Source organism: Flavobacterium acetivorans, assembly GCF_020911885.1.
Classification (GTDB): Bacteria; Bacteroidota; Bacteroidia; order Flavobacteriales; family Flavobacteriaceae; genus Flavobacterium; species Flavobacterium acetivorans.
The window spans coordinates 2,998,920-3,056,590 of the sequence record NZ_CP087132.1 but is presented as its reverse complement, the minus strand read 5'-3'; the positions used below and the strand labels follow the sequence as shown (position 1 = coordinate 3,056,590).

The 57,671-nt window shown below is 34.6% G+C and carries 52 protein-coding genes, 3 tRNA genes, 2 rRNA genes and 1 other RNA gene (1 of these 58 only partly in view); 30 read left to right on the top strand and 28 right to left on the bottom strand.

Annotation, left to right across the window (positions count from 1 at the left end; translation table 11 throughout):
• The 4 genes from LNP19_RS13220 to LNP19_RS13205 form a co-directional block, all read left to right on the top strand.
• Positions 1 to 340, top strand: a 23S ribosomal RNA gene (locus LNP19_RS13220); it begins 2,545 nt to the left of the window's first position.
• A gap of 173 nt (positions 341 to 513) precedes the next feature.
• Positions 514 to 623: ribosomal RNA gene (gene rrf, locus LNP19_RS13215) — 5S ribosomal RNA — on the top strand.
• Positions 624 to 685: 62 nt separating this feature from the next.
• Positions 686 to 758, top strand: a tRNA-Phe gene (locus tag LNP19_RS13210).
• A gap of 6 nt (positions 759 to 764) precedes the next feature.
• A tRNA-Leu gene (locus LNP19_RS13205) sits at positions 765 to 850 on the top strand.
• Between the two features lie 112 nt (positions 851 to 962).
• Here the strand turns inward: LNP19_RS13205 and LNP19_RS13200 are convergent.
• Positions 963 to 1,916, bottom strand: coding sequence for an ISAon1 family transposase (locus LNP19_RS13200; RefSeq protein WP_428979057.1), 954 nt, complete (start codon positions 1,914 to 1,916; stop codon positions 963 to 965).
• A gap of 22 nt (positions 1,917 to 1,938) precedes the next feature.
• Positions 1,939 to 2,259: an ISAon1 family transposase N-terminal region protein gene (locus tag LNP19_RS13195; RefSeq protein WP_230061469.1), complete on the bottom strand. Its 321-nt coding sequence runs from the start codon at positions 2,257 to 2,259 to the stop codon at positions 1,939 to 1,941.
• A 124-nt stretch (positions 2,260 to 2,383) separates the two neighbouring features.
• Between LNP19_RS13195 and LNP19_RS15445 the strand changes: the two genes are divergently transcribed.
• Together LNP19_RS15445 and LNP19_RS13190 are read left to right on the top strand one after the other, a co-directional pair.
• Positions 2,384 to 2,509 (top strand): hypothetical protein, encoded by a 126-nt coding sequence (locus LNP19_RS15445; protein ID WP_255665646.1) that lies wholly within the window; start codon positions 2,384 to 2,386, stop codon positions 2,507 to 2,509.
• A gap of 594 nt (positions 2,510 to 3,103) precedes the next feature.
• Positions 3,104 to 4,084 carry a M20/M25/M40 family metallo-hydrolase gene (locus tag LNP19_RS13190; RefSeq protein ID WP_230062373.1) on the top strand — a complete coding sequence of 327 codons (981 nt, stop codon included), beginning with the start codon at positions 3,104 to 3,106 and terminating at the stop codon, positions 4,082 to 4,084.
• Positions 4,085 to 4,102: 18 nt separating this feature from the next.
• Here LNP19_RS13190 and LNP19_RS13185 read toward each other — a convergent pair whose 3' ends face one another.
• The 3 genes from LNP19_RS13185 to LNP19_RS13175 are packed head-to-tail and all read right to left on the bottom strand — an operon-like array spanning position 4,103 to position 6,020.
• The gene (locus LNP19_RS13185; RefSeq protein ID WP_230062372.1) at positions 4,103 to 4,735 is read right to left on the bottom strand and encodes an endonuclease III domain-containing protein; all 633 of its coding nucleotides are present in this window, start codon (positions 4,733 to 4,735) and stop codon (positions 4,103 to 4,105) included.
• A 3-nt stretch (positions 4,736 to 4,738) separates the two neighbouring features.
• Complete coding sequence (gene msrB / locus LNP19_RS13180) at positions 4,739 to 5,131, bottom strand: peptide-methionine (R)-S-oxide reductase MsrB (RefSeq protein WP_230062371.1); 393 nt, start codon at positions 5,129 to 5,131, stop codon at positions 4,739 to 4,741.
• 22 nt (positions 5,132 to 5,153) lie between these two features.
• On the bottom strand, positions 5,154 to 6,020 hold the full coding sequence (locus LNP19_RS13175) for an alpha/beta fold hydrolase (RefSeq protein ID WP_230062370.1): 867 nt from the start codon (positions 6,018 to 6,020) through the stop codon (positions 5,154 to 5,156).
• Positions 6,021 to 6,208: 188 nt separating this feature from the next.
• Between LNP19_RS13175 and LNP19_RS13170 the strand changes: the two genes are divergently transcribed.
• From LNP19_RS13170 to rpsA, 10 genes are all read left to right on the top strand, one after another.
• Positions 6,209 to 7,630 (top strand): glycogen synthase, encoded by a 1,422-nt coding sequence (locus tag LNP19_RS13170; RefSeq protein ID WP_230062369.1) that lies wholly within the window; start codon positions 6,209 to 6,211, stop codon positions 7,628 to 7,630.
• Positions 7,631 to 7,715: 85 nt separating this feature from the next.
• A complete protein-coding gene (locus tag LNP19_RS13165; RefSeq protein ID WP_230062368.1) occupies positions 7,716 to 8,996 on the top strand; it encodes a glucose-1-phosphate adenylyltransferase in 1,281 nt (426 codons plus the stop codon).
• A gap of 68 nt (positions 8,997 to 9,064) precedes the next feature.
• On the top strand, positions 9,065 to 10,972 hold the full coding sequence (gene glgB / locus LNP19_RS13160) for a 1,4-alpha-glucan branching protein GlgB (RefSeq protein ID WP_230062367.1): 1,908 nt from the start codon (positions 9,065 to 9,067) through the stop codon (positions 10,970 to 10,972).
• 35 nt (positions 10,973 to 11,007) lie between these two features.
• A complete protein-coding gene (locus LNP19_RS13155) occupies positions 11,008 to 13,407 on the top strand; it encodes a glycoside hydrolase family 31 protein (protein WP_230062366.1) in 2,400 nt (799 codons plus the stop codon).
• A gap of 89 nt (positions 13,408 to 13,496) precedes the next feature.
• Entirely contained in the window at positions 13,497 to 14,312 is an 816-nt protein-coding gene (locus LNP19_RS13150) for a M48 family metallopeptidase (protein ID WP_230062365.1), read from the top strand.
• A 125-nt stretch (positions 14,313 to 14,437) separates the two neighbouring features.
• Positions 14,438 to 15,748, top strand: a complete 1,311-nt coding sequence (locus LNP19_RS13145; protein ID WP_230062364.1) for an MFS transporter — start codon at positions 14,438 to 14,440, stop codon at positions 15,746 to 15,748.
• A 182-nt stretch (positions 15,749 to 15,930) separates the two neighbouring features.
• Positions 15,931 to 18,381, top strand: a complete 2,451-nt coding sequence (gene lon / locus LNP19_RS13140) for an endopeptidase La (RefSeq protein ID WP_230062363.1) — start codon at positions 15,931 to 15,933, stop codon at positions 18,379 to 18,381.
• 257 nt (positions 18,382 to 18,638) lie between these two features.
• Positions 18,639 to 19,334, top strand: a complete 696-nt coding sequence (gene cmk / locus LNP19_RS13135) for a (d)CMP kinase (protein WP_230062362.1) — start codon at positions 18,639 to 18,641, stop codon at positions 19,332 to 19,334.
• 75 nt (positions 19,335 to 19,409) lie between these two features.
• Positions 19,410 to 20,786 (top strand): nucleoside permease, encoded by a 1,377-nt coding sequence (locus tag LNP19_RS13130; RefSeq protein ID WP_230062361.1) that lies wholly within the window; start codon positions 19,410 to 19,412, stop codon positions 20,784 to 20,786.
• Positions 20,787 to 21,071: 285 nt separating this feature from the next.
• Positions 21,072 to 22,850, top strand: coding sequence for a 30S ribosomal protein S1 (gene rpsA, locus LNP19_RS13125; protein WP_230062360.1), 1,779 nt, complete (start codon positions 21,072 to 21,074; stop codon positions 22,848 to 22,850).
• 244 nt (positions 22,851 to 23,094) lie between these two features.
• Here rpsA and LNP19_RS13120 read toward each other — a convergent pair whose 3' ends face one another.
• Positions 23,095 to 23,511 carry a DNA polymerase III subunit gamma/tau gene (locus tag LNP19_RS13120; protein ID WP_230062359.1) on the bottom strand — a complete coding sequence of 139 codons (417 nt, stop codon included), beginning with the start codon at positions 23,509 to 23,511 and terminating at the stop codon, positions 23,095 to 23,097.
• A 7-nt stretch (positions 23,512 to 23,518) separates the two neighbouring features.
• On the opposite strand from LNP19_RS13120, the gene LNP19_RS13115 reads away from it, so the two are divergent.
• Positions 23,519 to 23,695, top strand: a complete 177-nt coding sequence (locus LNP19_RS13115; RefSeq protein ID WP_230062358.1) for a hypothetical protein — start codon at positions 23,519 to 23,521, stop codon at positions 23,693 to 23,695.
• 43 nt (positions 23,696 to 23,738) lie between these two features.
• Here the strand turns inward: LNP19_RS13115 and dnaX are convergent, their stop codons facing one another.
• From dnaX to LNP19_RS13095, 4 genes are all read right to left on the bottom strand, one after another.
• On the bottom strand, positions 23,739 to 24,824 hold the full coding sequence (gene dnaX, locus LNP19_RS13110; RefSeq protein WP_230062357.1) for a DNA polymerase III subunit gamma/tau: 1,086 nt from the start codon (positions 24,822 to 24,824) through the stop codon (positions 23,739 to 23,741).
• Positions 24,825 to 24,928: 104 nt separating this feature from the next.
• Positions 24,929 to 26,041, bottom strand: coding sequence for a class I SAM-dependent methyltransferase (locus LNP19_RS13105; RefSeq protein WP_230062356.1), 1,113 nt, complete (start codon positions 26,039 to 26,041; stop codon positions 24,929 to 24,931).
• Between the two features lie 65 nt (positions 26,042 to 26,106).
• Positions 26,107 to 26,406, bottom strand: coding sequence for a hypothetical protein (locus LNP19_RS13100; protein ID WP_230062355.1), 300 nt, complete (start codon positions 26,404 to 26,406; stop codon positions 26,107 to 26,109).
• 43 nt (positions 26,407 to 26,449) lie between these two features.
• On the bottom strand, positions 26,450 to 26,758 hold the full coding sequence (locus LNP19_RS13095; RefSeq protein ID WP_230062354.1) for a hypothetical protein: 309 nt from the start codon (positions 26,756 to 26,758) through the stop codon (positions 26,450 to 26,452).
• Between the two features lie 165 nt (positions 26,759 to 26,923).
• On the opposite strand from LNP19_RS13095, the gene rnpB reads away from it, so the two are divergent.
• Positions 26,924 to 27,243, top strand: an RNA gene (rnpB, locus tag LNP19_RS13090) — RNase P RNA component class A.
• Positions 27,244 to 27,369: 126 nt separating this feature from the next.
• The gene (locus LNP19_RS13085; protein ID WP_230062353.1) at positions 27,370 to 28,308 is read left to right on the top strand and encodes a ketopantoate reductase family protein; all 939 of its coding nucleotides are present in this window, start codon (positions 27,370 to 27,372) and stop codon (positions 28,306 to 28,308) included.
• A gap of 79 nt (positions 28,309 to 28,387) precedes the next feature.
• On the opposite strand, the gene LNP19_RS13080 is transcribed toward LNP19_RS13085, so the two are convergent.
• Positions 28,388 to 28,984, bottom strand: a complete 597-nt coding sequence (locus tag LNP19_RS13080; protein ID WP_230062352.1) for an RsmD family RNA methyltransferase — start codon at positions 28,982 to 28,984, stop codon at positions 28,388 to 28,390.
• Positions 28,981 to 29,802 (bottom strand): DUF3822 family protein, encoded by an 822-nt coding sequence (locus tag LNP19_RS13075; RefSeq protein ID WP_230062351.1) that lies wholly within the window; start codon positions 29,800 to 29,802, stop codon positions 28,981 to 28,983. The genes LNP19_RS13080 and LNP19_RS13075 overlap by 4 nt, the downstream gene beginning before the upstream one ends.
• Before the next feature lie 152 nt (positions 29,803 to 29,954).
• On the opposite strand from LNP19_RS13075, the gene LNP19_RS13070 reads away from it, so the two are divergent.
• From LNP19_RS13070 to kdsB, 4 genes are all read left to right on the top strand, one after another.
• Positions 29,955 to 31,376, top strand: a complete 1,422-nt coding sequence (locus LNP19_RS13070; RefSeq protein WP_230062350.1) for an ATP-dependent DNA helicase — start codon at positions 29,955 to 29,957, stop codon at positions 31,374 to 31,376.
• A gap of 102 nt (positions 31,377 to 31,478) precedes the next feature.
• Positions 31,479 to 32,309 (top strand): 4,5-DOPA-extradiol-dioxygenase, encoded by an 831-nt coding sequence (gene ygiD / locus LNP19_RS13065; RefSeq protein ID WP_230062349.1) that lies wholly within the window; start codon positions 31,479 to 31,481, stop codon positions 32,307 to 32,309.
• Between the two features lie 65 nt (positions 32,310 to 32,374).
• Complete coding sequence (locus tag LNP19_RS13060; RefSeq protein WP_230062348.1) at positions 32,375 to 33,454, top strand: acyltransferase family protein; 1,080 nt, start codon at positions 32,375 to 32,377, stop codon at positions 33,452 to 33,454.
• A gap of 49 nt (positions 33,455 to 33,503) precedes the next feature.
• A complete protein-coding gene (gene kdsB / locus LNP19_RS13055) occupies positions 33,504 to 34,229 on the top strand; it encodes a 3-deoxy-manno-octulosonate cytidylyltransferase (RefSeq protein WP_230062347.1) in 726 nt (241 codons plus the stop codon).
• A gap of 66 nt (positions 34,230 to 34,295) precedes the next feature.
• On the opposite strand, the gene LNP19_RS13050 is transcribed toward kdsB, so the two are convergent.
• From LNP19_RS13050 to LNP19_RS13035, 4 genes are all read right to left on the bottom strand, one after another.
• A complete protein-coding gene (locus tag LNP19_RS13050) occupies positions 34,296 to 34,862 on the bottom strand; it encodes a DUF417 family protein (protein WP_230062346.1) in 567 nt (188 codons plus the stop codon).
• Between the two features lie 69 nt (positions 34,863 to 34,931).
• Positions 34,932 to 35,819 (bottom strand): AraC family transcriptional regulator, encoded by an 888-nt coding sequence (locus tag LNP19_RS13045; protein ID WP_230062345.1) that lies wholly within the window; start codon positions 35,817 to 35,819, stop codon positions 34,932 to 34,934.
• A gap of 100 nt (positions 35,820 to 35,919) precedes the next feature.
• Positions 35,920 to 36,627, bottom strand: a complete 708-nt coding sequence (locus LNP19_RS13040; protein WP_230062344.1) for a potassium channel family protein — start codon at positions 36,625 to 36,627, stop codon at positions 35,920 to 35,922.
• A gap of 67 nt (positions 36,628 to 36,694) precedes the next feature.
• The gene (locus LNP19_RS13035) at positions 36,695 to 37,360 is read right to left on the bottom strand and encodes a spermidine synthase (protein ID WP_230062343.1); all 666 of its coding nucleotides are present in this window, start codon (positions 37,358 to 37,360) and stop codon (positions 36,695 to 36,697) included.
• Between the two features lie 62 nt (positions 37,361 to 37,422).
• On the opposite strand from LNP19_RS13035, the gene LNP19_RS13030 reads away from it, so the two are divergent.
• Entirely contained in the window at positions 37,423 to 37,974 is a 552-nt protein-coding gene (locus tag LNP19_RS13030) for a 1-acyl-sn-glycerol-3-phosphate acyltransferase (protein WP_230062342.1), read from the top strand.
• A 65-nt stretch (positions 37,975 to 38,039) separates the two neighbouring features.
• Here the strand turns inward: LNP19_RS13030 and LNP19_RS13025 are convergent, their stop codons facing one another.
• On the bottom strand, positions 38,040 to 38,516 hold the full coding sequence (locus LNP19_RS13025; protein ID WP_230062341.1) for a helix-turn-helix domain-containing protein: 477 nt from the start codon (positions 38,514 to 38,516) through the stop codon (positions 38,040 to 38,042).
• A gap of 310 nt (positions 38,517 to 38,826) precedes the next feature.
• Between LNP19_RS13025 and LNP19_RS13020 the strand changes: the two genes are divergently transcribed.
• The 4 genes from LNP19_RS13020 (at position 38,827) to LNP19_RS13005 (ending at position 43,749) form a co-directional block, all read left to right on the top strand.
• The gene (locus LNP19_RS13020; RefSeq protein ID WP_230062340.1) at positions 38,827 to 39,981 is read left to right on the top strand and encodes a M14 family metallopeptidase; all 1,155 of its coding nucleotides are present in this window, start codon (positions 38,827 to 38,829) and stop codon (positions 39,979 to 39,981) included.
• 77 nt (positions 39,982 to 40,058) lie between these two features.
• On the top strand, positions 40,059 to 40,538 hold the full coding sequence (locus LNP19_RS13015) for an Lrp/AsnC family transcriptional regulator (RefSeq protein WP_072943262.1): 480 nt from the start codon (positions 40,059 to 40,061) through the stop codon (positions 40,536 to 40,538).
• Between the two features lie 99 nt (positions 40,539 to 40,637).
• Positions 40,638 to 43,223, top strand: coding sequence for a phosphoenolpyruvate carboxylase (locus LNP19_RS13010; protein WP_230062339.1), 2,586 nt, complete (start codon positions 40,638 to 40,640; stop codon positions 43,221 to 43,223).
• A 10-nt stretch (positions 43,224 to 43,233) separates the two neighbouring features.
• Positions 43,234 to 43,749, top strand: a complete 516-nt coding sequence (locus LNP19_RS13005; protein ID WP_230062338.1) for a DinB family protein — start codon at positions 43,234 to 43,236, stop codon at positions 43,747 to 43,749.
• 1 nt (position 43,750) lies between these two features.
• Here LNP19_RS13005 and LNP19_RS13000 read toward each other — a convergent pair whose 3' ends face one another.
• The 6 genes from LNP19_RS13000 to aroB form a co-directional block, all read right to left on the bottom strand.
• Positions 43,751 to 44,227 (bottom strand): DNA-deoxyinosine glycosylase, encoded by a 477-nt coding sequence (locus tag LNP19_RS13000; protein ID WP_230062337.1) that lies wholly within the window; start codon positions 44,225 to 44,227, stop codon positions 43,751 to 43,753.
• Positions 44,228 to 44,232: 5 nt separating this feature from the next.
• A complete protein-coding gene (recQ, locus tag LNP19_RS12995) occupies positions 44,233 to 46,347 on the bottom strand; it encodes a DNA helicase RecQ (protein WP_230064241.1) in 2,115 nt (704 codons plus the stop codon).
• A gap of 87 nt (positions 46,348 to 46,434) precedes the next feature.
• On the bottom strand, positions 46,435 to 46,800 hold the full coding sequence (locus LNP19_RS12990; protein WP_230062336.1) for a DNA primase: 366 nt from the start codon (positions 46,798 to 46,800) through the stop codon (positions 46,435 to 46,437).
• 10 nt (positions 46,801 to 46,810) lie between these two features.
• The gene (locus tag LNP19_RS12985) at positions 46,811 to 47,782 is read right to left on the bottom strand and encodes a deoxyhypusine synthase family protein (RefSeq protein ID WP_072943249.1); all 972 of its coding nucleotides are present in this window, start codon (positions 47,780 to 47,782) and stop codon (positions 46,811 to 46,813) included.
• A gap of 96 nt (positions 47,783 to 47,878) precedes the next feature.
• On the bottom strand, positions 47,879 to 49,276 hold the full coding sequence (locus tag LNP19_RS12980; protein ID WP_230062335.1) for a type III PLP-dependent enzyme domain-containing protein: 1,398 nt from the start codon (positions 49,274 to 49,276) through the stop codon (positions 47,879 to 47,881).
• 292 nt (positions 49,277 to 49,568) lie between these two features.
• Positions 49,569 to 50,636 (bottom strand): 3-dehydroquinate synthase, encoded by a 1,068-nt coding sequence (aroB, locus tag LNP19_RS12975; protein ID WP_230062334.1) that lies wholly within the window; start codon positions 50,634 to 50,636, stop codon positions 49,569 to 49,571.
• 92 nt (positions 50,637 to 50,728) lie between these two features.
• Between aroB and LNP19_RS12970 the strand changes: the two genes are divergently transcribed.
• Positions 50,729 to 51,898, top strand: a complete 1,170-nt coding sequence (locus tag LNP19_RS12970; RefSeq protein WP_230062333.1) for a proline dehydrogenase family protein — start codon at positions 50,729 to 50,731, stop codon at positions 51,896 to 51,898.
• A 101-nt stretch (positions 51,899 to 51,999) separates the two neighbouring features.
• Here LNP19_RS12970 and LNP19_RS12965 read toward each other — a convergent pair whose 3' ends face one another.
• Positions 52,000 to 53,787, bottom strand: coding sequence for an ABC transporter ATP-binding protein (locus LNP19_RS12965; RefSeq protein WP_230062332.1), 1,788 nt, complete (start codon positions 53,785 to 53,787; stop codon positions 52,000 to 52,002).
• A 210-nt stretch (positions 53,788 to 53,997) separates the two neighbouring features.
• On the opposite strand from LNP19_RS12965, the gene LNP19_RS12960 reads away from it, so the two are divergent.
• Positions 53,998 to 54,072 (top strand) — tRNA-Val (locus LNP19_RS12960).
• A gap of 112 nt (positions 54,073 to 54,184) precedes the next feature.
• On the opposite strand, the gene LNP19_RS12955 is transcribed toward LNP19_RS12960, so the two are convergent.
• From LNP19_RS12955 to LNP19_RS12940, 4 genes are all read right to left on the bottom strand, one after another.
• Positions 54,185 to 55,138 carry an ISAon1 family transposase gene (locus tag LNP19_RS12955; protein ID WP_428979056.1) on the bottom strand — a complete coding sequence of 318 codons (954 nt, stop codon included), beginning with the start codon at positions 55,136 to 55,138 and terminating at the stop codon, positions 54,185 to 54,187.
• A 22-nt stretch (positions 55,139 to 55,160) separates the two neighbouring features.
• Positions 55,161 to 55,481, bottom strand: coding sequence for an ISAon1 family transposase N-terminal region protein (locus LNP19_RS12950; protein WP_230061469.1), 321 nt, complete (start codon positions 55,479 to 55,481; stop codon positions 55,161 to 55,163).
• Between the two features lie 693 nt (positions 55,482 to 56,174).
• A complete protein-coding gene (locus LNP19_RS12945) occupies positions 56,175 to 56,720 on the bottom strand; it encodes a GNAT family N-acetyltransferase (RefSeq protein WP_230062330.1) in 546 nt (181 codons plus the stop codon).
• A gap of 82 nt (positions 56,721 to 56,802) precedes the next feature.
• Entirely contained in the window at positions 56,803 to 57,150 is a 348-nt protein-coding gene (locus tag LNP19_RS12940) for a DUF3024 domain-containing protein (RefSeq protein ID WP_230062329.1), read from the bottom strand.
• Between the last annotated feature and the right edge of the window lie 521 nt (positions 57,151 to 57,671).

Here is a 57,671-nt window from a genome sequence, read left to right as displayed (position 1 = left end):
TTGGGCTGTTCGCCCATTAAAGTGGCACGCGAGCTGGGTTCAGAACGTCGTGAGACAGTTCGGTCTCTATCTACTGTGGGCGCAAGAAATTTGAGTGGATCTGATTCTAGTACGAGAGGACCGAATTGGACAAACCTCTAGTGTATCTGTTGTCACGCCAGTGGCACTGCAGAGTAGCTACGTTTGGAAGGGATAAGCGCTGAAAGCATATAAGCGCGAAACCCACCACAAGATGAGATTTCTTTTAAGGATCGTGGGAGATGACCACGTTGATAGGCTATAGATGTAAAGGCAGTAATGTCATAGTCGAGTAGTACTAATAATCCGTAAGCTTATGTACACCCTTTTCCTCCCGAGCAATCGGGAGGGAGAAACTTTCTAAAAATAAATTTACTTTTCTTTATCTCAGTATGTTAAGATATTGCAGCAAAGCTGCGTTTAAAGTTTGAAGTTTAATGTTACAAGTTGTTAACTTGAAACTATAAAAACTTGAAACTCCTTAAACAATAATCTTAAGGTGGTTATTGCGGCGGGGCTCACCTCTTCCCATCCCGAACAGAGTAGTTAAGCCCGCCAGCGCAGATGGTACTGCAATTATGTGGGAGAGTATGTCGTCGCCTTTCTTTAAAAACCTCATTCTATGAATGAGGTTTTTTATTCTTACTTCGATTTTTGTCAAGTAAAAGGTACCTTAGCTCAGATGGTAGAGCAATGGACTGAAAATCCATGTGTCCCTGGTTCGATCCCTGGAGGTACCACATCATGCTCGGATGGTGAAATTGGTAGACACGCTGGACTTAAAATCCAGTGAACAGCAATGTTCGTGCGGGTTCAAGTCCCGCTCTGAGTACTAAAAACTTCAGCTAGCTGAAGTTTTTTTATTTAAAGAAAATATGTTTTTTAATATTTTTTTGGGGTCAAGTGCAAAACGGATCATGGGATCAAGCGCAAAAGTTGGGGGATTAGGCAAAAAGATTAGATAATCTGAACAAGAAGAAATCTATTTTCCTTACTCCTCTAAACTGACTTCTAAAGGCTTTTATTTTTGCATTGAAAGATTCAGCAGAAGCATTGGTCCTTCTATTATCAAAGTAGTTTAAGATTGACCGGTAATTGAAAGTTATAGTATTGAGTAGAATATTGAAGTTTTTAAAACCAGATTCCTCTACATTCCTATACCAATGTGCTAGTTTAGTCATCGCAATGTGCTTGTCATTGTTGCTATTGTAGATACCTCGAAGTTGTTGGCTTAGATAATAGGCTGTTTTTATATCTGGATATAGTCCAAATAATAATTGAGCTCTTTCATTTTGATTCTCAGTCCATTTTTCGCGAGATTTATAAAGTGCATATCGACTCCTGGCTAATAGCTGTTTTACAGAGTCACCGTTAGCTAAGAGCTCCGGAATATAGGTTTGATTCTCTCTTTTGGCTTGCAATATCAATTGATTCTCAAAATCCATAGCCTCCCATCGATGTTTAATCCTAATCTCTTGTAAGGCTTCCAGTGCCAGTTTTTGGACATGAAATCTATCTGTTACCTGTGTGGCTTTAGGGAAACATCTTTTAGAGATCAATTTCATAGAATTAGCCATGTCAAGTGTTATTTCTTTGACACAGCTTCTCTTCTTGTAATCAATCTTTCTGATATGTTCTATGACTTTATCTGCCTTTGTTCCAGCAACAATGGCAACTAAGGAACCTTTTTTACCTTTGAACTTCTTGTTGGTTACAATAGTGTAAAGTTCACCCTGAGACAAAGCTACTTCGTCAATTGATAAATGGGTGCCCATATTTTCAGGGTAAACAATCCATTGATGTGCATGTTCTCGTGGAGCCCAAGCATTAAAGGAACTCAGGTGTTTTTTATATTGTCGTTGGAGTTTCTTTCCGTTGACTCCGAAGAAACCACCAATGGTGTGACAATCAGTAGCACTCTTATCTATTAATTTCTTTTAAAAAAGCCGCAAACTCTTGAGTCATGCGGGTTCCTTTAGCAACTAAATTCCAATCTCTTTTAAGAATTTCGCCTGTTGTCTTATTTGTCCAGCGACGTCTTTTTATATGTAGATATACATATTTACCTCTGAGAGGGAAATCCTGAATGGTTATCTCATCCTGAAAGCCCTTTGATACTAGTTCCAGTGTATCAAATTCTTTTGGAGGCTTGGCATTCTCTTCAAAATATAGGTGTACTATTTCTTCTGTGTTAGTAGAAGAAACCACTTCAAAGTGATCTACTAAAAAGTCAGGTAACATGAATTTTAAAAGGTCTATTGGGGGCATCTCTCATTCTTAAGATTGCAAATCTCTCAATTTATTTTGACATTTCCCCCAGGTTTTGGGATTTATCCTTTTTATTTTCAAATCTAAATTTATTTCAATGAAAATGATACTCATTTTTAGTGTATTGCTTTTTGGACTCGTTTGTAATGCTCAAAAAGGGGAAGTAGAAGGAGTTATTAAGAATTTTTTAATGCATTTCATCAAAAAGACACTGTTAAGCTAAAGTCAGTTTGCTCCGAAAAACTTATTTTGCAATCTATTAGTGAGAATATTGTAAAAGGGAATAAATTATCTGACGAAAGTGTAAATGAATTTTACAAATCTATTGCAAAAATTCCGTCAAATGTAAAATTTAATGAGAAAATATTAAGTTATAACATTCAGATTGATGGGAGTATGGCTCATGTATGGGCTTCGTATGAGTTTTATCTTAATGATAAGTTGAGCCACTCTGGTGTAAATGCATTCACGTTATTTAAAGAAAATAATCATTGGATAATTATCTACCTGATGATACAAGAAGGAAATAATTTTAGTTATGTAAGATTTGCATTGTGCGGTAATTGTAATTATTTTAAATTGGGATTCAGTGTATTTCGGTTTAACTCCGCAAGTTTCGTTGTCTATAGAAAGGTATTGCCATAGTAATTTCATGCCCAAATATCTTTTGATAATATTCATAAGATTGTAAATTCATAAAAATTGGCTGATTAAAATGAGTTGATTTTATGATTATCCAGAGTATATTTATATTTTTGGATATCGTTATCAAAAATGTAACAATTTTATTAAAATCATATTATCCAATATTAAAAACATGCGATCATTTCAAAAGTATAAATTTATCATACTTACTGCCAGTATATTATTTATGAGTGCTGATTTATCGGCGCAAAATGGGATTAATGCCAATACTTTTTATAAGCACGATCATTATCTCTCCTCTGATAAAATGGAAGGCCGTTTTCCAGGAACTAAGCAGAATAATAAAGCAGCAAGCTATATAAAAAAATATTTCAGGAAATATGGTTTAAAGAAATTCAATAGTAATTATTATCAATCTTTTAAATTATTTGTAAAAGCAGATATAAATAAGATGAAATCCGATACTGTAACTACCCAAAATGTGGTTGGATATATTGAAGGTTCAGATGTTGTTCTTAAAAATGAGTTCATAGTGATAGGTGCTCATTATGATCATTGGGGATGGGGAGGAAAAGGATCAAGCAGTAAAAAAAAGGATACAATGGCAATTCATAATGGAGCTGATGACAATGCTTCCGGAGTTTCTGCCTTATTATCGATTTTACAAGAATTATCAAAAAGTAAAGTTAAACCTAAAAGGAGTATTATTTTTATTGCCTTTAGTGGTGAAGAACAAGGCTTATTAGGTTCGAAATATTTTGTAAATAATTTGCCAGTTAATAAAAGTGCGGTTAAGGTCATGTTAAACATGGATATGGTAGGTAGATTAAACGCAGAAAAGCAATTGTATATGGGAGGTGCGGGTACTTTTCCTGATGGTGTGGAACTGATGAAGAGACTGACAATTGGTAGTGGTTTAAATCCAATTATTCATGCAGGTGAAGTGGGTGGTTCAGATCACGTTTCATTTTACAAAAGTGACATTTCGAGTATTGGTTTTCATACTGGTGGCCATCCGCAATATCATACTCCTGAAGATGATATCGATTTAATTAATAGTGAGGGTGGTGCCTTAGTATGTAAATACATTTATAATGCTTTAATTGAAATTGCTAACTACAAAGAAAAACTCTATTTTATCAAACAGAATTAATAGAAAAATTTAGTAATTTTATCTGTAATAGTTACAAATATCTTTAATGGAACAAATCGGACATTTGGGCTTTGGTCTACAAATTTCCCTACCAAGAAAGGATAGCGCCATACCAATTTCTCCCCAAATGGCTTTTGTAAATACTTGCATTAACTGTTTTTCGGCTTTAATACCGTCTTTTGTTTCAGGGATTAATCCGATTCTGGGAGCCACGCGAATCACGTGTAAATCAGCGATAATTCCTTCTGCCGGAACATGAGATTCACGCATAATAACATTGGCAGATTTTCGTCCAACGCCTTTTAAGGCAGTTAATCCGTGCATAGTCAAAGGTATATTCGAATCTTTTTTGAGGTTTTTAGCTATTTCTAATAACCAATTGGCCTTGTTATTAAAGTTTTGAACTCCCGAAATGTGTGAAAGCAAGCTGTCAATATCTGTAACCGAAAGACTAGCTATATTTGGGTAAGTTTCAAAGAAGGCGGGCGCTATTGAATTAATATGAGCATCAGAATCCTGAGCAGAAAGTACAACCATAATGAGCAATTGGTATCGATTGTGGTAGTCTAAAGGATGTTTTCGACCTTCGTATTGCTTCAAAACTGGAGCTAATTTTCCGGACCAATTATCACTGTCACCAAATAAATCCATATTCTATTCTTCTTTAAAATCGATAGATAATGAATTTACGCAATAACGCTGACCTGATTTAGTAGGTCCATCATTAAAGACATGGCCCAAGTGTCCACCACAGTTAGCACAAAAAATTTCGGTACGGATCATTCCATGCGTTTTATCCAAAACATTTTTTACTTTTCCCGCTATTGCATCGTCAAAAGAAGGCCAACCACAATGGGCGTCAAACTTAGAATTGCTTTCAAATAAAGCTTCGCCACAGCCACCACAACAATAGGTTCCTTTCTCGAAAGTAAGATTGTATTTTCCAGTGTGTGGGTATTCGGTTTCTTTTTGACGAAGAATTCGATATCTTTCTTCTCCCAATTCGGATTTCCATTGTTCTTCAGTTTTTTGCAAAGGATATTCCATCGTATGTTTTGTTTGTGTAAAATTAGTTATTTAAGATGAATTGAACCACTTTGTCAACCACCTTCTGGTCCCCAAGGATTTTGCGATGTCCCAAACCTTTTGTTAGTATAATTTCACTGTTTTTTAAGTGTTTATGGATGTGAATACCTGCTTTGACAGGGACTTCGTAATCATTTTCATCATGAACAATTACAGCCGGAATAGTAATTTCTGTTGCGGCTTTGTAAGCGGAATAATCGTCCATACTTCCTCCGTATTTTTTCTCGAAATGCAAACGTAAACTAGTAGCAATACTGGATTTCAACTCTAATTTTGCAATAAAATCATCAATAATATCTTGTACAACATCACCGCTTCCAATAATGGCTAAACGATTAATTTTCAATCCACTTTTTACAGAATTCAATACTGACATTCCTCCCAAAGAATGTCCGATTGCCGCTTCAAAAGGACCAAATTGTTTTTCTAATTCTAAAATACTGGCAATAAAATCGACCATAATCGTACTGTTGCCTGGAGATTTTCCGTGAGCTGGCGCGTCAAAGCTTATGGTAGAATAGCCTGCTTTTACTAATTCATCGGCAATTTTTACTAACTGTGTACCACGTCCAGACCATCCGTGAACTAACAAAATTTTCGGATTGTTTTTTCCATAATGATAGACATTAACTTGCTTATCTACTGCCGGAATTTGTACTAATTGTTGGGTACTGTTGCGATCCATTTCCAATTCTCTTTTTGGAGTTTTATGTTTTATGGGAGTTGTAAATAATTTTGCAGCATATAAAGTAGCCAGTTTTGGGGAGAAAAAAGCAATTATTTTACCGGTTAAGATGATAATCCTGGGGATTTTTAGTGTTTTTTCAGGATTAGGGCTGATTTTTGTCATTTTAATAAAATTTATTTGGGGTTCCTTTTGTATGTATTTTTAGTTAAATTTAGAAAACTTAAAATGCTCTTTTTTCTAAAAAAAAATGATGTAAAAATAGCATTAATTTAAAACAGAGGAAAGGTACTATTAAGTATTAAAACGTAGTATTGTTTTAGCAATAATTTAAAGTTTATAAAATTTTATCAATGGAAATATTTCATATTAGTGCTGAATGTTATCCCATGGCAAAAGTTGGCGGACTGGCCGATGTTGTGGGGGCATTACCAAAATATCAGAGTAAAGCCGGTCATCAGTTAAGGGTTGTAGTCCCTGGCTATGATACAAAATTCAGGAATGATAATGATTTTGACTGTGCTTATGAAGGGGAAATTAAAATGGGGAATCATCATTTTCATTTTAAAGTGCTTAAAGAAATTACAGATAAATTAGGTTTTCAATTGTATCTAATTGATATTCCGGAACAGTTTTACAGAACCGAAGTATATGGATATGAGGATGATATTGAGCGTTTTTTATCTTTTCAAATTGCGGTTTTAGATTGGATAGCACAAAGGGATGAAATTCCGGGTATAATCAATTGCCACGACCACCATACGGGATTGATTCCTTTTATGATGCTCTACTCTCATAAATATAGAAGATTAGCAAATACGGCTTCGGTGATTACCATTCACAACGGTTTGTACCAAGGACAGTTTGGTTTTGATAAATTGAATTATATACCAGAATTTGATTTATCCCATGTCAATGTTCTAGAATGGGATAATTGTATCAATTCCTTGGCAGTAGCTATAAAATGTGCCTTGGCAGTGACTACTGTTTCACCAAATTATCTGAACGAAATTAACAATTATGCCAATGGATTAGAATCTCTTTTTAATAGCGTACGCTATAAATCAAAGGGGATTTTGAACGGGATTGATACTGAAGTATGGAATCCGGTCAAAGATAAAATGTTAGAGAAAAATTATTCGGTTGAGAATTTTGAAAAAGGCAAACGAATTAATAAAAAGGTACTTTGTACTCTTTTTGAATTGGATCCTACAAAACCATTATTCAGCTTTATCGGTAGACTATTTGATGAAAAAGGAGGTGATTTATTGCCTCAAGCTTCGGCTTTGGCCTTATCTGAAAATTTTAAGGAAATCAATATTTTGATATTGGGTTCGGGAAAGCCTGAAATTGAAAATCAACTGAAAAGTTTATTAGTTGATTATAAGGGAAACTACAATGTTTTCATTGGTTATAACGAAGAATTGGCACACCTAATTTATGCAGGCGCCGATTTTTTATTAATGCCTTCACGGGTTGAACCTTGTGGATTAAACCAAATGTATTCCTTGCAATATGGAACCATTCCTATTGTTAGAAGAACAGGCGGCTTGAAGGATACTGTAATTGATTTTGGAGATAATGGAAACGGAATTTGTCACGATCAGGCTTCTGTGGGGGATATTTGTTATTCGATTAGAAGAGCGATACAGTTATACAAAGACAAGGAACATTTAAATAAAATTAGAGAATTAGGAATGAAAACCGATCATTCTTGGGAACGAGTGTGTCAAGAGTATTTGGAATTATACCATTTAATAACGGACAAAATATGAAATAGCTATGATTTGAGAAAGATCGTCATTAATGATGAGTCCTCATGACCTATAACATATTTCTAAAATTTAAAACTATCTATATATGAAAGACAGGAAAAAGAATGTTATTGCAATTATTCTAGGCGGAGGCCAAGGATCTAGATTGTATCCGTTGACAGAAACCAGGTCAAAGCCGGCGGTACCCATAGGAGGGAAATACAGATTAGTAGACATTCCGATTTCGAATTGTTTGAATTCCGATATTTACCGCATGTTTGTGCTTACGCAATTCAATTCAGCTTCTTTAAATGCACATATAAAAAACACCTATTCCTTTAGTGTTTTTAGTCAGGCTTTCGTAGATATTTTAGCCGCAGAACAAACGCCTAATAATCCAACTTGGTTTCAGGGCACAGCCGACGCAGTAAGGCAATGTATGCCACACTTTTTGAACCATCAATTTGAATATGCTTTAATTCTTTCTGGGGATCAATTGTACCAAATGGATTTTAATGAAATGATAGAGGCTCATATTAAAAGTAAAGCCGATATTTCCATAGCAACTCTACCAGTTAATGCTAAAGATGCTCCCGAATTTGGAATTTTAAAAACAAATAAAGATAGTTTTATAGAGTCTTTTATAGAGAAACCCGCTAAGGAACTTTTATCCGATTGGAAGTCAGATGTAAGTGAGCAAATGAAAAGCGAGGGAAAAGATTATTTAGCGTCGATGGGTATTTATATTTTCAACAAAAAATTATTAGTTGAATTAATGAATAATCCTGACAGCAAAGATTTTGGTAAAGAAATCATTCCACAGGCTGTAGGGAATCAAAAAATTCTAAGCTATCAATACGAAGGATATTGGACAGATATTGGAAATATTGATTCTTTTTTTGAAGCTAATATTGGACTAACAACAGATTTACCGGTTTTTAATTTATTTGACGATGATAATAAAATTTTTACCAGACCGCGTTTATTGCCTCCATCCAAATTTAAAAATACATTAATCGAAAAGTCATTGATTTCTGAGGGTTGTATTTTGAAGGCCAAAGAAATTAAGAGTTCGGTGATAGGAATTCGATCCAGAATAGGCGAAGAAACGGTTATTCAAAATTGTTATATTATGGGAAATGATTTTTATCAAACCCTAGAAGAGATGAATGAGGACACCAAGAATGATAAAATATTGGTTGGTATTGGAGAAAGATGTTTTATAAGCAATGCTTTGGTAGATAAAAACTGCCGAATAGGGAATGAGGTTTACATCAAAGGTGGAGCGCATTTGGCCGATTTCTCCAATGAATTATATGCGATAAAAGATGGAATTGTTGTCGTAAAAAAAGGCGCTGTTCTTCCGGATAATTATAAAATTGGCTGAGATGTAGATTGGTTTCATAATTAAGATTTTAATTTTTATCAAACAAGATAAAAGTAACCACAATTACCATGGATAAAGTACTCACACATACTCTTTTTACTGATTTTGATATTGATTTGTTTAAGGCTGGAAAGCACTATCGATTATATGAAAAATTAGGCGCTCATTTAATCGAATTAAACGGTATAAAAGGGGTTTACTTTGCAGTTTGGGCACCCACGGCTCAATCCGTATCAGTTGTTGGGGATTTTAATTTTTGGACCCAAGGCGAACATCAGCTGGAAGTACGTTGGGATTCTTCGGGTATTTGGGAGGGATTTATTCCGGAATTAGATAAAGGAGCCCTTTATAAATATAAAATACAGTCTAATAATGGTGAAACTGCCACTGAAAAAGCAGATCCTTTTGCTTTTTATTGTGAAAAATCGCCGCACACTGCCTCTGTAATTTGGGATTTAGACTATAAATGGAAGGATCATAACTGGATGGAAAACCGTAAAAACCATAATGGATTAAATAAACCGTATTCGGTTTATGAAGTACATCTGGGTTCTTGGAAACGGCATACCTCAGACAATAGATTTTTGACTTATCTTGAATTTGCCGAAGATTTGGTAGATTATGTAAAAAAAATGGGATTTACCCATGTAGAGTTCATGCCCGTGATGGAATATCCCTATGATCCTTCTTGGGGCTATCAATTGGTGGGTTATTTTGCGCCCACTTCCCGTTTTGGAAAACCTCAGGATTTTATGGTTTTGGTAGATAAATTACATCAGGCCGGAATTGGAGTGATTCTGGATTGGGTTCCTTCGCATTTTCCTGATGATGCGCATGGTTTGGGCTTTTTTGACGGATCCAATCTTTATGAACATCCGGATCGTAAAAAAGGCTATCATCCTGACTGGAAAAGCTTGGTTTTTAACTATGGTCGAAATGAAGTTCGGTCTTTTTTGATCAGTAATGCGATATTCTGGTTGCAGCATTATCATGTGGATGGATTGCGTGTTGATGCTGTTGCTTCCATGTTATACTTGGATTATTCCAGAAAAGAAGGCGAATGGGAACCAAATATTTACGGCGGAAGAGAAAACCTAGATACCATAAGTTTCTTGAAAGAATTCAACGAAGCGGTTTATGCTAATTTTAAAGGAGTACAAACTATTGCCGAAGAAAGTACTTCTTTCCCAATGGTTTCAAGACCTACTTATGATGGAGGACTTGGATTTGGCATGAAATGGATGATGGGATGGATGCACGATACTTTAGACTATTTTCAAAAAGAGACGGTGTACCGAAAATTTCATCAAAATGATTTGACTTTTTCGATGACCTACGCTTTTACGGAGAATTTTATGTTGCCCTTGTCTCATGACGAAGTAGTTCATGGCAAAAGATCTATTGTGGGCAGAATGCCGGGTGATGAATGGCAGAAGTTTGCTAATTTAAGGTTGCTTTATGGCTATATGTTTACCCATCCCGGGACAAAACTCTTGTTTATGGGTGATGATTTTGGCCAAAGCAGAGAGTGGAATTTTGAAAGTAGCCTAGATTGGCATTTGAATCAATATCCTTACCATGAAGGAGTAAAAGATATGGTGGCTGATTTAAATAAATTGTACAAAACACAACCGGCTCTTTATGAAAAACAGTTTAGTCCGGATGGTTTTGAATGGATTAATTATTCTGACCATGAAAACGCGGTAATTTCTTTTATTCGAAAAGGGAATAATTCAAAAGAGGATGTTATCGTAGTTTGCAATTTTACGCAAATTGTTCGTTCAAATTACAGAATTGGTATGCCACGAATGGGAAATCTAACTGAGATTTTTAATAGTGATGATAAAAAATACGGCGGAAGCGGTGTAAATAATCCCCATCACTTAACGATTGAATCTTCACCTTATGACGGAAAAGATTATTCAATAGAATTGACTTTGCCTCCTTTAGGTATAATTGTTCTTAAGTTTTCGTAATAAAAAGAGAAGCATAAAAAAATAATTTTGACTAGATGATTACAAATACAGAATTACAATATAGAGGCGATTTATATCCCTCCAGAATAGTCTCTTTTAAACATGATGTCGATTCCGTATTTTTTTATACAGATAATAATGTAATACTAAAAGTAACTGTTATAAGAGACAGCCTAATTCGCTTCCGATTTACTACAAAAGGATATTTTAGCAATGATTTTTCCTATGCTATTGATAAAAATCATTCCCAAGGATATAATTTTCTTGAAGTTAGCGAAACCGAAAGCTATTATCAAATACAGACCAGTAAAGTACAATGTAAAATTCAAAAAGCAGATTTAAGACTCTCCGTTTTTGATTTGGATGGAAATATAATTCTGGAGGATGAATTAGGATTCCATTGGGAAGAAAGCTACGAATATGGAGGCAATATTGTAAAAATGAGCAAAGCTTCAAAAGATGGCGAATGCTTTTACGGTCTTGGAGATAAGGCTACTCAATTGAATTTAAAGGGGAAAAGATTAGAGAATTTCGCAACGGATCAATATGCTTTTCAAAAAGACCAAGAGCCTTTGTATAAGGTAGTTCCCTTTTACATTGGACTACAAAATAAGCAATCCTATGGTATTTTCTTTGACAATACGTTTAGGACTTTTTTTGATTTTTGTCAGGAAAGAAGGAATGTAACCAGTTTTTGGGCAGAAGGTGGCGAAATGAATTATTATTTCATTTACGGTCCTCAAATGCAAGAGGTAGTTACTACTTATACGGATTTAACAGGAAAACCAGAATTGCCGCCACTGTGGACTTTGGGCTATCATCAATGCAAATGGAGTTATTATCCGGAAAGTAATGTGAAAGAAATTACGGCTAAATTCCGTCAGTTAAAAATCCCATGTGACGCCATTTATTTAGATATTGATTATATGGATGGTTTCAGATGTTTTACTTGGAACAAAGACTATTTCCCTGATCCCAAAAGAATGGTAGCTGAATTAGCCGAAGACGGCTTTAAAACGGTAGTTATTATTGATCCTGGGATAAAAATTGACAAGAATTATGCTGTTTATAAAGAAGCCTTAGAAAAGGATTATTTTTGCAAAAGAGCCGATGGGCCGTATATGAAAGGAAAAGTCTGGCCTGGCGAATGTAATTTTCCAGATTACACAAATCCCGAAGTGCGAGAATGGTGGGCTGGTTTATTTAAAGAACTAATTTCGGATATTGGAGTAAAAGGAGTTTGGAATGATATGAATGAGCCTGCAGTGATGGAAGTGCCTAATAAAACCTTTCCTATGGATGTACGCCATGATTATGACGGAAATCCTTGCAGCCATAGAAAAGCACATAATATTTATGGAACACAAATGGCTCGCGCTACTTATCATGGCGTAAAAAGATTTGCCTATCCTAAAAGGCCTTTTATTATCACAAGATCAGCTTATTCAGGAGCACAACGCTATTCCTCCTCTTGGACAGGGGATAACGTAGCGAGTTGGGAACATTTATGGATTGCCAACATTCAGATGCAGAGAATGTCAATTTCAGGAATGGGTTTTACAGGCTCTGATATAGGCGGTTTTGCAGAACAGCCTTCTGGGGAGTTGTATGCGCGTTGGATTCAATTGGGGGTTTTTCATCCTTTTTGTAGAACTCATTCTTCCGGAGATCATGGAAATCAGGAACCCTGGGCATTTGATGAGGAAGTGATCCATATTACCCGAAAATTTGTAAACCTGCGTTACCAATTATTACCGTATTTGTATACTATGTTTTGGCAGTATATTGAAGAGGGAATACCCATGTTGAAACCCTTGGTGTATTTCGATCAAAACGATACGCAAACGCATTATAGAAATGACGAATTTGTTTTTGGAAACCAAATATTGGTTTGTCCTATATTAGAAGCAAATGCTTTAGGTAGAAGGATGTATTTTCCTCAAGGGGAATGGTATAATTACTGGACAAATATGGTGGTGATGGGAGCTAAAGAAATGTGGGTGGATACTCAATTTGATGAAATTCCTCTTTTTGTAAAAGCAGGTGCTATTATCCCAAAATATCCTGTTCAGCAGTATGTAGGCGAACTGGAATTTGACGAACTCACTTTGGATATTTACTATAAAGAAGGCAAAGAAAAATCAGTGGTTTATGAGGATGCTCAGGACGGCTATGATTATAAAAAGGGGAGATACAGTTTGCTGTCTTTTCAGCTCACAGGGAAATCAAATAAATTAATTATTCAATTGCATAAAGAAGGGAAGTTTGAAACCAATTATTCAAAGTATAAATTGAATCTCATTGGCTTACCCTTTAAAATAAAGAGCCTTAAAATCGATAGCGAAAAAGTTCGTTTTGACAAAGAGACTTTTGAAGTAGATAATTATCTTATTGTGGATAAGGAATTTGCCGTTTTGCAATTAATTGGGGAATAGAAAAAGCAAAAAAATGTAAAGTTTGACTTTAATTTTATAAATAAAAACTTAATTTTAATTGTATTTTTGTTCTATTAAACTTAATTATCATGAAAAAACATTTAATATTAGGAGTTTGCACTTTAGGATTGGTATTTTCTTGTGCAACGAATCCTATCACGGGAAAAAAGCAATTGAATTTAGTTTCTAATAGCGAATTGTTTCCAACTTCTTTTCAGCAATACGGGACTTTTCTAAAAGAAAACAAAGTTATTTCTGGAACCGCCGATGCAAAGAGAGTGGAGAAAGTAGGGATGAGAATCAAAGCAGCATCTGAAAAGTATTTGACTTATTTAGGACAAGCAGAATATTTGAAAGATTATCGCTGGGAATACAAATTAGTTGATAATAAAGAAGTAAATGCTTGGTGTATGCCAGGAGGGAAAATCGTTGTGTATTCGGGGATTTTACCTGTAACAAAGGATGATGCAGGCTTAGCAACCGTTATGGGGCATGAAGTATCTCACGCGATTGCAAATCATGGAGCGCAAAGAATGAGTGCTGCCCAATTGCAACAATTAGGTGCTGCTGGAGTTGCAGTGGCAACAGGGAATAAAAGTGCCGAAACACAGCAAAGATGGAATCAAGCCTACGGAGCGGGTTCACAAGTACTGGGAATGATGCCATTTAGCAGAAGTCATGAAACCGAAGCAGATAAAATAGGATTGACATTAATGGCAATTGCCGGTTATAATCCGGAAGAGGCAATCACTTTTTGGCAAAGAATGTCAGCTCAATCAGCTGGACAAGCCCAACCGGAAATTTTAAGTACGCACCCTTCTGATGCCACCAGAATCGCTAATTTGAAAGCATTGATGCCAGAGGCAAAAGCTACAGCAGCTAAAGTTGGAATGCTTCCTAAATAATTAGAGCATTCAAGATCTATAAATGAAAGGCCATTTCTATTGATTTGGCTTTTTTTATGTTGAAAAGTAAAATTTTCAAAAAAGAGGAGTTTGTATTCAAAATAAATTGGTTTAAAATCACAAATATGATTGCATTACAAAAAGGAGATAAAAAAATGATTAATGCTTGGGCTTTTTATGATTGGGCTAATTCTGTATATAGTTTAGTTATTGCAACAGCTGTTTTTCCCATCTATTATGAAGCGGTAACCAGTGATAATAATGGGATTGTTCAGTTCATGGGGACTGAATTTAATAATTCGACTTTGTTATCCTATTCTTTGTCTTTGTCTTTTTTGATTGTGGCCTTATTGTCTCCAATATTATCTGGAATAGCCGATTATACCGGGAACAAAAAACGATTTATGCAGTTTTTTTGTTATTTGGGTTCTTTCTCAGTAATGAGCATGTTTTTCTTTAAAGGACAAGATACATTGTGGATTGGTATTCTGGCAACGATTTTGGCGAGTATCGGTTTTTGGGGAAGTATTGTTTTTTATAATTCCTATTTACCTGAAATTGCTTTTCCGGAACAGCATGATAGAGTGAGTGCCAAAGGGTTTATGTATGGTTATGTTGGTTCGATTATTCTATTGGCTTTCAATTTAACTATGGTAATGATGCCAGAATGGTATGGAATAACAGATTCGACTTTGCCGGCTCGAATTTCATTTTTATCCGTTGGTATTTGGTGGGTTGGTTTTGCCCAAGTAACTTTTTATTATTTGCCCAATAATGTCTTTGATAAAAAACCAAAAAAGGATTATATATTTAAAGGATTGAGGGAGCTTAAAGAAGTTGCGAAAAATATAAATAAACTAAAAAGCTTAAAAAAATTCTTGACGGCTTTTTTTCTATATAGCATAGGAGTACAGACAATGATACTATTGGCGGGAGTTTTTGGAAAAAAAGAACTGGGTATTGATACCAGTAAATTGATTATCATTATTTTGTTAATAAACGTAGTCGCCATTTTTGGAGCTTATTTTTTTTCAAGAATTTCAGGGAAAATTGGAAACATAAAAACATTAAAATTAACTATTGCTATTTGGGGATTTATTTGTTTTGCGATTTACTTATTAGATGCTAAAAGTGAGTATATAGACAGCCAATTTTTTGTTTTAGGAGGTTTGATTGGAATGGTTTTAGGAGCGATTCAATCTCTATCTCGATCTACCTATTCGAAGTTATTGCCAGAAACCGAAGATCATGCAACCTATTTTAGTTTTTTTGATGTGACCGAAAAAATGGCCATTGTATTAGGAACTTTTATTTTTGGATTTGTAGCTTCTGTTACCAATTCGATGCGTAACTCCATTTTTATACTCGCTGTTTTCTTTTTATTAGGCTATATTGTGCTTAGTTTTATGAAAAAAGTAAAAGAATCTAAAGATTAATTATTTAGTTAAAAAGAATAAAAAGGAAAGTTTTTTATTAACTACACTTTTTTAGAATGGCATGGAGATTGCCCTTTTAACAAGATTAATAAATAGTCGGCTTAAATCGATTTTATACTGATCTAAGCCGTTATTTGTTGACCAAATTGAAATGTTTAATGACAAAAAGACTTAAATATATTATGTCAAACCACAAAATACTTACAATTGACAATCTGTCACTTCAAGAATTCGATTCAGATGCCGAATTAATACCATTATTGACTCCAGAGGATGAGGAGGAAATGATTAATGAGGAATTACCGGGTTCGTTGCCTATTTTGCCTTTACGAAATATGGTTTTATTTCCAGGAGTTGTGATTCCTATTACTGCGGGTCGTGATAAATCAATAAAATTGATTAATGATGCCAATGCGGCAGGAAAAATAATTGGAGTTGTAGCCCAAATCAATGAAGAAGACGAAGATCCTACAAAGGACGATATTCATACTATAGGAACCGTTGCCAAGATTTTACGCGTTTTGAAAATGCCTGATGGAAACACTACAGTGATCCTTCAAGGGAAGAAACGTTTTGAAATAGACACTGTTGTTTCTGAAGAACCTTATATCACGGCTTCCATTAAAGAATTTGAAGAAAACAGACCTGATAAAAAAGACACGGAGTTTTTGGCTATTTTAGATTCGGTAAAAGAATTAGCGATTCAAATTATAAAGGAAAGTCCAAATATTCCTAGTGAGGCAACCTTTGCTATCAAAAACATTGAAAGCCAATCTTTCCTGATCAATTTTGTTACTTCTAACATGAATTTATCAGTTAAAGAAAAACAAGATTTATTAGCGATAAATAGTTTAAAAGATAGAGCTTTAGAGACACTTCGATATATGAATATTGAGTTGCAAAAACTCGAGCTAAAAAACGATATTCAATCTAAAGTTCGCTTTGATTTAGACCAACAACAAAGAGAATATTTTCTTCATCAACAAATGAAAACCATCCAAGAAGAATTGGGAGGTGTTTCACAGGAAGAGGAAATGGACGAAATGCTCGTGAAATCGAAGACCAAAAAATGGGACGAAAAGACACAAAAACATTTCGAAAAGGAATTGTCTAAAATGCGCCGCATGAATCCTCAAGCGCCTGATTTTGGAATTCAGAGAAACTATTTGGAGCTGTTTTTAGAATTGCCTTGGAATGTGTATTCTAAAGATAATTTTGATTTGAAACATGCTCAAAAGATTTTGGACAGGGATCATTGCGGCTTAGAGGAGGTTAAGAAAAGAATGATTGAACATTTGGCTGTTTTAAAACTGCGAAATGATATGAAATCGCCAATTATCTGCTTGACAGGACCTCCGGGAGTGGGAAAAACATCAATAGGAAGATCAATTGCTGAGGCTTTGGGTAGAGAATATGTGCGAATTTCTTTGGGAGGATTGCGTGATGAAGCGGAAATTCGCGGTCACAGAAAAACATATATTGGCGCCATGCCGGGAAGAATTATCCAAAGTTTGAAAAAAGCGGGAACCTCAAATCCAGTTTTTGTTTTGGACGAAATAGATAAATTATCTAATAGCAATCAGGGCGATCCATCCTCGGCTTTATTGGAAGTTTTGGATCCGGAACAAAACAATTCTTTTTACGATAATTTCCTCGAAATGGGCTATGATTTGTCAAAAGTGATGTTTATCGCTACTTCTAATAATATGTCGGCTATTCAACCGGCATTGCGAGATAGAATGGAAGTTATTAAAATGTCAGGTTATACGATCGAAGAAAAAGTCGAGATTGCACGTCAGCATTTATTTCCGAGACAATTAAAAGAACATGGTTTAACTTCTAAGGATTTGACCATTGGAAAAAAACAATTGGAGAAAATCGTCGAAGGTTATACCCGTGAATCCGGTGTTCGAGGATTGGAAGCTAAAATTGCACAAGTAATCCGAAATGCAGCCAAATCGGTTGCGATGGAAGAAGAGTACAACAAGAAAGTGACTGATGAAGATATTGTGAAAGTTCTTGGTGTTGCTAGATTGGAAAGAGATAAATACGAAAGTAACGATGTTGCAGGAGTTGTAACAGGATTGGCTTGGACTAGCGTAGGAGGAGATATTCTTTTTATTGAATCCTTGATTTCTCCAGGAAAAGGCACTATGACAATTACCGGAAATTTAGGTACGGTAATGAAAGAATCGGCTACAATTGCTTTAGAATACATCAAAGCCAATGCGCAACTTTTAGGGTTGAATCCGGATATTTTATCAAAATACAATATTCATTTGCATGTTCCGGAAGGTGCTACACCAAAAGATGGGCCGAGTGCCGGTATTGCAATGTTGACTTCTTTGGTTTCTTTGTTTACTCAAAAAAGAGTAAAGAAAAGTATTGCCATGACGGGTGAAATTACCCTTAGAGGGAAAGTATTGCCGGTGGGCGGAATCAAGGAAAAAATCCTGGCGGCTAAACGTGCTAACATCAAAGAAATTATTCTTTGTCACGAAAACAAAAGTGATATTGATGAAATAAAACCGCAATATCTTGAAGGCTTGACTTTTCATTATGTAAAAGAAATGAGCGAAGTTTTGAAGATTGCCATTACAGACCAAAAGGTAAAAAATGCTAAAATATTGTAGCTAAATAGCTTTTTTAGAAAATAGAAAATCCAAAACCATTACTTAAGAGGATTAAGCGATGGTTTTGGATTTTTATTTGTTTGGAAATTGAAATAGAAAATAATCATTTCTGATTTTATAATTTTATCTTCGCATTTGAATTCGTGCGGTTAATAATCGATTTTACGTAATGAGGACTTCTTTTGTTAGGAAAAGAAGGAGGAAAAATTAATTTTAGAATAAAAATAAACAGTTGCATAACTTTCAAGAATACTATTTTGGATAAAAAAATTACAATTGCTATCGATGGATTTTCATCCACGGGGAAAAGTACTTTGGCAAAACAATTGGCCAAGGAATTAGGTTATGTTTATGTTGATACAGGTGCAATGTATAGGGCTATCGCTTTATTTGCAATGCAAAACGGTTATATTAAAGAAGATTTTTTTGATAAAGAAGCCTTAGTTGCTAGTTTGCCAACTATTCGCTTACAATTCAAATTTAATCCTGATTTAGGTTTTGCCGAAATGTATCTGAATGAGGTGAATGTAGAAAAAGAAATCAGAACTATAGAAGTATCTCGCTTTGTGAGCAAGGTGGCTGAACTATCCGATGTTCGTGCTAAATTAGTGGAGCAACAGAAAGAAATGGGAAAAAATAAAGGGATTGTTATGGATGGAAGAGACATCGGGACAGTAGTTTTTCCGGATGCTGAACTTAAAATATTCATGACAGCAAGTGCCAGCACTCGCGCACAAAGACGTTTTGACGAATTACAACAAAAAGGAGATAAGGTATCCTATGAAGAAGTTTTGAAAAATGTGGAAGAACGCGATTATATTGATACACACAGAAGTAATTCGCCGCTAGTAAAAGCCGAGGACGCTGTGGAAATTGATAATTCTTACCTTACAAGAGAAGAGCAGTTTAAAGCCGTGTTGGAATTAATTGATGAGATTACTAAAACGATATAATTTTTTGTAAATCTTATTTTTAATATTAGATTTACGCCTTGTTCTTTTTTCAAAATATAAAATACAATTCATCTTATGGGAATTAAAAATAGGTTGGTGATAATGAGTTTTCTTCAGTTTTTTGTTTGGGGAGCTTGGCTTATTACAATTGGGAATTATTGGTTTGGAACTAAAAATTGGGAAGGCACTCAGTTTGGTTTAGTTTTTGGAACCATGGGAATTGCTTCTTTATTTATGCCAACTTTAACTGGGATTATCGCCGATAGGTGGGTGAATGCTGAGAAATTATATGGTGTTTTGCATATTTTATATGCTGTGGTTTTATTTGGTATTACTGAGGTAACAACTCCAGATAACTTTATATATGTGATGTTTGCTGCCATGTGTTGTTACATGCCTACCATTGCTTTAAGTAATTCGATTTCCTATACTTCATTGAAATTGAATAATAAAAATATAGTGAAGGATTTTCCACCTATTCGTGTTTGGGGGACTATTGGATTTATTGCAGCTATGTGGATAACTAATTTAAGCGGAAGCAAGGCTACGGAATACCAGTTTTATATTGCAGGAATAGGGGCTTTAATACTAGGTTTTTATTCGTTTACTTTGCCAAAATGTAAGCCGCAACGCTTAACTAAAGAGAATGCTTCTTGGGTTGAGACCTTAGGTTTAGAGGCTTTTAAATTATTTGGTAATTACAAAATGGCTTTGTTTTTTGTGTTTTCCATGTTTTTAGGAGGTGCTTTACAGCTAACAAATGCTTATGGAGATGTTTTTTTGGATGAGTTCAAACATTTTCCAAAATATGCCGATTCTTTCGTGATTCAATATTCTACGATTATAATGTCAATTTCTCAGGTTTCTGAAACCTTATTTATTTTGGCAATTCCGTTTTTCTTAAGACGTTTTGGGATCAAGCAAGTAATGCTAATTAGCATGTTCGCTTGGGTATTGCGTTTTGGCTTATTTGCTTTTGGAGATCCTGTAAATGGTTTATGGATGATTATCATGTCTTGTATTGTTTACGGAATGGCATTTGATTTCTTTAATATTTCCGGTTCTTTATTTGTAGAAAGTAATACTGATTCTAAAATACGTTCTTCAGCACAAGGATTATTTATGATGATGACTAACGGCGTGGGAGCTGTTTTTGGAAGTTTGACATCAGGATGGGCAATTGATCGTTTTTTTACCAAATCATTCCAGAATACAACTGAATTAGCAGGTTTTTTACAAACAGATTCGAATAATTCTAAAATGCTGGATTTTGTAAAAAGTCACGGCAATACAATTTCTGCCGATGGTGTTTTTAGTAGCGAAATTTTAATGAAGGATTGGCATACCATCTGGTTGTCATTTGCGGCTTATGCCTTAGTTATTGCAATCGCTTTTGCAATATTGTTTAAACACAAACACGATCCGAAAGAGATAGAGAATTTGAGTCATTAAGAATTACTTCTAAATATTACAACCCGATAGATTTCAAAATTTATCGGGTTTTTTTATTATCAAAAGAGTCTTGTTTAGATGTGTTGATTGTCAGCGGGTTATGTTTTTACCCGTTGTTATTACATCTTTTTTAAAATATTTTGTTGTTTCACATAAAAGAATTACTTTTGCAGTCCTTTTGGCGATGAGCGTTTCCTTTAGGATTCAACTATTTATGTAAAACAACTTCTGTTTTTTTACCGCATTACGAAACGCAAAGAAAGCAGAATACAAATTTTTATCAGCATGTCTGAACAATTAAAATCACAAGAAGAGTTTTTAGCTAATTTTAACTGGCACAATTTCGAAGAAGGAATTGATGTAGTTGATGAGAAAAACTTATTAGAATTCGAAGAACTAGTTTCAAAAACTTTCATCGCTACTGATCAAGAAGAAGTAGTAGAAGGTGTAGTTGTTAGAATTACAGATAGAGACGTTATCGTTGATATCAACGCAAAATCGGAAGGTGTTATTTCATTGAACGAATTCCGTTACAACCCAAACTTAAAAGTAGGTGACAAAGTAGAAGTATTGATTGACATCCGTGAGGATAAAACAGGTCAATTAGTATTGTCTCACAGAAAAGCACGTACTATCAAATCATGGGATAGAGTTATTGCTGCAAACGAAACAGGAGAAATCGTTAATGGTTTTGTAAAATGCAGAACTAAAGGTGGTATGATCGTTGACGTTTTCGGTATTGAAGCTTTCTTACCAGGATCTCAAATTGACGTTAAGCCAATTAGAGACTACGATGTATACGTAAACAAAACAATGGAATTCAAAGTGGTAAAAATCAACCACGAATTCAAAAACGTTGTTGTATCTCACAAAGCGCTTATTGAAGCGGATATTGAAGTACAGAAAAAAGAAATCATCGGTCAATTACAAAAAGGACAAGTATTAGAAGGTGTTGTTAAAAACATTACTTCTTATGGTGTGTTCATTGACTTAGGTGGTGTTGACGGATTAATTCACATTACTGACCTTTCTTGGAGTAGAATCAACCACCCAAGTGAAGTTCTTGAATTAGACCAAAAATTAAACGTTGTAATCCTTGATTTCGATGATGAGAAAACAAGAATTCAATTAGGATTGAAACAATTAAACGCTCACCCATGGGATGCTTTAGATGCTAATTTAACTATTGGTGATAAAGTAAAAGGTAAAGTAGTTGTAATCGCTGATTACGGTGCATTTATCGAAGTTGCTGAAGGTGTTGAAGGTTTAATCCACGTTTCTGAAATGTCATGGTCAACTCACTTACGTTCTGCTCAGGACTTCGTGAAAGTTGGAGATGTTGTTGAAGCTGTTATCTTAACTTTAGATAGAGATGACCGTAAAATGTCATTAGGTATCAAACAATTGACTCAAGATCCATGGACTGATATCACTTCTAAATACCCAGTAGGTTCTAAACATACAGGTATCGTTAGAAACTTTACAAACTTTGGTATTTTCGTAGAATTAGAAGAAGGAATTGATGGATTAATCTACATTTCTGACCTTTCTTGGACTAAGAAAATCAAACACCCATCTGAGTTTGTAAACGTTGGTGAAAAATTGGATGTAGTTGTATTAGAATTAGATGTTGACGGACGTAAATTATCTTTAGGTCACAAACAAACTACTGCTAATCCTTGGGATCAATACGAAGATTCTTTCGCTGTAGGAACTATCCACAATGGTGAAATTTCTGAAATTGTTGACAAAGGAGCTACTGTAGAATTCGGAGATGATATCGTTGCTTTCATTCCAACTCGTCACCTTGAAAAAGAAGACGGAAAGAAATTGAAAAAAGGGGATACTGCTGATTTCAAAGTAATTGAATTCAATAAAGAATTCAAAAGAGTAGTTGCATCTCACACTGCTATCTTCCGTGAAGAAGAAGAGAAAAACGTGAAAGCTGCAACTGAAAATACTTCATCTACATCTACTACAAATGCACCAGCTGCAACTTTAGGAGACAACAATGATGTATTGGCTGCATTGAAAGCTAAAATGGAAAAATCAGAGAAAAAATAATTTCTTGATTTTCTAAATACTAGAAAGCTCCACAGCAATGTGGGGCTTTTTTTGTTTCTACTCTTTTGGTAATGGTGTTTTTAATTTTAAGACAAGGAATTCTACTTGCAAAAAGAATTTGCTAGTTTTGGTTTATTTTGATCTTGAGAGTTTCAAAAGTAAATACTGTAATCTATGGATTACTTCTGCTAGCTCTCTTTTGGATTTTTTAATAGAGATTGATTTAGTCTTGAATACGATTAAATTAAGCGTCTAAATCCAATCCGAAGGTAGTTCTTAGAAGTTCAATGTTTGGGTTTATTTCATGCAGCCTATTGTAACGATCTTGGTCGTTAAAGGTTTTTCGGCTCTCGAAGCTTTCATTTACAATAACTTCAATGGTGATGTCATGATTGTGTAAATGTCCTCTCAGGTGTCCTAAAAGACCGTTCATTTCTTTTTCAAAATCCAATTTAGAACCCTCATTAGGTAGTTCGATGCTAATGGACGTGCCTTTCAAAACCGGATCATTGATAAGTAATAAGGATTCCATTATTTTGTAACCTTTATCTCCTAGGCGTTGTGCGTACTTTGTCCATTGCAATAACATTTCAGTTTCTGTAAAGGCTTCTGTAGGTAAATGCGCAGTTTCTCTGATTATCGGTTTACTGTTTTGTTCCAATGCTTTTTTGGCACGAATACTGGATAGCGAAAAGGCTGAAATTTTTGGTTCGTTAGAGGCCGCGACATCGGTTTTTGATATCGAAACTACAGCTACTTTTTCAGGCTGCTTTTCGGCTGGGATTTCAGCAGTTTTAACTACAGGATTTATAGAAATATCAGGAATAGCAGCAGTTTTAGTTTGATCTGCTATAGAATAATCATTTTTTTTAAAATAGCTGGGCGGAATTATAAAGGTGTCAACTTTTTTTTTTCTCCATCAAAAGTGATAGAGGCAAGTTGCATCAAGCAAAGTTCAACAAGCAAGCGTTGATTTTGACTTAATTTGTATTTTAGATCACAATCATTTGCAATAGCGATACCTTTCAATAAAAAATCGGCACTGGATTTCTGAGCTTGCAAGCCATACATTTTTTGGGCTTGTTCTCCAACTTCTAATAAGGAAAGGGTAGAGGGCGTTTTGCTGACCAATAAATCTCTAAAATGCGAAGCTAGTCCCGAAACAAAATGATGACTGTCAAAGCCTTTGGCTAAAATATCATTGAATGCCAAAAGCAAATCTGGGATTTTATTTTCAAGAATTAAATCTGTAATCGTAATGTATGTCTCAAAATCGAGCACATTAAGATTCTCGGTAACGGCCTGACGTGTAAGATTTGTTCCGCAATAGGAAACAACTCTGTCAAAAATGGATAAGGCATCACGCATCGCACCATCGGCCTTTTGAGCGATAATATGTAAGGCGTCGTCTTCAAAAATTACTCCTTGACTAGTGGCTACTTCGGCTAGGTGTTCTTTGGCGTCTTTAACGGTGATTCTTTTGAAATCAAATATCTGACAACGTGAAAGTATCGTTGGTATGATTTTGTGTTTTTCGGTCGTTGCCAAAATAAAAATGGCATGCTTTGGCGGTTCTTCTAATGTTTTTAGGAAAGCATTAAATGCTGCCGAAGATAACATGTGGACCTCGTCAATAATATAAACTTTATATTTTCCGGTTTGGGGTGGAATTCGAACCTGATCAATCAGATTTCGAATATCATCAACAGAGTTGTTTGAGGCGGCATCCAGTTCAAAGACATTAAAAGCAAAATCTTCATTGGGATCATCATAACCCGGTTGGTTAATTTTACGAGCCAATATTCGTGCGCAAGTTGTTTTTCCAACACCACGAGGCCCGGTAAATAATAGAGCAGAAGCAAGGTGGTTGCTGTCTATAGCATTCAATAAAGTATTGGTGATGGCTTTTTGTCCCACAACATCATTAAAGGTTTGTGGGCGGTATTTACGAGCCGATACTATAAACTGTTCCATTAGCATTTCTATTCGAAAGCAAATATAGGCATTGGAATTATATTATGAAAATGATACTTTGTTTAATTCTCAAATTAATCTGATTCTAAGAATTAGCTGTTATTTCAATACCTATGTATACCACTAGAATTGGCAAATCTAAGCCCAGATAACGGAAATTTAGGTGCTCCTTTTTGTTGAACTAAGACTTTGAATTTTAGCCCCAAACTCATCAGTAATCCATAATTGATGTAGGATTCGTGAATTTTGGTCTGCGAGTTGTTGTTAGTATTAGTTAAAGTTGTATTGTGGTATTCTTTGATGCCAAGAGCGGTCAGGAAATTGGTTTGATCTGTCATTCCGCAATAATCCAATCCGCAGGCAAAACCCCATTGGGACAGGGCAGTGAAATTAGTGTGTGTGGTGATATCTTGACTTCCAATATATTGATAAGGATTGTCATTTTTTTGGTGTTTGTTGTAGCATAAAAGTGTCCCACAACTCCTGCGATCGGTGTATAATTCTGAAGCCGAAGCGCCATAGTCAATAGTAATTACATAGCCTTTCTTTAAAAATCGGGATACTTCCTTTATCCACGAGATGGCGTCCAAATTCACTTCGGTTCGAAATCCTTTTGGTAATTTGATATCAAAAGCTTGAAAATAAGCAATAAGCGCTTTCTTGGCAGGAACTAATATTTCTTTAAAACCCTTATTATAATCCACATAAACTTCTTTTAGTTGGTTTTCCATAACAACCTGATGCACCGAAAAATTATCAACCAATTCATTGGATAAAATACAGCCGTTAATTTCAGGAATGTCTTGAATTGAAGCGTACCAACTTACTTTTTCCAGAAGATATTTTTTTTCTATTTCCTGCATAGCAACACTTTTCTCTATGATACAATAATGTAGCTTGTCGTATAGAAGAGAATTATTTTTAAGATAATCTAATATGTCATGACATAAAAGACCCGTTCCTGCGCCATATTCAACAATTTTGAAAGGTTTTTTGTCTAAAATTTGCCACATTTCTTCTATTTGGCGACCAATCATGGCTCCAAATGAAGCCGAAAGATTGGCGCTGGTATAAAAGTCTCCATTGGCGCCTATTTTATTTTGAACTGAATTATAATAGCCTAGTTTTGGATAATAAAGCGCCATTTCCATAAAATCCCGAAAAGAGAGAGGTCCTTCCTTTTTTATTCGCTCGATTATTATTTCGGATAAGGACATAATTCAAGTGGAGTGTTTTTTAATGTAAACTATAAAAAGGCTGAATCATCATGGAAAGGGTATTTCTATTTATTTCTGCCAGCAATGTCTATCTTGATTAAAGCTTGAGCGGCTTCATTAGTGGAATTAGCCGAAAAACCAGCTACAAAAACACCTTTTTTACCCGACTTTGATTTTATACCAAAAACTATAGCAGAATCATCCGGATTTGAATTTCCTTCATAGCGGTAAATATGTACGATTTCATATTGATGGGGATTTTTAACAATATCACCTTCATTGAGATTGAAATCGTAGTTAAAACCGTTTTCATTTAATTCATCCAAAGCTTTGGATACAGAGGCATAATGGTATTTGTTTTTCATAGTAAGTGTTTCTTTGGTTTGTTTTAAAGGCGGAATTAAAAAATTAAATTTCACATTGGCCGCTTCCTTCAATACATAGTTTTGCTAATATAATTGCGGCTTGATTATCACTATTAGCCGAAAATCCGGCTACAAAAACTCCTTTTTTTCCCGAAGAAGATACGATTCCATAGACAATCGCTTCATCGCCAGGATCTGAATCGCCTTCATAACGATAAATGTGTTTGACTTCGTGCTGATGCGGGTTTTTCAGTATTTCATTCTCATTAATGTTAAAATCATAAGTAAATCCCATTTCATTTAAATTATTTAAAGCTTCTGAAACGGTGGTATAATGATAAATAGGTTTCATAATTAGAGGGATTTAAATTAGTATTTAAAGATAACTAATTTATTCTTAAGTCGTTGTATATGGGATGTTAAACAATTCAATATCAAAAAGTAATTTCAACAATTTAAAGTCTAAAATTCATGATTGTCTAATCAGTAATCTTAAATCTAAAATGTGTATTTTTGCGCAACAGACCGCCTTACCGCTGTCCTGATTTATTGGGAGGGAGGAAAGTCCGGACACCATAGAGAAGCATAGCGGGTAACACCCGTCGGTTCGAGCAATCGGATTAGGACAAGTGCAACAGAAAGTATGTACAGGTAATGCTGTAGTGAAACCAGGTAAACTCTATGCGGTGAAATATCAAGTATATCAGCATTTAAGGGCTTCTCGTCCGTTGTTGAAGGGTAGATAGCTTGAGCTTATGAGTAATTATAAGTCTAGATAAATGGTAAGGGTTCACCTTCTGGTGAATACAGAATCCGGCTTATAGGTCTGTTTTTTTTATTAAAAGATTGATTACAATAAGGATTGTGAAATCTAAAAGAAACCATTAAGAAATGAAGCTTTATTAAGTCCGGAGGCTTAATTTTCTAAATTTCTTAATGTTTTTTTATTTTTAAATAGTAGTTATGACAACAAGAATAGGTGTTTTAGGTTTGGGTGGAGTAGGTGGTTATTTTGGCGGACTTTTGGCCAAAGCTTATGCTGATAATGACGAAATTGAAATTGTATTTATTGCCCGAGGCGAAACCCAAAAAGTAATTGCTGAATCGGGTTTGAAAATCATTAGCGATGGTAACGAAAGCATTGTGTTTCCAAACATTGTTTCAAATGATCCTGAAACAATCGGAAAATTAGATTATCTTATCTGTGCCACAAAAACCTATGATATAGAAGAAAGCCTGCTTTCATTGGAAAAATGTATCACAAAAAATACGGTTATTTTACCTTTATATAATGGGGTAGATGCTACCGAAAGAATTAGTGCCCTTTATCCTGATAATGAGGTATTGAAAGCTTGTGTGTATATCGTTTCTATGATTGAAAGCCCAGGAGTTATAAAGAAAATAGGTTCTTTTGAGAAGTTGTTTTTTGGTTCCGACTTAGCACCACTTTCTAAACTGAATGCTCTTCAGACTATTTTTAAGAATGCTGCTATCGAAAGCTATTTTGTAGACAACATCGAAGAAACCGTTTGGGAGAAGTTTATTTTTATTTCGTCATTGGCTTCAGCGACTTCTTATCTAAATCAAAATATTGGGGAAATAATAAACTGTGATTCCAGCAGAGCTTTTTATGTAGAACTTTTGAATGAGATTACCATGATAGCTGCCGTAAAAGGGTTGAATTTGCCGGCCGACATTATTATGCAAACGATTCTAAAACTGGAAAAATCACCTCAAAACGCAACCTCTTCTATGCATAGGGATTTGATGGCAGGCAGAAAATTGGAGCTGGCTTCTTTGACTGAATTTGTGGTGAATGAAGGTTTGAAATACGAAATTGAAACGCCAACTTACCAAATGGTATTGGATAAATTAGCTGTTGATCCTAATTCCGTAGAGTAATTGGTAAATAGAAAGTTGTTTCATAAAAAAAAAATAAAGTCCTTGTAAATCAAGGACTTTATTTTTTTTTATAAATATTTTATTCTTCTTCGTCAGTGTCTTCTTCATCTTCCTCGTCAGAATCAGGATCAGAATCCGATTCAAATTCGAAAAAACTAAAAATAGAACCACCATAGCTTTTCTGGAAAGAGAAATTAGGCATCTTATCCATTTTTGTGTATTTAGAATGTTCAATTACCATCATTCCGTCTTGATTAAGCAATTCTTTTTCAAAAACCAATAAGATAATTTTTTCAAAAGTAGCTTGGTCTAATCCATAAGGCGGATCAGCAAAAATAATATCGTAAGATGTTTTGCATTTTTGCAAATAAGAAAAAACATCGCTTTTAGTTGCTGCAATATTAAAATCATATTCGGCTGCAACTTGCTTGATGAATTTCACACAGCCAAAATCACCATCAACGGATGTGATTGGCGTGCTTCCTCTGGAGGCAAATTCATAACTGATATTTCCTGTTCCGGAGAACAAGTCCAAAACTTTTAATCCTTCAAAATTAAAATGGTTGTTCAAAACATTGAATAATGCTTCTTTAGACATATCGGTTGTTGGGCGAACGGGTAATCCTTTTGGGGGATTAATGCGTCTGCCTTTGTATTTTCCTGAAATGATTCTCATGAGTTGAAAAGTATAAAATGATTTCTGTTTTCGGCCTCAGAAAAATAATTGTTCCATCGTAAATCTTCCACGTCAATTAAGGAGACGTTTCGGATGTATTTGTAGGCTATTTTAAAATAATCGCTTTCGGTATCAATCGTCCCTATTAATTCCAGTGGAAAATTCTCGGGATTCAAGTTCAATTGTTCGGCGGTAAACAAAACGTAATAAATAAAGTCTTCGGGTGTTTTGTAATCAAACGAGTTGAATAACAATAACTTTTGATTCTGGATTACCACAATTTCAAAATGATTTGGATTAAAATGTACCATCATTTTTTTGTCATCGATGTTTTTGGAGGCATCCAATAACTTCTGAACCAAAATACTGTTGGCATGTTTGTAATCGAAAACACCAAATTTGTCAATAAAAAAATTATTCATATTGACATAAGGAATGTAAACCGAATTGATTTGGTAATTGCTGATTTCATCAAATGCAAAAAAATCAGTATCAAAAACCTTGGTATTGTACTGCAAATAACTTCCCAGAAAATTCTCGTCAAAAAGAGGAGCGGGAACAAAGGTCGAAAGATTGTTGTTGTGTATAATGAGCACATCATCATAGGAATCATTCAATTCGGGATATTCTCGGAATGCATTCGAAAACAAATCCTCTATTTTTATTCCTGTGTGAAAATTGTCAAAAAGAACTTCCCTGAATGAAGTAATGGTGTTATTAAGCGTGTCAAAACAACAAAAAGACAGTCCGGTCAAGGAAACCTGAATGGAGAGTTTTTTATATTTCTTTTCGGTAATATTCGTGTTTTGTGTAGACATAATCTGATTTATCATCCCTTCTTTCTATAGAAACCAGCATGGATTAAATGTGATGACAAACTTACAATTTTTTTTTATTCTAAAGCCATTTAATGCGATTGCCTCGAATTTCATCCTTATATTTGAAGTTCATTTATAGCAACCATTCCACAATGAATTCCTCCCTGTTTTATAGTCTTTTACGAAAAAAATTCCCTTTTAGTCCAACGTACAATCAGGATATTTTTTTTCAAAAAATCGCTATTTTTTTAACCGAAGCTCATAATGATACCATTTTTGTTCTAAAAGGATATGCCGGAACGGGAAAAACGACCGTGATTTCGACGATTGTAAACAATCTTTTGGAGATTAATAAGAAATATGTTTTGCTGGCGCCTACGGGCCGCGCAGCCAAAGTAATAGCCAATTATTCAAGCAAACCGGCATTTACGATTCATAAAAAAATCTATTTTCCCAAGAAATCTTCGGGCGGAGGGGTTTCTTTTACATTGCAACAAAATAAACACAAAAACACTATTTTTATAGTCGATGAAGCCTCGATGATTTCAGACACAAATTCGGATTCTAAACTGTATAAAAATGGCTCTTTGCTTGACGATTTGATTTCCTATGTCTATTCGGGAGCCAATTGTAAGATGATTCTACTGGGTGATACGGCGCAATTGCCGCCCGTGAATCTGGATATTAGTCCCGCTTTGGATATTCGTACTTTGGGGATGAATTACAACAAAGAAGTTGATTATATTGAACTCGATGAAGTAATGCGTCAGGAAGAAAGTTCCGGAATTTTGCACAATGCAACGGAACTTCGGGAATTATTGAAGGATTCTTTTATCACCGATTTTCAATTCGATGTTCGGAAATTTAAAGACATCGTTCGATTAACGGATGGTTACGATATTCAGGATGCGATTAATTCGGCTTACAGTAATTACAGTATCGAAGACACCGCTTTTATTGTTCGTTCAAATAAAAGGGCAAATCAATACAATGAACAAATTAGAACCAAAATCCTCGATAAAGAAAGTGAATTGTCTACAGGCGATTTCCTGATGGTGGTTAAGAACAATTATTTTTGGTTAAAAGAAACTGACGAAGCCGGATTTATTGCCAATGGTGACATTATTGAGGTTTTGGAGATTTTCAATATCAAAGAATTGTACGGTTTTAAATTTGCCAAAGTAAAAATTCGAATGGTCGATTATCCAGGCCAGATTCCATTTGAAACGGTGTTGTTGTTGGACACCATAAAAAGCGAATCGCCGTCTTTGACTTATGAAGAATCCAATAGATTGTATCAGGAAGTGCTGAAAGATTATGAGGGAGAAACCAAATACAAGCAATTTCAGAAAGTAAAAGCCAACGAATATTTCAATGGTTTACAGGTTAAATTTTCGTATGCAATAACCTGTCATAAGTCGCAAGGTGGTCAGTGGAATACGGTTTTTATAGAGCAGCCTTACTTGAAAGACGGCATCGACAGAGATTATATCCGCTGGTTGTACACGGCGATGACCCGAGCCAAAAATAAGTTATATTTGATAGGTTTTAAAGATGAAAATTTTGTGGAATGATTTTAAAAATAACCGCAGATTCGCAGATTTTATTAAAAAAAATACACAAAGCAAATTGTAATTTTAAAAAATCTGCGAATCTGTGGTAAAAACATAAAAGGGATGAACACATTAAACGATTTACATACAATTTCAGGTTCTTTTTCGAATACCGAAAAAATGCCCGTATTATTCTTGGGACATGGTAGTCCGATGAATGCCATTGAAGAGAATCAGTTTGTGACGGGTTTTCGTAATCTGGCCAAAAAATTGCCACAGCCCAATGCGATTTTGTGCATTTCGGCACATTGGTTTACCAAAGGAACTAAAGTCACTGCAATGGAAATGCCACGAACGATTCATGATTTTGGTGGTTTTCCGCAAGCCTTGTTCGATGTGCAATATCCCGCCGAGGGTAGTCCCGAATTAGCTATTGAAACAAAGAAATTATTGTTACCAACAGAAGCCGAACTCGATCACGATTGGGGATTAGATCACGGCGCTTGGAGTGTAATTAAGCATTTATATCCCGAAGCCAATGTTCCTGTAATTCAGCTGAGTATTGATTATTCAAAACCGGCGCAATTTCATTTCGAATTAGCGCAAAAATTAAGTGCCTTGCGCCATAAAGGTATTCTGATTATTGGTAGCGGAAATATTGTACATAATTTAAGATTGGTCGATTATCATAATTTTGACAAGGATAATTACGGTTATGATTGGGCAATTGAAGCCAGAGCAACGGTAAATGATTATTTGGTTGACGGAAATTTCCAGCCTTTGATTGATTTCGAAAAACAAAGCAAAGCGCTGCAATTAGCGATTCCTACGCCGGAACATTATCTGCCTTTGATTTACACCCTTGGATTAAAAGAAAAAAACGAAGATTTGAGTTTGTTTAACGATAAACTAGTAGCGGGTTCGCTGAGTATGACTTCGGTGCAGATTTCATGATTTATCTAACCCAATATGCCCTTTTTTTAACTTTAAATAAAACAAACTAATATTTTTAATAACAAATGATTAAACCATTAACTTCATTAAGATTCTTTTTTGCTTTCATGATATTTGCTCATCATCTAACTTTTTTAAGCAAAAGTGATTTGCCTTATTTCAGATGGATACATGAGTATATTCTTAAGGAAGGTTACATTGGAGTTAGCTTTTTCTTCATCCTAAGCGGATTTATTTTAGCCTATAATTACCGAGATTCAATTTTAAATAAGAAAGTTTCGAATAAGAATTTTTTCATTGCCAGAATTGCCAGAATCTATCCGCTTCATTTGTTGTGTTTGTTAATAGCAATCCCGTTGACGTTACAAAATAGTGTTTTTGAGTTTTCAACTTGGATAAAGCAGTTGTTTTTTAATTTAACGCTGACCCAAAGTTTTATCCCAATTAAAACGTTTTATTTTTCTTTCAATTCCCCTTCCTGGAGTATTTCTAATGAGCTTTTTTTCTACCTGCTTTTTCCGTTCTTAATAATTTTAATTTCAAAACTTAAATATTATAAATTCAACAAGGGTTTATTGACTTTGTTTCTTTTTTTATTGCCTTTATTGATGTTAGTGATTCCGCCAATTCATTATAAAAGCCTCTTTTATGTAAATCCTTTTTTTAGAATTTTTGATTTTATCATCGGAATACTGCTTTTTGAATTGTATGAGAGAATAAAAAACCAACAAAGATTGATTCATTACAACATACTGGAAATCTCCTCGGTTTTATTATTAGTGTTGTTTTTTGTTTTTCATAGGGAATTTCCATTGGTATTGCGTTATTCGGTTTATTATTGGTTGCCAATGAGTTTGTTGATATTGATTTTTTCATTTCAAAAAGGATTTATTTCCAATTTTTTATCAAACCGTATATTGATTCTTCTAGGAGAAATAAGTTTTGGTTTTTATATGTTTCATCAATTGATTTTGAAATATTTTAAAAACCTGAATGCGGCATATTTCCATATCGAAAATGAATATTTGATTATTTCTATCCTTTTTATAGTTTCGATATTGGTAAGTTATATCAGTTTTATTTGGTTTGAAAATCCGGTAAATCGATATTTAAAAAATGTTTTAAAGCCCAAGGCTAAAATGTAAAACAACAGTATAATTAATCCGTCAGAATAATAATATAAAAGAGATTAAAATGAAAATAATAGCCGTCATTCCAGCCCGTTACGCCTCTACGAGATTTCCTGCTAAATTAATGCAGGATTTAGGTGGTAAAACCGTGATTTTAAGAACCTATGAAGCCGCAGTGAGCACCCAACTTTTTGATGATGTTTTTGTGGTGACCGATTCGGATTTAATTTTTGACGAAATCGTTTCTCACGGCGGTAAAGCCATCAAGAGTATCAAAGAACATGAGTCGGGGAGCGATCGAATTGCTGAAGCCATCGAAAGTCTAGATGTAGATATTGTTGTCAATGTACAAGGAGATGAGCCTTTTATCAATGAAGAACCTTTAGAGAAATTAATAGAAACTTTCCGAAGAGATTCTACTAAATCCGTTGATTTAGCTTCGTTGATGCGCGAAATCAAAGACGAAGATGAAATCAATAATCCTAATAATGTAAAAGTGGTTGTAGATCAAAACGGCTTTGCGTTGTATTTTTCGCGTTCGGTAATTCCGTATCCAAGAGAGAAAAATGTAGGTGTTCGCTATATGCAACACATCGGGATTTATGCTTTTAGAAAACAGGCTTTGTCTGATTTTTACAGTCTGCCGATGAAATCATTGGAAGCCTCCGAAAAACTGGAACAATTGCGTTATTTAGAATTTGGTAAACGCATCAAAATGATTGAAACGACCCATGTAGGAATCGGGATTGATACGCCTGAAGATTTAGAAAAGGCAAGAATGATGCTTTAATAATAAAAAATTGGATGTAATCCTTAAAAAAGACTACATCCAATACTTATTTTTTGGACTTTTAATTTATTTATTTTTCAGCTCCAAATATTTTCTTGCTGCCTGACTCATCGTCACTAAGGCCGCTCCCAGCATAATAACATCTTTGATGACTAGTCGTCCGGCTCCACTAAGATAGGGAAATCCATGTTCATTGTCGCCTAAATCGGGAACCCAGGTTTCAGGAGTGGTGATTAAAAAGGAAAGCGTTACAAATGACATTCCAAAAGCTAAAAAGCTTCCTATTGCTGATAATTTTGGAGCAACGGGATAAAGCGCAATCAGAATTCCGATTCCAACAATTACCGCACCCAAACCGTAAGAAAAAGTGTAAGTATTATTGGCTTCATGCCATTCAACATTCTCTGCTTTGTATTCGCCTTCTTTATTCATGTGAGTTTTGTACTCGGGAGCATCATAATTGTAAAAAAAACTCATAAGAGGACTATTGGCTACAAAAGGAACAATACCGGCAGCTTCATAACGAAATGCTTTTAGCCCGCCAATCCAAACCAATACTATGATTAAGCCTAATCGGGTTAGATGAATTCCTGTTTCCTGTAATTTTGCAACATATTTGAATAATTGTTCCATGAATTTATAATTTAATGTTAGTGTACAAAGTAAATTTAAATTCAAAGACCAGAAAATAGACAGATTGCCTTAAGGGATGGACAAAAATCCTCTTCGAATGTTCCATTCTTCTTCGCGAAAGTGTTTTGGTGATAAGCCGATGTGTTTTTTAAAGAAACGACTAAAATAGTATTCGTCTCTAAACCCCATATTATTCGCAATGGCTTTTATAGGGGTATTAGTGTGTAATAATTCCCATTTGGATTTCAGAATTAGTTTTTCATGCAGTAGACCGGAAATGGTTTTCTGGTAATGCTTTGTGGTGGCTTTGCTCAATGTTTTTACGCTAATATTTAGTTTGTTAGCATAGAAAGAAGCTTGATGTTCTTTTTGAAAATTTTCATTTATTAAAACAATTAATTCTTTTAAATATTCAGGAATACTAGGAACGACTGTTTTTTCTTCTTGCCCATTTACTGATTTTAATCGGGTGAGTTTGATGAGGAATATTTTTAAATAAGAGAAAACCAATTCGTTTGAAGCCAATTCTTCTTCTTTAATTTCGTCTCTGATGTTGCTGAAAATCATATCCAATTCTAGTTTTTCAATTTCAGGAATTATAATCTGGGAGCTATCATATACGTTGTTAAAAAGGATTCCGTTGCATCCTACTTGATGGTGGTAGGTTTCGATGCAAAAAAAATTTGCGTGAAATAGTAGGAGCGATGCGGATGTCTTTTCTTTTGGATGGAAAGAAAACGCTTGATAGGTGTTGAAACAAAATATTTGATTTTTAGTGTACTTCGCTTTCATTAAATCCGTTTCCAGCATACCTGTACCTTCGTGCACCCATACAATTGCAAAATAGTTGGAATGCAACTGCCAGTCGTTACTTTCAAATTTGACAGTAGAAATTAAAATAGGGGTACTTTCTTTGGATGCTTTTCGAATAATAAGCTGAACGTGATTGCTGAGCATGGTTATTTATTTTGACGTTTCAATTGAACCTAGCGTTAATAGTAAAGCCAAAGATAAAATAAATAAGATAATGCTAAAAACCTTTAAAGCAAGCTATTTATTACAGATTATCAGAATCAAAATAGCCTTTTGCTTTAATTTTGGTAGAGAAAAAATTTAAAAACAAGATGACAAAAAATAAAAACAATAAAGCTTGTGTACATACTAAAAATTTTCCCCAAGTGGTGGCGGGGTAGAAATCACCATATCCTATAGAGGATGAAGTTACGGTGCTAAAATAAATCGCATCAAACCAGTGTTCTATAGGTTTATTCAAATAATTATCACAAGAATACAAGACAGCATAGGCAAATATGATTTCGATATAATTCAAAAAAAGCAATAACATGGCTCTTTTATAAGAGCGAGGCTTGGCAAATAAATCTGAAGCAAAAATCAACGTAGGAATGTATAAGATGGTTTCCAGCAAGACGTAAATCATCATTCCCAGCATAACAACATTGTTTTGCCATTGGTTGATTAAAATCAATAACGGAAAGAATACCTTAAGTAACACATAGAAATCCACTGCCAAATCTACGTACTCATCTCCTTTCTTGAAAGCAAAATATTTGATATAGATTCCGGGGAATAGCAATTGAGAAGAGGAAAGAAATAAGCGAACTAATTTCTCTAGACCATTATCGTCCTGATGTGTATTATTCCATATTGCTTTGATGTTTTGGATCCGTTTTTCAAGAGGGTTAAATGGTGGAGGATCTGTTTTTGCCACATTTCCTAAAATCAGTTTTTTTAGGATCTTTTTCATAAAAACACAGTTTTAGCTATTTACCTCTAAATTACGAAATTAATGGCTTCAATTTTAAAAAACGCAATTAAACCAATTTTTCGACCACGATCAACTCATTGTGTTTTTCAACTCTTGGAATTGATTTAATGGAATAATCCACGGGGCTGAATTCCGATATGAATTTTGAGTTCCTCAAATTTTGTTTTTCATCCAATAACATGGTGTTAAAAAGCACAAAACCTTTACTTTTCAAAAGAAAACAAATGCGGTTGATAAAAAAAGATTCGAATAAAAAATTAGGCATATGCGTATCCTGAAAAATATCAATGATTATTAAATCATATTTTTCTTTGGTTTTTAATACAAATTCAAAGGCATCGTCTATGACAATATCAAGCTGTGGAATTTCATTCAGCTTGAAATATTTATTTGCTAATTCAATAATTTCTGGCTCAATCTCAACGCCGGTGATCTTTCCGCTAAATTTAATTTCGTCCACCAATGTTTTGATCACGCTTCCGCCGGCAACACCTAAAACCAAAACATTTTCCATAGCGTTGATTTTATCGAAGCCAATATGTTTCAAACCAAATCTTAAAATACGTTGCAAACTGCCATAGGAATAATTAGTGTTTTCAGAATCCATTACTAATTCTCCATTGGTCCAAGTGACTTCTATCGATTTGTTCAAGGTAGATTTTTCAGTATGAATGTTTATGGGAATGAGGTAGCTCAGTATTTTATTGATCATCTATGCTAGTTTTTATCAAAATTAACTTTTAAATTATTTATTTTGCGCTAAATTGGAAAACAATGAAGAAACAAATTTACAAATGGATATTTTTCCGCCTTATGGGTTGGAAGATTGTGGGAACGATTGATGAAGATGTCAAGAAATGTGTCATGATGGTGATGCCACATACAAGCGCACATGACTTTTATTTGGGAATTTTTACCAGAGGGATTACTGGATTAGAGATGAATTGGGTGGGCAAAAAAGAATTGTTCCGTTTTCCATTGGGATTTTATTTCAGATACATGGGAGGTGAGCCGCTGGATCGTTCCGGCGGATTGAACAAGGTAGAATCGATTGCAGCAATTTTTAATAGAAAAGAGGTTTTCCGTCTGGCGGTGGCACCCGAAGGAACACGTAAAAAAGTAGACCAACTTAAAACGGGTTTTTATTACATTGCCCTAAAAGCAAAGGTGCCAATTATTCCAGTTGCTTTTGATTTTGGCAAGAAAGAGGTGAAATTTGGGCAGTTGTTATTTCCGTCTGGAAATATCGAAGAAGACTTAGCAATTCTAAAAAAGCATTACATCGGGGTTGAAGGTAAAATTCCCGAAAAAGGATTCAAAGACTAATTCTTTTTCGTTTGATCTAAAATTTTAAAAGCAGTTCTTTTAGGCAACTAAAAGGGCTGCTTTTTTTAATTGGGATTAAAAATCTTAAAAGTTCCATTCTTGTAAAAAAACACAATTTTTTCTACTTCATCGAAATTAGTATAAATAGGACGATTGGGGTTCTCTTTCGTTTTTGCTGTTTCTTCCTCTGGCTTAGTAGTAGGACTGGTCACTGTAAACAAATCCTCTGGAATTAAATCCGACTGTGTTGGAGTAGGGATATTACTGTTTGTAACTTCGGCTATTTTATTCTCTTGTTCGTATGTTGCCTCGGGACTTTTTGGAAAAGCTCCTTTGCCATTCAAAATCCAGTATAAATCCACATCCGGAAAAACATCCAAAATTTTGAGAATAAAATCGAGACTGGGTTTGTTCCTGCCTGATAGAAGATGGGACAAACTGGAACGCTGTACCCCAATTTTATCCGCAAATGCAGAGGCGTTAAGGCCGTAATAATCCAGTATAATTTCCAAACGTTTAATGAAATCTTCGATGTTTACCATTGTAAATTGTAATTGAATATATCTGATTTACAAATGTAATCAAATACAACTGAATTACCAAAATTACAACCGTAAACAGTGAAATAAGAATGCTATTATGTAAAGTAATACAATATGTAATTGAATATAAATTACTGATAATGTAGTTTTTGATTGTTTATTAATAAGTGATTAACATTTGTTATTTATAGCTCAGGTCTTTTAGAATTAAACAGACAAATAACTGTTTACAATTGGAATATCCGTGTATTATTAACTATTTACAATTGTAAAAGTAAAGATGTTTACTTTTGTAAATCAAATAAACATTATGGATTTAGAACAATTATTCATCAAAAACAAAGAGCAGTCTATAGCAGGAAGGTATCTTACTTTAGATGCTATTGAGCCGCTTTTAAACAAATTAAATACCAATAATCAGCTTTCAATTATTGGTCAGTCAGTACTTGAAAAACCAATTTATAAATACCAGATTGGAGAAGGAAAAATCAAAATATTGCTTTGGTCGCAAATGCATGGAAACGAAAGTACCACAACTAAGGCTTTATTTGACTTTCTAAATCTGCTGCATGATGGTTCTGATTTTGCAGATAAACTACTAAATACTTTTACTTTTTGTTGTATTCCGATGTTGAATCCGGATGGAGCAGCATTGTATACTCGGGAAAATGCCAATAAAGTAGATTTAAACCGCGATTCTCAGAACCTTAGTCAGCCTGAGAGCGTGGTGCTGAGAGCGGTTTTTGAGGCCTTTAGACCTGATTTTTGTTATAATTTGCACGATCAACGAACCATTTTTGGGGTTGGTGATACAGGAAAACCGGCAACATTGTCTTTTTTGGCTCCTTCTTATAACGAGGAAAGGGAAGTAAATGCGACTAGAATGAAAGCGATTAATCTTATTGCAGCTATGAATGAACGGTTACAAGCTTATATTCCTGGGCAAATTGGTCGTTTTGATGATTCTTTTAATATTAACTGTATTGGAGATACTTTTCAGTATTTGGGAGTGCCTACTGTTTTGTTTGAAGCGGGACATTTTCAAGAAGATTATCAAAGAGAAGAGACTCGAAAATATGTGTTTATGGCTTTGGTTTTGAGTTTTTCAATACTTAGCGAAAACGATATAGTTGTCAATAGAATTGATAATTATATGCGTATTCCTCAAAATAATATCGTTTTTTATGATTTTATATATAAAAATGTCAAAATAAATTATGATGGTATTGAAAAAATCACGAATTTTGCTTCACAATTCAAAGAAGAGTTAGTTGAAGGCGATATTTGTTTTAATGCCTATATAGTAGAAATTGGAGATTTGAGCGGTCGTTGGGGGCATTGTGAGTACGATGCTAAAGGAGCGCATTTTGAAGCGGTGTATGGGAATGTGCCAATTATAAATGAAAAAGCCGATTTTTATTTAGGTGAAAACTGTAAATTTGTTAATGGATTGATAAAAAATTAACAATTTTGATTAAATTAACGTTTTTATGTATAATTTTATCCTTTGTTTTGGTAGATATTAATATTAATTAAGAAATTATGAGTAAGTTCCGTTTAGATGAGGTAGATCATCAGATCCTAGATATGTTGATAGATAACACAAGAGTTCCGTTTACGGATATTGCCAAGAAATTATTGATTTCAGCAGGAACTGTGCATGTTAGAGTAAAGAAAATGGAAGATGCCGGAATTATAATGGGATCATCATTAGTACTTGATTATGATAAATTAGGCTATTCTTTTATTGCTTATGTAGGTGTTTTTCTTAATAATACTTCTCAAACAAAGTTTGTTTTGGAGCGTATTAACGAGATTCCTTTTGTGACTGTAGCTTCAGTGACTACAGGTAAGTTTAATATTTTTTGTAAAATTAGAGCAAAAGATACTAAGCATGCTAAAGATGTTATTTTTATGATTGATGATATTGATGGGGTTTATAGAACTGAGACTATGATTTCATTGGAAGAAAGTATTAATGATAAAAAACGCTTGATGCATACCATTTTTAAGAACATGTAATATTCTTGAACGCTATATTTTGATATAACCTCAAGTTAGTTCTTGGGGTTATTTTTTTGTAACAATATTAACTAAAAACTAACCAACTATAACAGAATTATGTATACGCTTCCTAAAATTGAACGTTTTAATCAAAATGTTCTTTCTAAATATAATATTTATAATAGTGTTTTTATTACTTTGCCTTTCGACGCCATAGATAATACAGGGGTTTTACTTCCTTTATTTACAGATGTTTGTGAGAATGGTTTTAAAAAACAAAAAACACCAAAAGAAATTGTCGAGTTTTTCTCTGAAAAGTTTTTGCACAGCACCAATGAATCGGATAAAATAGACTTGATGTTTCGTTTTATCCAGTATATTGAACGTCAAATCGTATTGTTTGACGCGGTTGAAGATGCGGCTTTTCCAATTGTGAACAACATGGAAGGAAGAGGTTCTTTGAGGGATATCAAAGAAAAAACAGATGCCAGAGGAAAAAAAGAGGAATTGATTGATTTTCTAGAGAATTTTAATGTAAGAACTGTTTTAACGGCGCATCCAACGCAGTTTTATCCTGGAGCGGTCTTGGGTATTATCAATGATTTAACGGCGGCTATAAGAGAAAATGACTTGTTTGCAATCAAGCAGCTTTTAGCCCAATTAGGGAAGACGCCTTTTATAAAAAGTGAAAAACCCAATCCCTTTGATGAAGCGGTGAGTCTTATTTGGTACCTGGAGAATGTCTTTTATAATACCTCAGGAGATATGGTTCAGTATCTTCAAAAAAATGTTTTCAAAGGGAATTCAATTCAAAACGCATTGATTCAGTTAGGCTTTTGGCCAGGAGGGGATCGTGACGGGAATCCGTTTGTTACTACTGATATTACATTGAAAGTAGCGGAACGCTTGAGAACCTCAATTCTAAAGTGTTATTATATTGATATTCGAAACTTAAAAAGGAAGCTAACATTTTCTGGTGTAGATACTTTGGTTGCTGAACTTGAACATAAACTTTATAGATCAGTTTTCTATTCTCGTGGAGAAATTTATATCACTTTAGATGAATTTAAGTCTCAATTGAACAAGATAAAAACAATTGTGATAGAGCAGCATCAATCGCTTTATTTAGATGAATTAGACTCGCTTTTGATCAAAGTTAATTTATTTGGTTTTCATTTCGCTTCCTTAGACATTCGTCAAAACAGTAAGATTCATGATGCTGTTTTTAAAGATATTTATGATTTTTATCTGAAATCGAATGAATCTGTTTTTCCAAAGAATTACTATGATTTATCCGAAGAGGAAAAATTTGAGGTGCTTTCAAATGTCAAAGGAAATTTAAATCCTACTGATTTTGAAAATGAAATAACCCGATTGACTATTGAATCCATACAGGCGATAAAAGTGATTCAGGAAAATAATGGGGAATTAGGAGCTAACCGTTACATTATTAGCAATAATGAAAATGCGTTGAATGTAATGGAGACCTTTGCACTCATTCGTTTGAGTGATTGGGAAAATCCAACGGTTGATGTGGTGCCTTTGTTTGAGTCTGTAGATGATTTGTTGAACGCTCATAATGTAATGGAGCAATTGTATACTAATCCGGTTTATGCAAATCATTTGGTCAATAGAGGAATGAAGCAAACTATTATGCTTGGTTTTTCTGATGGTACTAAGGATGGTGGCTATTTGATGGCAAATTGGAGTATTTATAAAGCCAAAGAACAGCTTACGGCAATATCAAGAAAATACGGTGTAAAAGTTATTTTCTTTGATGGACGTGGTGGGCCGCCAGCTCGTGGTGGAGGAAAAACACATAAATTTTACGCCTCTTTAGGTCCTAAAATTGAAAACAATGAGATTCAAATTACAGTTCAAGGGCAAACCATCAGTTCTAATTTTGGAACATTAGACTCCTGTCGTTATAATTTAGAGAATTTATTGAGCGCCGGAGTGACAAATCAGGTGTTTGCCAAGGATGAAAATAAGTTATCAGCAGTAGATAAAGAGGTTTTAGGGCAATTGTCTGATTTAGGATATCAAAAATACCTGAGCTTCAAGAATCATCCAAAGTTTATTCCTTATTTGGAACAAATGAGTACCTTGAAGTATTATGCTAAGACAAATATTGGAAGCCGACCATCAAAAAGAAGTAAGTCTGCACAATTAGATTTTGCCGACCTAAGAGCAATTCCTTTCGTGGGTTCTTGGAGTCAATTGAAGCAAAATGTACCTGGATTTTATGGTGTAGGTACGGCTTTAAAGTATTTTGAGGACAACGGACAATGGGATAAGGTTCAGAATTTATATGATAATTCGATGTTTTTCAAAACACTTTTGGAAAACAGCATGATGTCTTTGGCAAAATCATTTTTCCCATTGACGGCTTACATGAAAAAAGATCCTGAGTTTGGTGAATTTTGGCAAATTATTTATGACGAATTTCTGGAAACAAAACGTTTGTTGTTGAAAATTGCAGGTCATACTGAACTTATGGAAAATTATCCTGATGGTAAAGCATCTATTCAAATAAGAGAGCGTATTGTATTGCCATTGTTAACAATACAGCAATATGCTTTATTGAGGATAAATGAGTTAAATAAGGATAAAACACCAGATGAAAATTTAATTAAGGTGTACGAAAAAATTGTAATGCGTTCCCTTTTTGGAAATACAAACGCCAGTAGAAACTCAGCTTAATAGACAAAATATGAAATCAAACGAGTTAACGGTTAATGAATATGCTTCTTCTTATCAAGGCTATATTCAGGTTTTGGAAAACGTAGATTTGATTGAGGAGTTGGAAATTTGCTTACATGATTTTATCCGTTTTGTGCAAAATATTCCAATGGATAAATTTGATTTTCGCTACGCCGAAGGCAAATGGACCATAAAAGATATTATTCAGCATCTTATAGATGCCGAGCGGGTATTTAGTTATCGGGCTTTGCGAATTTCCAGAAATGATAAAACACCTTTAGCTGGTTTTGAGGAAAATGATTATGTAGACCATGCCAATGCTAATGCAAGGCACCTTCAAGAGCTATTGACGGAGATGGCAGTGGTTAGACAGTCTACATTGTCTCTTTTCAAAAGTTTTTCGGAAGAACAGTTAAAAAAAATCGGAACTGCTTCGAATGCTGAAGTTTCCGTTCGGGCGATTGGTTTTATCATTATTGGTCACCAAAAACACCATCAAAAAGTATTTCAGCAAAGATATTTGTAAATTATGTGAAACAGCTCGACCAAATTTCGAGCTTTTTTTCAAAAGACATGGTATTTGCAGGACTTGTTGAAGGCATTACATAATAAGTGATGCCTTCTATTTGTCCAAATTTTTTAAGAAAATAGCGGTGACTCTCTTTTCCGTTAAAAATGATTTTAACAATTAGCGGATATTCTTGGAATAAAGCTTCAAAGTCATTTTCCTTGTGATTTCTAATATTGATATCTAAACTTCCCTTTCTTTCACAATTTTCCAAGACGTCCCACAAACCAATTTTATGGGTTTGTAATAATTTTATTTTTTCATCAAAATTTTCAGAGACAGGGAGATTATCAAAAAGAGTATAAATTATTTTCCAAAAATGATTTCTCTTGTGGGCATAATATTCCTTTTTTTCAAGCGAGGCTAGGCCAGGCATGGTTCCTAAAATCAGAATTTCGGTACTATCGTTTATAAAATATGGAAAAGAAGTTATCATTTGTATTAATTTCTGTTATTTTCTTTTTCAATAATAGCCAAAGCCAATCTTATTTTGTCATATGCTATTTTCTCTTCAAGATAATCAAAATAAGGTTTTAAGGCATTTGGGTTTTCGAGTTTCATTTGAGCCTGTGCAACAAGTTCTACTTCAGCTTTAGATACAAATTGATATAAATCAATGGCAGCTCCATCCAGATATAATTTGGCTAAATGAGACATGACGGTTCCTAAACCTAATTTTCGTTTTGTCGAAATTTCTTCTACCGATAAACCTTCTTCAAATAATCGAAGTGTTTCCTTGTAGGTGCTTGCTTCCTTTTTTGGTTTGACGGTCTTGTTTTTTTGAAAATTGATGATTGCCTTGATAAAGGCATCTCCATATTTTTCTAATTTGGCTCTTCCAACTCCGTCAATCGCAATTAATTCCTCTTCACTCATGGGACGGTTGGTTTCCATTTGGCGCAAAGCGGCATCACTAAAAATTACATAAGCAGGAACTTCTTCGTCTTTAGAAATTTCATAACGCAATTTTCTAAGAGTTTCAAAAAGAGAATTGGCAACAGATTTACTTTTAGGTTCTTTTAGAGCTATTTTTTCCACAATAATTTTTGGAACACTGGTAAGTTGTACTTTTTCTCCCTCAAATAATACTTCGGCGGCCAATGAGGTTAATCTAATTTTATTTTGTCTGTGAAATGCGATTTCGCAAAATCCTTGATTGATTAACTGAATGATGTATTGATTCCAGTCGTGCCAAGAGATGTCACTGCCTACAGCATAGGTTTTTAGATTTTGATATTCCTTTTCGAAAATATAAGCATTTTTTGATCCACGCAAAAAATCGATAAGTACGGGCAGTGGTTCGGATTCTTTTAATCGAATAATCGCCGAAAGTACTTTTTGTGCAATAATGGTTCCGTCAAAAAAGGCGGGAGGATTTTTACAAATATCACAGTTGCCACAATTTTCAGTAACCAATTCTCCAAAATAAGAAAGTAATATTTTTCTGCGGCAACTCAAGGCATCGGCATATTGCTTCATGCGATCGAGTTTGGCTAGCTGCACTTCGGCATTTAATCCTTGGGAAGCAAATTTTTGCAATTGGATAACATCACCATAACTTTCGAATAAAATAGTTTCTGAAGGAAGTCCGTCCCGACCGGCACGTCCAATTTCCTGATAATAGCCTTCGATATTTTTTGGTAAATTGTAATGAATTACCCAGCGCACATTTGATTTGTCGATTCCCATTCCAAAAGCGATGGTAGCACAAACCACTTGGCAATCATCGTTGATGAATTTATCTTGGGTTTTAGAACGAACGCTGTTGTCTAAACCGGCATGATAAGCTTTGGCATTGATGCCTATTTTTTGTAATTTCTCGGCGAGTTCTTCGGTGGTTTTTCGGCTAAGGCAATATATAATTCCAGATTCATTTGGTTTTTCTTTAATGAAATTGATAATTTGTTTGACTCTGTCTAATGCCGGACGCACTTCAAGACTCAGGTTTTTTCGGTCGAAAGAAGATATAAATTGTTTAGGATTTTTTAGATTCAATTGTAAGCTAATGTCTTTACGTGTAGCTTTATCGGCAGTGGCAGTTAAAGCTAAGATTGGAGTAGAAGGGAAGCGGTTTTTTAGATAACCTAAATTTGTATAAGCAGGTCTGAAGTCATGTCCCCAGGACGAAATGCAATGGGCTTCATCGATGGCGATAAGGCTCACAGTGATTAGGTTAAAAGTGTTTTCCAGATAGGATAAACTCTCGGGGGCAAGGTAAACCAGTTTGACTTTGTTTGTTATTAGATTCTGAATATTCAATTGTTGTTCAGCTTCGGTCTGGCTGCTATTGATAAAACAGGCCGGAATGCCATTAGCTCTCAAACTGTCTACTTGATCTTTCATCAACGCAATCAAAGGAGAAATTACAATGGTAATTCCAGGAAATAGTAAAGCCGGTAATTGAAAACAAATTGATTTTCCACCACCTGTAGGCATAATAGCCAAGGTGTCTTGGCCGGATAAAATAGTGTTGATAATATTTTCCTGATTGGGTCTGAATTTTTCAAAACCAAAATTTACTTTAAGAGTATCATGTAATTGTTGAGATGTAATCATTATAAAATAATTATCAGAAATTTTAGGCTTCATTTGGGCTAAAAAAAAAGGAACCCATTTAGAGTTCCCTTTAATATTGTGATGAGACTAATCTTCGTCTTCATCTTCGTCTTCATCATCCGTATCCGGTCTGTCAAGATTTTCCTCTTCGTCATCTTCTTCGTCATCCATATCATCATCTATGCCAAGTGCTTTAAGAGGGGCGATTGGCTCGATTACATCATCAATTTCATCATCTTCATCAAAGTTTTCTATACGGTCAGCTAGTTTTGTACTTACTTTTACTAGGTAAATAGTGTCTTCTGTACGCACTTCAACTGCTTCGACTAATTCGTTTTTAGCATTTCTAAAACGAATTATATCTTCATCATCATATCCGTCAGGAAATTTCTCTACTAATAAGTTTAAAATTTCATTTGTCAATTTGGCATACTCAACAATAACTCTTTTCATAAAAATGGTATTATAAATCTAATAAATAAGCAAAAATTAAAGGTGCTACAATGGTAGCATCAGATTCGATGATGAACTTTGGCGTTTTGATGTCTAATTTACCCCAAGTGATTTTTTCATTAGGTACTGCTCCGGAATAAGAACCATAACTGGTTGTTGAATCAGAGATTTGACAGAAATAGCTCCAAAACGGTACATCATGCATTTCCATATCTTGATATAGCATAGGTACAACGCAGATAGGGAAATCTCCTGCAATACCACCACCGATTTGAAAGAATCCAATTCCGTTACTGCTGTTTTTTGGGTACCAATCAGATAAGAATACCATGTATTCAATTCCTGATTTCATGGTTGAAGCTTTCAAATCTCCTTTTATCACATAAGAAGCAAAGATGTTTCCCATGGTACTGTCTTCCCAACCTGGTACAATTATAGGTAGGTTTTTCTCGGCAGCTGCATACATCCAGCTGTCTTTTAAGTCAATTTCGTAGTATTCTTCAAGAACTCCAGAAAGTAACATTTTATACATGAATTCATGTGGAAAATATCTTTCCCCTTTATCGTCAGCATCTTTCCAGATTTTGTAAATGTGTTTTTGTAAACGACGGAATGCTTCATGCTCCGGAATGCAGGTATCTGTAACGCGGTTTAAGCCTCTTTCTAGTAAATCCCATTCGTCCTGTGGAGTCAGATCGCGATAATTTGGAACTCTTTCATAGTGAGAATGAGCAACTAAGTTCATGATGTCTTCCTCAAGGTTGGCACCGGTACAAGAAATGATTTGAACTTTATCCTGACGGATTATTTCGGCAAAAATCTTTCCAATTTCAGCTGTACTCATAGCTCCAGCCATACTTACCATCATTTTGGCACCGTTGGCTAATTGTTGTTCATATGCTTTTGCGGCATCAACTAAAGATGCAGAATTGAAATGTAAATAATGCTTTTCAATAAACTGACTGATAGGTCCTTTACTCATGTTGTTAGATTTAAATATTTAAAAATCAATTCATTGAATGGGTATATTCAAATATAATGATTTTTCAAATGGGCTGATACTGTAATTTAATTATTTTTATTTATTGTAACCTAATATTTTTAAAACGTCTTCGGATGTTTGCTGTTCTGAGAATACTTCCGTTGCCAAAATTCCATTTTCATCCCTGTCAATTAGAATATGTTTGGGCTGTGGGATTAAGCAGTGGTGCAAACCGCCATAGCCTCCAATGGTTTCCTGATAAGCTCCTGTATTGAAAAAACCAATGTACAAAGGTTTTTCTTTATTGTATTTTGGCAAATAAATGGCATTCATATTTTGCTCAGAGTTGTAATAGTCATCACTATCACAAGTCAGTCCGCCTAATAATACTCTTTCATAGGTATCATTCCAGCGATTAACTGCCAGCATAATAAAGCGCTTATTAATAGCCCAAGTATCCGGTAAAGTGGTAATGAAAGAAGAATCAATCATGTTCCATTTTTCTCTGTCGTTCTGTTGTTTTTGATACAAAATTTGGTAAATAGCTCCACCGCTTTCTCCTACGGTGAAAGAACCAAATTCGGTAAATATATTAGGAACGTCGACTTCAGCTTCATCACAAGCTATTTTTATTTGATTGATGATTTCGTCAATCATGTATTGATAATCATACTCAAATGTCAAAGAGTTTTTAATGGGAAATCCTCCACCAATATTCAATCCATCTAGAGTAGGGCATTCTTTTTTTAGTGCAATGTAAACTTTGATACATTTTACTAATTCATTCCAGTAATAAGCATTGTCATTGATTCCGGTATTGATAAAAAAGTGTAACATTTTCAGTTCCAAATTCTTATTTTCCTGGATTTGTTTTTTGTAAAAACTAACAATGTTTTTATATCCAATTCCTAATCGAGAAGTATAGAACTCAAATTTAGGTTCTTCTTCGGCGGCAATACGTATTCCAATTTTGAATTTTCCTTTAATTTCTGCTTGAAGTAAATCCAGTTCTTCGTAATTGTCAATAATTGGAATGGTGTTTTTATGACCATTGTTTATCAATCGGGCAATGTTTTCTATGTATTGGTCTCTTTTAAAACCATTGCATATAATATAAGTGCTTTTATTGATTTTTCCGTTTGTCATTAAATTTTCTACAATATTAATGTCAAAAGCAGAAGAGGTTTCAATATGAATATTATTCTTGAAAGCTTCATTCATAATGAATTCAAAATGAGAGCTTTTAGTGCAATAACAATAATAATATTTGGCCTCGTATTTGTTTTTTTCCATCGATTTACGAAACCAGCTTTTGGCTTTGTTAATGTTGTTGGAAATTTGAGGTAAATAAGTAAATTTTAATGGAGTACCGTATTTCTCTACCAGTTTCATCAAATCGATATTGTGAAACTGAAGGTTGTCTTTGTTTAAAGTAAATTCTTCTTGTGGGAAATAATAAGTTTGATTTATTAAGTCAGAATATTTTGTGTTCATTATAGTTTATTGGATTTTAGATTGATTTAATTGAAAGAAATAAAACAAACTAAAATTCAAACTCTAATATTGGCATATATAATCTGAAGTTCCTCAGGATCTAATTTTAAATATTGAAATAAATCAAAACTAAAGTTACCCTTAATGGAATAGAAACGTTTCAATATTCTCAAAAAAGATCTATTGTTTCTGTTCGCATTGGTGCGGAAATTTCGTTGATTTTGATTATTTTTCATTGCGGCAAATGTAAAAAATAATATATACCTAATGCAATCCTTTTTAAAAAAAATAATTAAGATTTATAATCATCAAACGCCTTGATAATTAATTCATTTTCAACGGATTGGTCTATCTTTATTTTGCCAATACCTTGTATTAAAGCAAACTGAATAGTACCATACTCGTTTTTTTTATCATGAATCAGTAATTCAAGGATAGGTGCAAGGTCATTATCGCTAAACACGATATCATCAAAGATAGACTTTATTGTTGCTTTTATTTGTAGGAACTCTTCTTTGTTGATTAATTTTTTATGCAAAGAGATATAACTTTCCAAGATCATTCCTGCAGCAATGGCTTCGCCATGCAATAAGGTTGTCTTGTTTTGATTCTCTAAAAAATAACTTTCAATGGCATGACCAAGCGTGTGTCCAAAGTTCAATGATTTTCGGATGTTCTTTTCTGTTGGGTCTTGGGTAACGATTTCGTTTTTGATTACAACAGATCGGTATATTAATTCGTCAAAATCAGCAAAATCAACCGCTTTTAAATCTAAAAACTGCTCCCAATATTCCTTGTCGTATATCAAGCCGTGTTTCAACATTTCGGCAAGACCGGAACGCATTTCGTTTTGCGGAACGGTTTCTAAATAATGGGTATCAATAAGAACCATAGTAGGGACATTAATAACACCAATTTGGTTCTTTAAATTTCCCAGATCAACACCGTTTTTCCCGCCTACAGATGCGTCAACCATAGATAATAAGGTAGTGGGAATATGAATAAAATCTACGCCACGCTTGAAAGTCGAAGCGACAAATCCACCTAAATCAGTCACTACGCCACCACCAAGGTTGATGACAAGGCTTTTTCGGTCAGCACCAAGTTCAGTTAATACGTTCCAAATCTGTACGCAGGTTTCGATATTTTTATTTTCTTCTCCAGCTTCAAATTCAATTATTTCTATAGTCAAATCCGTTTCTAAATATGGAAGGAATTGTGGCAGACAAAATTCATTGGTATTGCTGTCAACAATAATAAATAGGTTGGAATATTTATTTTCTTTTAAATGAAGATTAAGCGCTTCGTATGCTTTTTCATTGAAATGTATCGGGTAGTTGTTGGCTAGAATAGTTTGCATTTTCTTAGATTAAATGAATGTGCAAAATAAGGTAATTTTTGCTAAACTATATTCGAAACTCTGTTTATATTTGTACAAAAATTTCACAAAAAATGGAAAAAATATTTAATAATACGGAGGTTGCCTTTTCGTTAAAAAGCGATACGGAACTGGATAGGGCTTACTTTCTTTTTAAAATGATTGCAAACCAGCCTTTGGTTCGAATTGGTACGGCGGTTACCAATTTTGCTTTGAAAGCTCATCTCCCGGTAGAAAAACTAATTCGTGCTACAGTTTTTGATCATTTCTGCGGAGGAGTAAACGAAAATGACTGTCTTTCGGTGGTGGATAAAATGTATACCAAAGGAGTTTCTTCGGTTTTGGATTATTCTGTTGAAGGAAAAGAGGAAGAGGATCAGTTTGATGCAGCGCTAAAAATGACCTTAAAAACAATTGATTTTGCTCAGGAGCGTCAAGCGATACCCTTTGCGGTTTTTAAACCTACAGGACTTGGAAGGTTTGAATTGTATGAGAAGATAGGCGAAAAACAAGCCTTAAGTTCTAGCGAGCAAGAAGAATGGAATAGAGTAGTGGCTCGTTTTGATTTGATTTGCAGCGAAGCGTATAAAAAAAATGTGGCTTTACTTATTGATGGAGAGGAAAGTTGGATGCAAGATGCGGCCGATGATTTGGTTACCGACATGATGCGCAAATACAATAAAGAAAAAGCGATTGTCTTTAATACACTTCAAATGTACCGTTGGGATCGATTGGATTATTTGAAAAAATTGCACGAACAAGCAAAAGAAGAAGGTTTCTACATTGGAATGAAATTAGTACGAGGGGCTTATATGGAAAAAGAAAATGTAAGAGCAGAAGAAAAAGGGTATAAATCACCTATTTGTTCCTCTAAAGAGGCTACTGATGTTAACTATGATGCAGCGGTACTTTACATGCTGGAACATTTAGACAAAATGGCCATTTTTGCAGGTACTCATAATGAGGAAAGTACCTATAAGTTGATGGATCTCATGAAAAAGAATGGGGTAAAAGCCAATGACGATAGAATTTGGTTTGGTCAACTGTACGGAATGAGCGATAATATCAGCTATAATCTTGCGGCTAATGGTTACAATGTAGCCAAATATTTGCCGTTTGGACCTGTAAAAGATGTTATGCCTTACTTGATTCGCCGTGCCGAGGAAAATACTTCTGTTGCCGGACAAACCAATCGCGAATTGACATTGATAAAAACAGAACGCGACAGAAGAAAAGGGAAATAAAAATTAGTTTTCAGTGATTATTCAGAAAACGGTGTAAATAAAAAAACTCCATTCGTTTTTGTCGAATGGAGTTTTTTTTAGGTCAAATAAGTAAGTAAATCTTAAGAATTACTGAACTGTAGGTTGCTTAAATTTTTATAAATACCGTTTTCCAAAGCAATTAATTCCTGATGCGTTCCCTGTTCCGTAATTTCGCCTTTATCAAGAACCAGAATTTGATCGGCGCTACGAATGGTAGAAAGACGGTGAGCAATAATGATACTCGTTCTGCCTTCCATCAAAATCTCTAAGGCTTCCTGAACCAGTTTTTCGCTTTCACTGTCTAAAGACGAAGTGGCTTCATCCAGAATCAAAATGCTTGGATTTTTAAGCAAAGCACGGGCAATAGCAATACGCTGTCTTTGACCTCCAGATAATTTGATCCCTCTTTCTCCTACAACGGTTTCAAATTTTTCAGGGAAACTTTCGATAAAGTTAAAAGCATTGGCTTGTTTTGCTGCCGTTAAGATTTCTTCTTCTGTAGCATCGGGTTTTCCGTAAGCGATATTCTCTTTTATGGTTCCGCCAAATAAAATAACATCTTGCGGAACAATGCTCATGTTGCCACGAAGATTCTCCAAATCAAAATCGTAAATGTTTTTTCCGTCTACTAATATTTCACCACCTTCTATATCATAAAAGCGCAATAATAAAGAAGCGATAGTCGATTTTCCAACACCGCTTGGTCCAACAATAGCAATCTTTTGTCCAAAATTAGCAGTGAAATTGACATTTTTTAAAACTTTAATTTCTTTTCTGGAAGGATAGCTGAAGGCCACATTCTTGAAGCTGACATTCCCTTGTATTTTTTCTAGAGAAGTTGTGTTAGGACTTGCGCTGATTTTTTCTGGTTTTTCTTCCAATAGTTCGAAAACACGTTCCGTAGCACCAATTGCTTTTTGAACTTGGGCATACAACTCCGCAATCCCGCCCGAAGAGGCGCCTACATAGCTGGAGTACAATATGAAGGTAAACAATTCGCCCACGGTGATTTCGCCTGCAATACTCAGCTGAACACCGTACCAAACCACTGCTACAATAGTTCCAAATAAACAAATGATTATAAAGGATGCAAAATAACCCCTGAGTTGTCCTCCTTTGATTGCCACTTTGACTACTTCTTTAATTTTATCTTTGTAACGCGCTATTTCGTACCATTCATTGGCGAAAGCCTTTACAATGCTTATTCCTTGCATGGTTTCTTCAACTACAACCTGACTTTCGGCAACCTGATCTTGCACTTTTTTAGAATATTTTCTAATAAAACGACCAAAGAAAACAGCTGCCACTCCCACTAGAGGTACTACCGAAATCATCATGATGGTCAATTTAACATTGATACTGGCCAGCATAATGAAACTTCCAATAATGAGTATAAACTGGCGCAGGAATTCGGCTATTGTAGTGGTTAAGGTATCCTGAATCTGGGTGATGTCATTGCTGATTCTACTGTTTAGTTCTCCAACCCGTTTTTGAGAGAAGAATGTCATCGGCAGTTTTACCAGATTGGTATACAATGCTAATCGAACATTAGCTAGGGTATTTTCGGTAAAATTAACAAACAAAGACAACCTGAAAAAAGAAAAAACGGATTGTAAAATTAAAACTAGTCCTAGTCCCAGTGCAATTTGATTCGCTAGCTGACTGTCTTTTTTATTGACACAATCCACTAACATTCCCATGAATTTAGGGAAAGCCAATGCGGTAACACTGGTGAGTAATAAAAAGATCAGACCTACATAGAATTTCCAACTATTATTGCCTGCATATCTAAAAATGATTTTTGCTTTATTGAGAGAACTTGCTGTAATTTTTGATTTTGGTAAATCGTTTTCTTTGAACCTTGCCATTATTTGATGTTTATGCTGCAAATGTACTACTATAAGCATGGATTACAAAAAACATTCTTAGGGAATGTTTTCTTAAACAGCTGTTAATGAGTGGTAAGGGTTTTCAGGGTGAAATTTTATTAATTTATTTTAATTTTTTGCTTGCAAATACCAAATCTAGCTGTATATTTGCACTCGCAATAAGGAAATGAAAATAACCCGAATGCATTAGGGCGATTAGCTCAGCTGGTTCAGAGCACCTCGTTTACACCGAGGGGGTCGGGGGTTCGAACCCCTCATCGCCCACAAAACTCCAATAGAAATATTGGAGTTTTTTTTTGTTTTATACTTTAGCCTTTTTTTGGATCAATGCGACAAGCTGTGAAATTTAAAAGGATCATGCGCAAAAGTTGGGGGATTAGGCAAAAAGATTAGATAATCTGAACAAGAAGAAATCTATTTTCCTTACTCCTCTAAACTGACTTCTAAAGGCTTTTATTTTTGCATTGAAAGATTCAGCAGAAGCATTGGTACTTCTATTATCAAAGTAGTTTAAGATTGACCGGTAATTGAAAGTTATAGTATTGAGTAGAATATTGAAGTTTTTAAAACCAGATTCCTCTACATTCCTATACCAATGTGCTAGTTTAGTCATCGCAATGTGCTTGTCATTGTTGCTATTGTAGATACCTCGAAGTTGTTGGCTTAGATAATAGGCTGTTTTTATATCTGGATATAGTCCAAATAATAATTGAGCTCTTTCATTTTGATTCTCAGTCCATTTTTCGCGAGATTTATAAAGTGCATATCGACTCCTGGCTAATAGCTGTTTTACAGAGTCACCGTTAGCTAAGAGCTCCGGAATATAGGTTTGATTCTCTCTTTTGGCTTTCAATATCAATTGATTCTCAAAATCCATAGCCTCCCATCGATGTTTAATCCTAATCTCTTGTAAGGCTTCCAGTGCCAGTTTTTGGACATGAAATCTATCTGTTACCTGTGTGGCTTTAGGGAAACATCTTTTAGAGATCAATTTCATAGAATTAGCCATGTCAAGTGTTATTTCTTTGACACAGCTTCTCTTCTTGTAATCAATCTTTCTGATATGTTCTATGACTTTATCTGCCTTTGTTCCAGCAACAATGGCAACTAAGGAACCTTTTTTACCTTTGAACTTCTTGTTGGTTACAATAGTATAAAGTTCACCCTGAGACAAAGCTACTTCGTCAATTGATAAATGGGTGCCCATATTTTCAGGGTAAACAATCCATTGATGTGCATGTTCTCGTGGAGCCCAAGCATTAAAGGAACTCAGGTGTTTTTTATATTGTCGTTGGAGTTTCTTTCCGTTGACTCCGAAGAAACCACCAATGGTGTGACAATCAGTAGCACTCTTATCTATTAATTTCTTTTAAAAAAGCCGCAAACTCTTGAGTCATGCGGGTTCCTTTAGCAACTAAATTCCAATCTCTTTTAAGAATTTCGCCTGTTGTCTTATTTGTCCAGCGACGTCTTTTTATATGTAGATATACATATTTACCTCTGAGAGGGAAATCCTGAATGGTTATCTCATCCTGAAAGCCCTTTGATACTAGTTCCAGTGTATCAAATTCTTTTGGAGGCTTGGCATTCTCTTCAAAATATAGGTGTACTATTTCTTCTGTGTTAGTAGAAGAAACCACTTCAAAGTGATCTACTAAAAAGTCAGGTAACATGAATTTTAAAAGGTCTATTGGGGGCATCTCTCATTCTTAAGATTGCAAATCTCTCAATTTATTTTGACATTCCCCCCCAGGTTTTGGGATTGATCCAACAAGGATCAATGCGAAAAGCTGTGAAATTTAAAAAATTATGCATCAATCGTAGTTAGCCTAAAAAGGAAAAATTCAATATTGCTCACTCCTCTGAATTTTGATCTAAATGCTGCTGTTTTTCTAATTAGGCCTAGTGGTTTTTTGTAGGAATTCGATAAGTGTTTTTTGGTGCTTAATTTGGCTCTTTTTTAGTGTTTTAATGCTGCTTTCTAGTTTTGATACTCTAGTCATACACTATCCATGCATTATCCATACACTATCCATGCTTTATCCATGCACTATCTGTTAGCTGATTTTAGGTTGTTTTTTGACCTAAAAGCTTAAATTTAGATGTTTTTTCTTATGATTTAAGGTTTTCTGAAAGATTAGCTTATTGTGGCTTAGCAAGCTCAATTTGTCCTACAAAAATGGACAATTGATGGTGTTACTACCGATCAAATTCAAAAGCTATTGCGGGGTAAAAATCAAGCTTCAAAAGTAGTTGATCAGTCGTAGACGAAATTGATGGCTTTGGAGGTGAACTCCGTTTGTTACTTTTCATTTGGTTTTGATGCATTCAAGTATTTGAGGGGTGCACTTTGTTTATTCAATTTACTACTTTGGCTTTTTATTTTCCCAGGTTGTCTTTTTCAATTCAAACCAATCTGTTGGGTCGCCTTCATAATCAAAAGTTTCTTGAAAGTCAAAGCCTAATTTAGTCAACACCTTTTTTGAATTTACATTTTTAGGATCAGTTATTGCAAAAATTCGGTTGGTGTTCAAATTTTTAAAACCATAGTCTAGTATTGCGATTGCAGATTCAGTTGCAAAACCTTTTCCCCAATGTTTTTTCTTAAATCTATAACCAAGTTCGTAAAAATCAGTATGATTGTTTAAAGGCTGGTTAAAGTACTTCAATCCTGACCAACCAACACATTCATTTGTCAATTTGTCAACTACAGCCCAACGCGCAATTCCATTTTCTTTGTATTGGATTTTAAGCATTTCAATGACTTTTGTTATTTGGTCAATTGATTTTACAGGATTGTTTTCGATATACAAATGCACTTCTGGGTCAGAGTCCATTTCGAATAAATCATTTTGGTCTCTATATTCTAATTCTCTTAAAATAAGCCGTTCTGTTTCTATTACAATTCCCATTTGCCAGTCGTTTTATATTTGTTTGTTTCGTTCTTTGAGTTTCTACAATTAGGTTTAGGCCTTAGTTGTAATGTAGTAACTTTTAACCCCAAAAGCAGCCCAATTTATCTTCTTCAACAATTTTCACAAATTCTTTTAGGTTGTTTACTTTTTCTTTTGGCTTATAGCTATGCCATTTAAAATCGGACATAAACCAAAAAATTTTCCATTGATTCTCTTTTTTGACGAATGTGGCTTTTGCAATGTTGTACTCCCTTTTTTCTTGAGGATTTTTCCAATCTGGACGAATTTCAAAAAGGATGACACTTTGATTTTCAACTTTGTAGTTAATATCCAGTTTGCTTTTAATGTCTTCTGATGGTCGGATTTTGATCAGGAAGCTTTCCATTATTTCTATAATCTCGATTTGGTTTTCAAATTGTAATGCCATTTGTAGTTAAATTATGGTTTTGATTATTTTCCAGATGCTGCAATTGCTTAGGGACAAGTTAGTCTATAAAATAACCTTCATTGTAATAGCTCCAAATATAGCAAAATAACGGTATAAAAAGAGGGTTATTCTTGTTTTAAGAAGAAAATACATCACTGGAATTCGCCGTCAACAAATGCGTTTTTCAAGTTTAGAATACGCAATACCTACATTCAGTTTTAAAAACATTCACGTAAACAGTCAGCAGACTTTTATTATTCTTACCGCTTTTAAGAACAAAAAAAACGCAAAGGTCATGAGGCATTTGCGTAGCGTAGAGACGAACACTTCTTGGATCGAGGGTCAGGAGACCTCGAATTGCGGGGGCTGGGAGAAATGCTGGTACAGGACGGAGAATGTACGAAGGCGGGAGACTTCGCACAGCTTGGTGTTTCTCATCGGTACGAGTTGGGAGACTTCGCACAGCATTGTTTTTCTTTGAATATATTTTTACTTTTTCCCTTGATGGAAAAAGTAACAAA

Bases quoted from the DNA above. Each gene is read 5' to 3' on its own strand.
- LNP19_RS12970 (WP_230062333.1), top strand. From the start codon at position 50,729: ATGGAAAAAATATTTAATAATACGGAGGTTGCCTTTTCGTTAAAAAGC.
- LNP19_RS13025 (WP_230062341.1), bottom strand. From the start codon at position 38,516: ATGGTAAACATCGAAGATTTCATTAAACGTTTGGAAATTATACTGGAT.
- LNP19_RS12950 (WP_230061469.1), bottom strand. From the start codon at position 55,481: ATGTTACCTGACTTTTTAGTAGATCACTTTGAAGTGGTTTCTTCTACT.
- LNP19_RS12990 (WP_230062336.1), bottom strand. From the start codon at position 46,800: ATGAAAAGAGTTATTGTTGAGTATGCCAAATTGACAAATGAAATTTTA.
- LNP19_RS13175 (WP_230062370.1), bottom strand. From the start codon at position 6,020: ATGACAAAAATCAGCCCTAATCCTGAAAAAACACTAAAAATCCCCAGG.
- glgB (WP_230062367.1), top strand. From the start codon at position 9,065: ATGGATAAAGTACTCACACATACTCTTTTTACTGATTTTGATATTGAT.
- LNP19_RS13100 (WP_230062355.1), bottom strand. From the start codon at position 26,406: ATGAAAAACAAATACCATTATGCCTCTGTATCCAAAGCTTTGGATGAA.
- aroB (WP_230062334.1), bottom strand. From the start codon at position 50,636: ATGCAAACTATTCTAGCCAACAACTACCCGATACATTTCAATGAAAAA.
- LNP19_RS13075 (WP_230062351.1), bottom strand. From the start codon at position 29,802: ATGTCTACACAAAACACGAATATTACCGAAAAGAAATATAAAAAACTC.
- LNP19_RS13185 (WP_230062372.1), bottom strand. From the start codon at position 4,735: ATGGATTTATTTGGTGACAGTGATAATTGGTCCGGAAAATTAGCTCCA.
- LNP19_RS13145 (WP_230062364.1), top strand. From the start codon at position 14,438: ATGATTGCATTACAAAAAGGAGATAAAAAAATGATTAATGCTTGGGCT.
- LNP19_RS13045 (WP_230062345.1), bottom strand. From the start codon at position 35,819: ATGCTCAGCAATCACGTTCAGCTTATTATTCGAAAAGCATCCAAAGAA.
- rpsA (WP_230062360.1), top strand. From the start codon at position 21,072: ATGTCTGAACAATTAAAATCACAAGAAGAGTTTTTAGCTAATTTTAAC.
- LNP19_RS12980 (WP_230062335.1), bottom strand. From the start codon at position 49,276: ATGAACACAAAATATTCTGACTTAATAAATCAAACTTATTATTTCCCA.
- LNP19_RS13085 (WP_230062353.1), top strand. From the start codon at position 27,370: ATGACAACAAGAATAGGTGTTTTAGGTTTGGGTGGAGTAGGTGGTTAT.
- lon (WP_230062363.1), top strand. From the start codon at position 15,931: ATGTCAAACCACAAAATACTTACAATTGACAATCTGTCACTTCAAGAA.
- LNP19_RS13030 (WP_230062342.1), top strand. From the start codon at position 37,423: ATGAAGAAACAAATTTACAAATGGATATTTTTCCGCCTTATGGGTTGG.
- ygiD (WP_230062349.1), top strand. From the start codon at position 31,479: ATGAACACATTAAACGATTTACATACAATTTCAGGTTCTTTTTCGAAT.
- LNP19_RS15445 (WP_255665646.1), top strand. From the start codon at position 2,384: ATGAAAATGATACTCATTTTTAGTGTATTGCTTTTTGGACTCGTTTGT.
- LNP19_RS13005 (WP_230062338.1), top strand. From the start codon at position 43,234: ATGAAATCAAACGAGTTAACGGTTAATGAATATGCTTCTTCTTATCAA.
- LNP19_RS13060 (WP_230062348.1), top strand. From the start codon at position 32,375: ATGATTAAACCATTAACTTCATTAAGATTCTTTTTTGCTTTCATGATA.
- kdsB (WP_230062347.1), top strand. From the start codon at position 33,504: ATGAAAATAATAGCCGTCATTCCAGCCCGTTACGCCTCTACGAGATTT.
- LNP19_RS13040 (WP_230062344.1), bottom strand. From the start codon at position 36,627: ATGAAAAAGATCCTAAAAAAACTGATTTTAGGAAATGTGGCAAAAACA.
- LNP19_RS13155 (WP_230062366.1), top strand. From the start codon at position 11,008: ATGATTACAAATACAGAATTACAATATAGAGGCGATTTATATCCCTCC.
- LNP19_RS13150 (WP_230062365.1), top strand. From the start codon at position 13,497: ATGAAAAAACATTTAATATTAGGAGTTTGCACTTTAGGATTGGTATTT.
- LNP19_RS13050 (WP_230062346.1), bottom strand. From the start codon at position 34,862: ATGGAACAATTATTCAAATATGTTGCAAAATTACAGGAAACAGGAATT.
- LNP19_RS12940 (WP_230062329.1), bottom strand. From the start codon at position 57,150: ATGGCATTACAATTTGAAAACCAAATCGAGATTATAGAAATAATGGAA.
- LNP19_RS13080 (WP_230062352.1), bottom strand. From the start codon at position 28,984: ATGAGAATCATTTCAGGAAAATACAAAGGCAGACGCATTAATCCCCCA.
- LNP19_RS13010 (WP_230062339.1), top strand. From the start codon at position 40,638: ATGTATACGCTTCCTAAAATTGAACGTTTTAATCAAAATGTTCTTTCT.
- dnaX (WP_230062357.1), bottom strand. From the start codon at position 24,824: ATGGAACAGTTTATAGTATCGGCTCGTAAATACCGCCCACAAACCTTT.
- msrB (WP_230062371.1), bottom strand. From the start codon at position 5,131: ATGGAATATCCTTTGCAAAAAACTGAAGAACAATGGAAATCCGAATTG.
- LNP19_RS13170 (WP_230062369.1), top strand. From the start codon at position 6,209: ATGGAAATATTTCATATTAGTGCTGAATGTTATCCCATGGCAAAAGTT.
- LNP19_RS13015 (WP_072943262.1), top strand. From the start codon at position 40,059: ATGAGTAAGTTCCGTTTAGATGAGGTAGATCATCAGATCCTAGATATG.
- LNP19_RS13195 (WP_230061469.1), bottom strand. From the start codon at position 2,259: ATGTTACCTGACTTTTTAGTAGATCACTTTGAAGTGGTTTCTTCTACT.
- LNP19_RS12985 (WP_072943249.1), bottom strand. From the start codon at position 47,782: ATGAGTAAAGGACCTATCAGTCAGTTTATTGAAAAGCATTATTTACAT.
- LNP19_RS13070 (WP_230062350.1), top strand. From the start codon at position 29,955: ATGAATTCCTCCCTGTTTTATAGTCTTTTACGAAAAAAATTCCCTTTT.
- recQ (WP_230064241.1), bottom strand. From the start codon at position 46,347: ATGATTACATCTCAACAATTACATGATACTCTTAAAGTAAATTTTGGT.
- LNP19_RS13000 (WP_230062337.1), bottom strand. From the start codon at position 44,227: ATGATAACTTCTTTTCCATATTTTATAAACGATAGTACCGAAATTCTG.
- LNP19_RS13190 (WP_230062373.1), top strand. From the start codon at position 3,104: ATGCGATCATTTCAAAAGTATAAATTTATCATACTTACTGCCAGTATA.
- LNP19_RS13035 (WP_230062343.1), bottom strand. From the start codon at position 37,360: ATGATCAATAAAATACTGAGCTACCTCATTCCCATAAACATTCATACT.
- LNP19_RS12945 (WP_230062330.1), bottom strand. From the start codon at position 56,720: ATGGGAATTGTAATAGAAACAGAACGGCTTATTTTAAGAGAATTAGAA.
- LNP19_RS13095 (WP_230062354.1), bottom strand. From the start codon at position 26,758: ATGAAACCTATTTATCATTATACCACCGTTTCAGAAGCTTTAAATAAT.
- LNP19_RS13130 (WP_230062361.1), top strand. From the start codon at position 19,410: ATGGGAATTAAAAATAGGTTGGTGATAATGAGTTTTCTTCAGTTTTTT.
- LNP19_RS13165 (WP_230062368.1), top strand. From the start codon at position 7,716: ATGAAAGACAGGAAAAAGAATGTTATTGCAATTATTCTAGGCGGAGGC.
- LNP19_RS13105 (WP_230062356.1), bottom strand. From the start codon at position 26,041: ATGTCCTTATCCGAAATAATAATCGAGCGAATAAAAAAGGAAGGACCT.
- LNP19_RS12965 (WP_230062332.1), bottom strand. From the start codon at position 53,787: ATGGCAAGGTTCAAAGAAAACGATTTACCAAAATCAAAAATTACAGCA.
- LNP19_RS13020 (WP_230062340.1), top strand. From the start codon at position 38,827: ATGGATTTAGAACAATTATTCATCAAAAACAAAGAGCAGTCTATAGCA.